Consider the following 57671-nt stretch of genomic DNA (forward strand, 5'->3'; position numbering starts at 1 on the left):
CAGTCGGGCAGTCGGGCAGTCGGGCAGTCGGGCAGTCGGGCAGTCGGGCAGTCGGGCAGTCGGGCAGTCGGGCAGTCTACTTTTCTCCCGAGTTCACACAACCAACGCCGCCCACGCCAAATAAAAAACCCCCGCATGGCGGGGGTTTGGGTTTGCTCTCTGGTCAGCCGATGCTGCAGGGCTTCAGGTTCCAGATCCGATCCACATAGTCCTGGATGGAGCGGTCGGAGTTGAACTTGCCCATGGTGGCCGAGTTGATGATGGCCTTCTTGGCCCACAGTGCCGGATCCCGATACCAGGTATCGATCAGCTTGTGTGCTTCCGAGTAGGAGGCAAAATCGGCCAGCGTCAGGTAGGGATCCCCCCCTTCCAGCAAGGAGCGCTTGATGGAGGAGAGCTCACCCGGACGACCCGGCGTGAAGTAGTCGGTATCAAACCAGTCCAGCACGGCTTTGAGCTCGGAGTTGGCGTAGTAGAAGTCATAAGGGTTGTAACCACGCCCCTTCAGTGCCTTCACCTCGTCCACGTTCAGACCGAAGATGGCGCAGTTCTCGGCCCCCGCCTCTTCGGCGATCTCGATGTTGGCGCCGTCCAGGGTACCTATGGTGATGGCACCGTTCAGGGCCATCTTCATGTTGCCGGTACCGGAGGCTTCATAACCGGCAGTGGAGATCTGCTCGGAGACGTCGGCCGCCGGGATCAGCTTCTCGGCCAGGCTCACCCGGTAGTTCGGCATGAACACCACTTTCAGCTTGCCCTGAATGCGGGTGTCATTGTTGACCCGCTCCGCCAGCTTGTTGATGGCGTAGATGATGTCCTTGGCCAGCTTGTAACCGGGCGCCGCCTTGGAGCCGAAGATGAACACCCGCGGATGCATGTCGTAGTCCGGGTTGGCCAGCAGACGACGATAGAGCGCCATGATGTGGATGAGGTTCAGTTGCTGGCGCTTGTACTCGTGCAGACGCTTGATCTGGACGTCGAAGATCGCCTCGGCACTGACCTCGATACCGGTTTCCGCCTTGATGACCTTGACCAGCTTCTCCTTGTTGTGGCGCTTGATGGTCATGAACTGCTTCTGGAAGGCCTTGTCGTCGGCAAACTTGGTGACGCTGCGCAGCTTGTCCAGTTGCAGCGGCCACTCCTTGCCCACCACTTCGTTGTAGAGTTCGGCCAGTTCCGGGTTGCAGGCCAGCAGCCAGCGACGCGGAGTCACGCCGTTGGTGACGTTGCACATCTTCTCCGGCCACAGCTCGGCATACTCGGGGAAGAGATCTTCCTTCACCAGCTTGGAGTGGATCTCGGCCACGCCGTTGACCTTGGAGGAGCCGATGACACACAGGTTGCCCATGCGCACCTTGCGCACAGCACCCTCTTCGATAATGGAGAGCTTGGCCTTGATGGCGTCGTTGCCCGGCCACTTGGGCTCCACCAGCTCGCCCAGGAAACGGGCGTTGATTTCGTAAATGATCTCGAGATGGCGCGGCAGCACCTTCTCGAACAGGCTGACCGACCACTTCTCCAGCGCTTCCGGCAGCAGGGTATGGTTGGTGTAGGAGAACACCTGGTAGCTGATGGCCCAGGCCGCTTCCCAGGTCAGCCCCTCTTCGTCCACCAGCACCCGCATCAGTTCGGGGATGGCGACGGTGGGGTGGGTATCGTTGAGCTGAATGGCGATCTGGGCGGCAAAGTTGCTGAAATCGGCGCCATGCACCCGCTTGTAGCGACGCATGATGTCCTTGATGGAGCAGGCACAGAAGAAGTACTGCTGGATCAGGCGCAGCTCTTTGCCCGCGTCGGTCTCGTCGTTCGGATAGAGTACCTTAGAGATGGTCTCGGCCTGGGCTTTTTCCGCCTGGGAGTCGATATAACCACCGGCGTTGAACACGTCCCAGTCAAAAAACTCGGAGGCGCGAGACTCCCACAGGCGCAGGATGTTGACGGTATGACCGCCAAAACCGACTACCGGGATATCCCAGGGCACCCCTTTGATCTTGCGACCGGCGTGCCACACCTTCTTGAGGCCGCCGTTGTCACCAAACACGGTCTCCACGTAACCGTAGAGCGGGATCTCCTGCACCGATTCCGGGCGGCAGATCTCCCAGGGGTTGCCATATTCACGCCAGGAGTCCGGACGCTCAATCTGACGGCCATCCTGAATTTCCTGACGGAACAGGCCGTGCTCATAGTGGATGCCATAGCCGACCGCCGGGTAGTTCAGGGTCGCCAGCGAATCGATGAAGCAGGCGGCCAGACGGCCCAGGCCACCGTTACCGAGTGCCATGTCGGGCTCTTGTTCACACAGATCGGTCAGTTCCAGACCGAGTTCGCCCAGCGCCTCTTCGCAAATCTTGTACAGGGAGAGGTTGTGCAGGTTGTTGGAAGTCAGGCGCCCCATCAGGAATTCAGCAGAGAGATAGTGAATTGCACGAGTATCTTTCTTGAAGTGAGTCTGCTGAGTGCGGGTCAGGCGCTCGTACACCTGTTCGTTGACGGCGGCTGCGGTCGCTTTCCACCACGCTTCTGGCGAGGCTTTCTGTTCGCTTGTACCCAAGGTAGAACGCAGGTGACGCACGATACTCGCCTTGAGCTGATCTTTATCCAGTTGGAGATCCTGGTCTGTCTTCTTCTTGGTAGCCATAAACCATTTCCTTCGTTACAGAATAATAAATTGTTATCCCATCAGGGACCGGTGCTGTTGTTATCTGAGAATATGTTCCGGCGTGGGCATACTAGCTAAAGCCGCAGCTTGAAAAGTTAACGCAAGTCACACTTTAACGTATAAAAATGACAGTTCAAGTTTGAAAACCCTTTCCTGAAACCTGCAAATACAAACCCATCATTCTCTTTAAAATCAAAATCTTAAGCCCATGATGCAAATATAAATTCATGAATAGGTTTTCAATGATTGCCAAGCGCTGAAAATCCATGAAAATAGCTGAAAATTCAGCGCACATTGAAAACGATTTCAATGTGCGCCATTCATGAAAAAATAGAACAGTGCCATTCGGGGAGTGTTCGCCACTCAACCGTGAGCCTTGAACTGGTTGCTCATGGGATCGTAGTGGTAGCCAATCTGCAACAGGCGGGTGGCAAGCTGGTCTTCAGTCATGTCGTAATAGGCCAGCAATTCCTCCAGCCCGTCGCACTCCAGCCGCAGCTTCTCATTGATGATCCCGAGCAGGATATTGGCATCCAGTCGTTGCAAGGTGCTGACGTCCATCCTCATCTCTCCTCTGTACAGGACATACTGTATAACCATGGGCGTCCCTGCCCGCTTTGTCCATAGCCTGAAAAACACCCACCTCAAGGTTGAAATTTATATCCTTTAAAATCAGAAGTTTAATTTCATTCATTACCGTTCAGATCACATTTTTGGCCACAAACGGCTTGTCACTGCTGCGAACAACAACTACTGTATACACATACAGCATGGTTATTCATACAGGAAAGCATATGAGCCAGCCCATGAGCCACACCCTTGTCTCCGTCGCCAGCATGAGCAGCCCCTGGCCCACCCGCCATCAGGGCAAGCAGGACGAATATCGCCACTCTGCGAGCCTCACCCGGGAGCCGCCGCTGCTCGATGAGCTGGTGCGCTTGAGCCAGGGTGACACGGGCTGGATCTTGCTCATTGCGCCACCCGGTCTGCCCGTGGCCAAGCAGTTGCAGGCACAGGGGATCAATCCGGCTCGGGTACTGGTGGTACACAGCCCCAAGATCAAGAACTGGCAATCCACGCTGGAGCAGAGCCTGGGCAACGGCCGCTGCGCCGCCGTGCTGACCTGGCTGCCGGAACAGGTCACGCTGGATCGGGCCAAGCTGAGCACGCTGGGGCAACGCTGTGGCGTATTGACCCGTTTCTTCGAGCCAGTCGCCTCCTCTACCGCTCATGGTGGTTCGCTGGTCTATGGCGGACAGGATGTCTATCTCAATCACTGACCCCCAACCGTGTGAGGAGATGGGTTGTTCAGCTAGATTGATGATGACTTTTTAATTGGGTGATGAATCGTTTGCCAATCACAGAGTAAAAAGAGCCCTTGCCACCAGACAACCGTGGCAAGGGTGAAGAGGCGCCAGCCGACTGACAGACCTGGGTTCCAGCGTTGACAGCCTTGTGCACCACGCACAGAGAGCGTCAGTTGGCAGTTGGCAGTTGGCAGTTGGCAGTTGGCAGTTGGCAGTTGGCAGTTGGCAGTTGGCAGTTGGCAGTTGGCAGTTAAAATTCGCACGACAGACACGCAGACGAAAAGAAAAGGCGACCCTGGGGTCGCCTTCGTTTTGTTTGTTATGGCTGAGGCTGCATGACGGCCACATCCATGGCAGTCGCGCATTGCACCGGTGCATGCACTCAGGGCATAAAGACCCGTCTCCATACCGCAGGTGAACAGCCCTCAGACATCTTCAACTCACGCCAGCTTGCCATCGAGCTCGGCAATCTTGGCAGACCAGTAGGCCGGCCCGGTCTCGTGGATATTGTTACCCTGGGAGTCGACCGCCACGGTTACCGGCATGTCCTCGACTTCGAACTCATAGATGGCTTCCATGCCCAGATCGGCGAAGGCCACCACCCGCGCCTTCTTGATGGCCTTGGCCACCAGATAGGCGGCACCACCGACGGCCATCAGATAGACGGCCTGGTGCTGCTTGATGCTCTCGACCGTCTTGGGGCCCCGCTCAGACTTGCCGATCATGCCGATGAGACCGGTTTCCCCCAGCATCATGTCGGTAAACTTGTCCATCCGGGTGGAGGTGGTCGGGCCGGCCGGGCCGACCACTTCGTTACGCACGGCATCGACCGGGCCCACGTAATAGATGAAGCGGTTGGTGAAATCGACCCCTTCCGGCAGCCCCTCACCTTTTTTCAGCATGTCGGCAATGCGCTTGTGAGCGGCATCGCGACCGGTGAGGATCTTGCCGGAGAGCAGCACGGTATCCCCGCTCTTCCAGCTGGCGAGCTCTGCCTTGGTGATGCCGTCGACATTGACCCGGCGCACGTTGCCGCCGGCCGAACGGGTGATCTCCGGCCAATCTTCCAGTTTCGGCGGGGTCAGCTCGGCCGGGCCGGAACCATCCAGCTCGAAGTGGACATGGCGGGTAGCCGCGCAGTTGGGGATCATCACCACCGGTTTGGATGCGGCATGGGTCGGGGCGGACTTCACCTTCACGTCCAGCACGGTCGTGAGGCCGCCGAGGCCCTGGGCACCGATGCCGAGCTTGTTGACCTTGTCGTAGAGCTCAACCCGCAGCTTCTCCTCTGTGGTCTCGGGACCACGAGCGATCAGCTCCTGGATGTCGATGTGCTCCATCAGGGCCTCTTTGGCCAGCACCGCCGCTTTTTCGGCAGTACCGCCGATGCCGATGCCCAGCATGCCGGGCGGACACCAGCCGGCCCCCATGGTCGGCACTGTCTTGAGCACCCACTCGACGACGTCGTCGGAGGGGTTGAGCATCACCATCTTGGATTTGTTCTCGGAGCCGCCGCCCTTGGCAGCGATGCTCACTTCCACCTTGTTGCCCGGGATCATGTCGATGTGCACCACGGCCGGGGCGTTGTCTTTGGTGTTCTTGCGGCTGCCGGCGGGGTCGGCCAGCACGGAGGCGCGCAGCGGGTTGTCCGGATTGGTGTAGGCGCGGCGCGTCCCTTCATCCACCATCTCCTGCACCGTCATGTCGCTGTCCCACTGCACCTGCATGCCGATCTTGACGAAGCAGGTGACGATGCCGGTATCCTGGCAGAGCGGACGATGACCTTCGGCGGACATGCGGGAGTTGATCAGGATCTGGGCCAGGGCATCCTTGGCGGCCGGGTTGATCTCCCGGTCATAGGCGGCCTTGGCGGCATGCACGAAATCGAGGGGGTGGTAGTAGGAGATGTACTGCAGGGCGTCGGCGATGGAATCGATAAAATCCTGTTTTTTAATGATGCTCATATCATCCTCACTGGTCCTTGTCTCCCGTGTGGGTTGGAGCAAGGGCTTCCATATGAGCCGTGCTTCGGTGGGGTGGTGCCAGGCGGTCTGCCTGTCTGCCCGATAAGACAACGGCGCGTTTTTTCTAAAAATTCCGGCGCCTATGATACGCTTGCCACCCCCGTACCGGCTAGGGAGCAGGCTGTAAACTGTTGCCTGTGTAACAAAAAATGAAACCAACGCTGCATATCCACCATTTTGAACACCAGATGGCGCTCCATGCGCTGTTCGCCCGCCTTCACCACCTGCCCTGGGCCATGTTGCTGGGATCCGCCGGCCCGCTGGGTGCGGATAACCGCTTCGATATCATCACCGCCGATCCGCTGGCCACCCTGCAGACCGACGGGGCGCTGACCCGCATCGAGCAGGGAGAGCAACACGAGTCCAGTGAAGATGATCCGCTGACCTTGCTGGCCCGGTGCCAGCGCGACCTGCTGGGAGAGATCACCACTCAAGCGCCCCCCCTGCCCTTCATCGGCGGGGCGCTCGGCCTGTTTGGCTATGATCTGGGCCGCCGCTTCGAGCGTCTGCCAAACCTGGCCGCCCGCGACGTCACCATCCCTGACATGGCGGTCGGCATCTATGACTGGGCCCTGCTGCGGGAGGTGGCAACGGGCAAATGGCAGCTGGTGCACTGGGGCGACGAGGCCGGCCTTGCCCGCCGGCTGCAGTGGCTGGAGGCACAACACGAGCTTGCCGCAGACCCCTTCGCTCTTGCAGGCGCTTGGCGCAGCAACATGAGCCGCGCCGAATATGGCGACAAATTTGCCCGGGTGCAGGCCTATCTGGCGGCAGGGGATTGCTATCAAATCAACCTGACCCAGCGTTTCAGCGCCCCCTATCGAGGTGACGAGTGGCAGGCTTACCAGGCGTTGTCACGGGCCAACCGCGCCCCCTTCTCGGCCTTCCTGCGCTTGCCGCAAGGGGCCATCCTGAGCCTCTCCCCCGAGCGTTTCCTGCTGCTCGACCAGCGCCACATCGAGACCAAGCCCATCAAGGGCACTCGCCCGCGGCTGGCCGACCCTGCGCTGGATCAAGCCAGTGCCCGCGAGCTGGCGGAGGCCGACAAGGACAGATCGGAAAATCTGATGATCGTGGATCTGCTGCGCAACGACATCGGCCGAGTTAGCCGGCCCGGTTCGGTCAGCGTGCCCAGCCTGTTTGCGGTGGAATCCTTCCCGGCGGTGCACCATCTGGTTTCCACTATTCACGGCGAACTGGATGCCCGCTGGCAGGGCGTGGATCTGCTGCGTGCCTGCTTCCCCGGTGGCTCCATCACAGGCGCCCCCAAGATCCGGGCCATGGAGATCATCGAGGAGCTGGAGCCCCAGCGGCGCAACGCCTACTGCGGCAGCATCGGCTACCTCAGCCAGCACGGCCGGATGGACACCAGCATCTGCATCCGCACCCTGATCGCCGCACAGGGCCAGCTCCACTGCTGGGCTGGCGGCGGCGTCATCGCCGACTCCGACGTGGACGACGAATATCAGGAAACCTATGACAAGGTGGCCCGCATCCTGCCACTGCTGGACGCACTGCGTTGAAAACCTGACAAAATGATCTCAGCGATTTGAAGGAGTGAAGAAGAATCGAGATGGAACGAGCCGAACTGCTGACCCGCTTTTTGTTGCAACGCCCCGCCCCCGCCCACCGGCTGACGGTGGCCGGGCTCAAGCCCGCCGCCGTGCTGCTGCCGCTGGTTGAACGGGCCGACGGCCTGCAATTGCTGCTGACCCGGCGCAGCCCGCACCTGCGCCACCACGCGGGACAGATAAGCTTCCCCGGTGGCAGGCAGGATCCGGACGACCGGGACCTGATCCACACGGCGCTGCGGGAAACCCAGGAAGAGCTGGGCATAGTCCCGGCCCAGATAGAGGTGCTTGGCACCCTAGCGCCCCTCAACACCGTCTCGCAATATGACGTGCTACCGGTGCTGGGACTGGTGGCGGCCGACTATCAGCTCACCCTGAGCCGGGACGAGGTCGACCAGGCCTTCGAAGTGCCGCTCAACCACCTGCTGGACCCGCGCCACCATATCACCCTGACCATTCCCAGAGCCAATCACCTGCACACCATCTACTGGATCCCCTGGCAGGACCATTTTATCTGGGGTGCAACCGCCAGCATGATCCGCCAGCTGTCACGGCAACTCTCCAGATAACATATTGCCAACAAATGCCTGTGCAATATTTATGCGTTAACACTAAAATAACGTAGTGTTTTATAAAAAATAATTGATTAATTCTTCTTTCGATCACATTTCCATAAAAGAGTGCGGTTTTCAGTCCCATAAAGGTGAATTTGATCAACATTTTTGATTAAAAAACCCGTATCCTTGCGCCGATTCTATAAAAACCACAATTCAGGGGTGAGACACATGTCTAATACTGTCACCGGCGCACAGGATGTTGCGACCTCACAGGAGCAAGGAACCCGCTCAGTCCAATCGCGTGGTTGGACCAAACAAGACACTCGCTGGGTAATCAGCCTGTTCGGTACCGCCGTCGGCGCCGGCATCCTGTTCTTGCCCATCAACGCTGGCATGGGCGGCTTCTGGCCGCTGGTGGTCATGGCGCTGCTGGTCGGCCCCATGACCTATCTGGCACACCGCGGCCTCGCCCGCTTCGTGCTCTCGTCAAGCAAACCCAATGCAGACATCACGGAAGTGGTGGAAGAGCACTTCGGCGTGGGTGCCGGCAAATTAATCACCTTGCTCTACTTCTTCGCCATCTACCCCATCGTGCTGATCTACGGGGTGGGCATCACCAATACCGTGGAAAGCTTCATGGTCAACCAGCTGCAGATGACGGCGCCGCCGCGCTGGATCCTCTCCATCGTGCTGATCATGGGCATGATGTCGGTGATGCTGGCTGGCGAGAAGCTGATGCTCAAAGTGACCGAGTTCCTGGTCTACCCGCTCATCGCCATCCTGGTGGGGATCTCCTTCTACCTGATCCCGGACTGGACCGGTGCCGCCCTCTCCCAGGTGCCGTCCGGCAAGGACTTTGCCATCACCCTGTGGCTGACCATCCCGGTGCTGGTGTTCTCCTTCAACCACAGTCCGGCGATCTCCAGCTTCTCCCTGGCCCAGCGCCGCGATCATGGCGAGCAGGCGGTCGAGAAGTCTGACGCCATCCTCAAGCGCACCGCCACCATCCTGCTCGGTTTCGTGATGTTCTTCGTCTTCTCCTGCGTGATGAGCCTGACCCCGGCACAGCTGGCCGAAGCCAAGTCCCAGAACATTGCCGTGCTCTCCTACCTGGCCAACCAGCACTCAAGCCCCATCATCTCCTACTTCGGTCCGCTGGTGGCGTTCGTGGCCATCGTCTCCTCCTTCTTCGGCCACTACCTGGGTGCCCGTGAAGGCCTGAAGGGGATGATCGTCCAGAACCTGCGCAAGTCAGGCAAGGAGCCGAACCACAAGAAGGTCGAGATCTTCATCATCGCCTTCTTCATCCTGACCCTGTGGGGCACAGCTGTGATCAACCCCTCCATCCTCGGCATGATCGAGTCGATGGGCGGTCCCATCATCGCCACCATCCTGTTCATCATGCCGATGTACGCCATCAAGCGCGTGCCGGCCATGGCGAAGTATCAAGGCCACATCAGCAACGTCTTCGTGGCCGTGATGGGGATGACTGCCATCTCCGCCATTCTCTACCAGCTGATCGGCTGACACTGACAGAGACCAGCAACAATGCCAGCCGGGTAACCGGCTGGCATTTTTTTATGGTGCCAACAGCAGCAGATGATGGCTCTCCGGCAGGCGAGCAAGCACAGGTATGTGAGCCGACTAACCACTCGCAAAGCATCGGCCCTCCTCCCCATCCCGACGATTCCCCCTCTACCCGTTAGCGCCCCTCGAATAGCAACCAGCAACAGCCTACCCGGAGCGCGGGCCCCCTTATGCAAGCCGGAGCAAACAGCCTGCCTGGCAAGCCGTTTATCCGTGCTCTTGATGTGCCTGCCGTATCCACTTCAGCCTGATCCCCTCATCTCCTGCAGATGCGGATCGGACCAGCACCCAGACCGCCAGACAATAAAAAAACGCCCTCGAATGAGGGCGTTTTCAGTGCTGTGAAAGCTGTGCTATCAGGCTTCGCTGTTGGGCACCGGCGCGGCATCCAGCAGGGTTTCATCTTCGGCCATGCAGGCCGCGGCGGTGAACAGCACGTCGGTGGAGCTGTTCAGAGCCGTCTCTGCAGAATCCTGCAGTACCCCGATGATGAAGCCCACGGCTACCACCTGCATGGCGATGTCGTTGCTGATGCCAAACAGGCTGCACGCCAGCGGGATCAGCAGCAGGGAGCCGCCGGCCACGCCGGACGCACCGCAGGCACTGATGGTGGCGACCACGGAGAGCAGAATGGCGGTCGCCAGATCCACTTCCATCCCCAGAGTGTGTACCGCCGCCATGGAGAGCACTGTAATAGTGATGGCGGCACCGGCCATGTTGATGGTGGCACCCAGCGGGATGGAGACCGCATAGGTGTCTTCCGGCAGGCGCAGCTTCTCGGCCAGCGCCATGTTGACCGGGATGTTGGCGGCGGAGCTGCGGGTAAAGAAGGCGGTCACGCCGCTCTCTTTCAGGCAGGTCAACACCAGCGGATAGGGGTTGCGCTTGATCTTCCAGAACACGATCAGCGGGTTGACCACGAAGGCGATGAACAGCATGCAGCCGATCAGCACCACCAGCAGTTGGGCATAGCCGAACAGGGCGTCAAAACCGGTTTCCGCCAGGGTGGAGGCAACCAGGCCCAGAATACCGAGCGGCGCGCAGCGGATCACCGCTTTCACAATGGTGGAGACGCCGTGGGACAGGTCGGTGATCACCGCTTTGGTCCCCTCGCTGGCGTGGCGCATGGCGATGCCAAGGCCGATGGCCCAGGCCAGGATGCCGATGTAGTTGGCGTCCAGCAGCGCCTTGACCGGGTTGGTCACCACGTTGAACAGCAGGGTCTGCAGTACCTCGGTGATGCCGCCCGGCGGGGTGATCTCGGCACTGTTCGCCACCAGGTGCAGGTTGGAGGGGAACAGGAAGCTGGCCACGACGGCCACCGCAGCCGCCAGGAAAGTTCCCAGCAGATAGAGCAGCAGGATCGGCTTCATGTTGGTTTTTTGACCCTGCTTGTGGCCGATGATCGCCGCCATCACCAGTACGAAGACCAGCAGCGGCGCCACCGCCTTCAAGGCGCCGACGAACAGGCTGCCGAGCAGACCCGCCGCTTTGGCCCATTCCGGCATGAACATGGCAAGGAGGATACCGAAGACCAGACCGACAAGGATCTGGCTAACCAGGCTGGTGCTGTTGACCAGTCTTATGAGGGGGTGTTGTTGTGTCATCAAATAGTCCCTGAGCACCTAAGTGCGTGAATCATTAGTCCTGTTGGCAACCGCTACGCCAGGCGACACCCATGTCACGGGCTGGCGTCGTCTGCCCCGGCAAGCCTTCTGTCGAGCCTGTCCGGAAACACACGGGGTTGCGGACAAGGAATATCCCATCTGCAGCCGCTTTTTTCCACAGAATCACTGAAAAATATCCGGTTTACCTCACAAAAAAACCACAACAATGCGATAACACAATATCAACAGCATTCAAATGGATGCCGTTTTCCCTCGCTTGGCCATCCAGACACTCCACGGCGGTGGTATCATGACGGTTTTTGCGCTGGAGCCCTGCCATGATCTCATCCCTGTTGACCCGTCACTTTGGCTTCGATCGGTTAAGACCGGGACAGGAGGCGGTGATCAGCCGATTACTGGCCGGCCAGAGTGCCGCCGCCATCTTCCCCACCGGTTCAGGCAAATCCCTCTGCTATCAGTTGCCGGCACTGGCCCTGCCCCACCTGACCCTGGTGATCTCCCCCCTGATCGCACTGATGCACGATCAGCTCGCCTTCTTGCGCAGCAAGGGGATCGCCGCCGCCACCCTCGACTCCAGCCTGACAGCGGAGGAGAGCCGCCGGGTGATGCAGCAGGCCAACGACGGCCAGCTCAAGATCCTGATGATCTCGGTGGAGCGCCTCAAGAACGAGCGCTTTCGCCGCTTCATCCAGCAGGTGCCGCTGTCAATGCTGGTGGTGGATGAGGCCCACTGCATTTCGGAATGGGGCCACAACTTTCGCCCCGACTACCTCAAGCTGCCGGACTATCGCCGCGAACTGGCCATTCCCCAAGTATTGCTGCTGACGGCCACCGCCACCCCGGCCGTGATGACCGACATGCAGGCCAAATTCGACATCGAGGATGACGGGCTCATCGTCACCGGCTTTTATCGCGCCAACCTGGACCTGGCCGTCGTTCCCCTGCCCGCCGAGGCGCGCGATGGCTGGCTGCATGGGGAACTGGCGCGCGATCCCGCCGCCCCCACCATCATCTACGTCACCCTGCAACACACTGCCGAAGCCTGTGCCGACCAGCTGCAGCAGCGCGGGATCAGGGCCCGAGCCTATCATGCCGGGCTCGACGCCACCTTGCGCAGCCAGATCCAGCACGACTTCATGACCGGCAAGCTGGATTGCATCGTGGCCACCATCGCCTTTGGCATGGGCATCGACAAGGCCGATATTCGCCGGGTGATCCATTACGATCTGCCCAAGTCCATCGAAAACTACAGCCAGGAGATAGGCCGTGCCGGCCGCGACGGCCAGCCTTCCCGCTGCATCGTGCTGGCCAATCGCAGCCAGTTGCCGGTGCTGGAGAATTTCGTCTATGGCGACACTCCGGATCGCTTGGCCATCGTCGCGCTGCTCGAGATCCTGCTGCAAAACGGCAGCGAGTGGGAATTCAGCCTGCTGCGTCTATCCAATGAGACCAACATCCGCCAACTGCCGCTCAAGACCCTGCTGGTCTATCTGGAGATGGCGGGCATCATAGCCCCGGCCTACAGCTACTTTGCCGAGTACCGTTTCAAGTTCGTGCTGGAGAAAGCGGAGATCCTGGCCCGCTTCAATCCGGAGCGACGCCTGTTCCTGGAGCAGCTATTCGCCTGCGCCCCGCAGGCCCGCAGCTGGTGCACCATGGACTTCGATGCGCTCTGGCAAGGCTATCAGGGGGAGCGGCACCGCGCGGCGGCGGCCTTGGACTACCTGCAGCAGCAGGGCTGGATCGAACTGGAAAGCAAGCAGATGACCGAGGTTTACCGGGTGCTGCGCCAGGAGATTGACGTAACTACCCTGGCCGATGAGCTGCACAACTTGTTTGAAAAGAAAGAACAAAGCGAGCTGGCCCGTCTGCAGGCATTGCTGGGTTTCTTTACCTCAAGCAGTTGCCTGAGCCATGAGCTGGCACGCTACTTTGCCGATCAGGCTGCGCCCACTCATTGCGGGCACTGCTCGGTCTGTCGGGGCGAGGTGGCAGAGCTCCCTCCCTTGCCCGGCCGGACACTGCCCAATGAACAGGGACTAAAAGCCTGGTGCGATCCCCTGGTGGCCCTGTGTCACACCCGGCATCCGCGCATCCTGACCCGCTTTCTGTGCGGCATCGCCACGCCGCTCACCACCCGGGTCAAGGCGAAAAGCCTGGCCGGATTTGGCCAGCTGGCATCCCACCCCTTCGCCGACGTCCTGGCGGCGGTTTCCCGCATTTATCCGCTCCACCACGATCACTAGCTCACCAGACAGCGTCGATTGCGCTGAAAAAATAAGACCCTCGCATTTGCGAGGGTCAAGCCAACGGAAACGTGCTTAAACAGAGCTTTGTATCGGCAACCAGCCACTCTCTTGCTAAAGCGCTGACTGCCCGACACAGGGCCAATCTAGAGCAGTCGCAATGTAGCGTCAATGTAAAAATTAGAGCTAAAACACCAAACAATTAACTTTACGTGCACGTAAACGTAATGCCATTTCTGCTGCGTGGCGCGCTCCCCCTTGCCCTGACTGCGCTTGCGACAGCCGGCCAGGAACAATGCGGTGCAGTTTCCATTTTTTGACAAACATTTATTTTTTATGTCTTTGACATTTGCCTCACTATCATGGCAAAAATAATTTAACAGTCAGTAACATAGGTGTGTCACTGATTGCGCCTTCCCGCATCGGGTCGGGAAGTACCCTTGCAAATTTAAACCAATAGTTGGTGATGGATTACTGGGGGCTGTTGACTAGGCTTAATGAGGTAAACAGAACAAAAGTAGTGATCCACTCTTTTCAGGGTAAGCGACTATAACGAGGGCAAAGTTATGGGCATCTTCGAGCATTATCAACAGCGATATGAGAAAGCCAGGGAAGAGGAATACAGCATCCAGGAGTTCCTGGATATGTGTAAGCAGGACAAGTCCTGCTACGCCTCCGCCGCCGAACGTCTGCTGACCGCCATCGGTGAGCCTGAGATGGTCGACACCTCTGCCAATCCCAGACTCAGTCGTCTTTTTTCCAACCGCGTCGTGGCACGCTATCCCGCCTTCAAAGACTTCTACGGCATGGAAGAGGCCATCGAACAGATCGTCTCCTATCTCAAACACTCCGCCCAGGGGCTGGAAGAGAAGAAACAGATCCTCTATCTGCTGGGCCCGGTCGGCGGTGGTAAATCCTCGTTGGCAGAAAAACTCAAATCCCTGATGCAGAAGGTGCCTATCTATCGCATCAAGGGGTCACCGGTCAACGATCACCCCTTCTGCCTGTTCGACATTGAAGAAGATGGCGAGCTGCTGGAAAAAGAGTACGGCATCCCGCGCCGCTACCTGCGCCCTATCATGTCCCCCTGGGTCGCCAAGCGGCTGCACGAGTTTGGTGGCGACATCACCAAGTTCAAGGTGGAGAAGGTCAACCCCTCCATCCTCGACCAGATTGCCATCGCCAAGACAGAACCGGGCGATGACAACAACCAGGACATCTCCTCCCTGGTCGGCAAGGTGGACATCCGCATGCTGGAGCACTTCGCCCAGGATGACGCCGACGCTTACTCCTACTCGGGCGCGCTGTGCAAGGCGAACCAGGGGATCATGGAGTTTGTCGAGATGTTCAAGGCGCCCATCAAGGTGCTGCACCCGCTGCTGACCGCCACCCAGGAGGGCAACTACAACGGGACCGAGGGGCTCTCCGCCCTCCCCTTCGACGGCATCCTACTGGCTCACTCCAACGAATCCGAGTGGCAGCAGTTCCGCAACAACAAGAACAACGAGGCGTTCCTCGACCGGGTCTACATCGTCAAGGTGCCTTACTGCCTGCGGGTGTCGGAAGAGGTGAAGATCTACGAGAAGCTGCTGGTCAACAGTGAGCTGACCGATGCCAAGTGCGCCCCGGGAACCCTGGAGCTGCTGGGCCAGTTCTCCGTGCTGTCGCGCCTCAAGGAGCCGGAAAACTCCAGCATCTACTCCAAAATGCGGGTCTATGATGGCGAAAGTCTCAAAGACACCGATCCCAAGGCGAAGAGTTATCAGGAGTACCGCGATTACGCCGGTGTCGACGAGGGGATGAATGGCCTATCCACCCGCTTTGCGTTCAAGATCCTCTCCCGCGTCTTCAACTTCGACCACGCGGAAGTGGCGGCCAACCCGGTACACCTCTTCTATGTGCTGGAACAGCAGATCGAGCGCGAGCAGTTCCCGCAGGAGCTGCACGACCGCTACCTTGAGTTCATCAAGGGCTATCTGACCCCGCGCTACGTGGAGTTCATCGGCAAGGAGATCCAGACCGCCTACCTCGAGTCCTACTCCGAGTACGGTCAGAACATCTTCGATCGCTACGTCACCTACGCCGATTTCTGGATCCAGGATCAGGAGTACCGTGACCCCGAGACCGGCCAGCTGTTTGACCGCGCATCCCTCAACAGCGAGCTGGAGAAAATTGAAAAACCCGCCGGGATCAGCAATCCGAAGGATTTCCGCAACGAAATCGTCAACTTCGTGCTGCGTGCCCGCGCCAACAATGCAGGCCGTAACCCCAACTGGACCAGTTACGAGAAGCTGCGCACCGTGATCGAGAAGAAGATGTTCTCCAACACGGAAGAGCTGCTGCCGGTTATCTCCTTCAACAGCAAAACCTCGGCCGAGGAGCAGAAGAAGCACGATAACTTTGTCGAACGGATGATGGAGAAAGGCTACACCCGCAAACAGGTGCGTCTGCTCTCCGAGTGGTATCTCAGGGTACGCAAGTCATCCTGACCCTGACTGTTCAAGGGGGAGTTATGGCGCATTTTATCGACCGCAGGCTCAACGGCAAAAACAAAAGCGCTGTCAATCGGCAGCGCTTCATCCGCCGCTACAAGAAGCAGATCAAACAAGCGGTCTCTGATGCTGTCTCCAAGCGCAGCATTCAGGACGTGGATACCGGCGAGAGCATCAGCATCCCGACCAAGGACATCGGCGAGCCCCATTTCCATCAGGGGCAAGGCGGTAAACGGGAGATGGTGCACCCCGGCAACGATCAATTTGTCTCCGGCGACAAGATTGACCGCCCCAAGGGAGGAAGTGGCGGTCAGGGCTCCGGCGAAGGGCAGGCTTCCAATCAGGGAGAGGGGGCGGACGACTTCGTCTTCCAGATCTCCAAGGATGAGTATCTGGACCTGCTGTTTGAAGATCTGGAACTGCCGAGGCTGCAAAAAACCCAGCTCAATCAGCTGATGGAAGTCAAAACCTACCGGGCGGGTTACACCTCCAACGGGGTGCCCGCCAATATCAACGTGGTGCGTTCACTGCAAAACTCGCTGGCCCGCCGCATGGCGCTGCAGGCGGGCAAGAAACGCCAATTGCACGAGTTGGAGGATCGTCTCGCCCTGTTGGCCGCCGATCCCACCGAACACTTTGCGGAGATGGCCCAACTTGAGAAGGAGATCAGGGAGCTGAAGAGGCGGATCGATGCGGTGCCCTTTATCGACACCTTCGATCTCAAGTTCAACAACTTCGTCAAGCGGCCCGTGCCTTCCAGCCAGGCGGTGATGTTCTGCCTGATGGACGTGTCAGGCTCCATGGATCAGGCCACCAAGGAGATGGCCAAGCGTTTCTATATCCTGCTCTATCTGTTCCTGAGCCGGACCTACAAGAACGTCGAAGTGGTCTACATCCGTCACCACACCCAGGCCAAGGAAGTGGACGAGCACGAATTTTTCTACTCCCAGGAGACGGGCGGCACCATCGTCTCCAGTGCGCTCAAGATGATGAACGACATCATCAACGAACGTTACCCCGCCAACCAGTGGAACATCTACGCGGCACAGGCGTCAGATGGTGACAACTGGGCCGACGACTCGCCGCAGTGCCGGGAGATCCTGGTGCGGGACATCATGCCGCGGGTGCGGTACTACTCCTACATCGAGATCACCACCCGTGCTCACCAGACCCTGTGGCACGAGTATGAGTCGGTAGCCAGCCAGTTCCCCCACTTCGCGATGGAGCATATTCGCAAGGTCGAGGATATCTATCCGGTATTCCGGGAGCTGTTCAAAAAGCAAGCGGCTTGAGGGAGGTCATATGGTAGAAACCGCAAGAAAAGTAGCGCCGCTGGACGATGGCCCGGACTGGAACTTCGACCTGCTGGACATTTACCATCAAGAAATAGCCCGGGTCGCCAAATTCTATCGACTGGACACCTACCCCAACCAGATAGAGGTGATCACGGCGGAGCAGATGATGGATGCCTACTCCAGCGTCGGCATGCCCATCGGTTATCAGCACTGGTCATTCGGCAAGCGCTTCATCCATACCGAGCGCAACTACAAACGTGGCCAGATGGGGCTAGCCTACGAGATCGTCATCAACTCGGATCCCTGCATCGCCTATCTGATGGAGGAGAACACCATGCCGATGCAGGCCCTGGTGATGGCCCACGCCTGCTACGGCCACAACTCCTTCTTCAAGAACAACTATCTGTTCAAGGCCTGGACAGATGCCTCTTCCATCATCGACTATCTGCTGTTTGCCAAGAACTACATCACCGAATGCGAAGAGAAGCACGGCATCGACGCGGTGGAGAAATTGCTCGACTCCTGCCATGCGCTGATGAACTTCGGGGTGGATCGTTACAAGCGGCCTCAGAAGATCTCCATGGCCGAAGAGAAGCGACGCCAGAAGGCACGGGAAGACTATCTGCAGACCCAGGTCAACGAGCTGTGGCGCACCCTGCCCAAACAGCATAAGGCCTCCGGGGTGGAAGACAGGCGCTATCCGGCCGAGCCGCAGGAGAACATTCTCTATTTCATCGAGAAGAATGCCCCCCTGCTGGAGCCCTGGCAGCGCGAGATCGTACGTATCGTGCGCAAGATCAGCCAGTACTTCTACCCGCAGAAACAGACCCAGGTGATGAACGAAGGGTGGGCAACCTTCTGGCACTACACCATCCTCAATCACCTCTATGACGAGGGCAAGATAAGCGATCGCTTCATGATCGAGGTGCTGCACAGCCACACCAACGTGGTCTATCAGCCCCCCTACAACAGTCGCTACTACTCGGGGATCAACCCCTACGCCCTCGGCTTTGCCATGTTCACCGATCTGCGCCGCATCTGCGAGCACCCGACCGAGGAGGACAGATACTGGTTCCCCGACTACGCCGGCAGCAACTGGGTGGAGACGCTGCATTTCGCCATGCAGAACTTCAAGGACGAGAGCTTCATCAGCCAGTTCCTGAGTCCCAAGGTGATGCGCGACATGAAGCTGTTCGCCATCGATGACGACGATCTGAAGAACTATCTGAAGGTCTCGGCCATCCACAACGACGAAGGCTATCGTCAGGTGCGCAACACCCTGTCAGCCCAGTACAACCTGAGCAATCTGGAGCCCAACATTCAGGTCTACAACGTGGCGGTGAAGGGGGATCGCTCCCTCACCCTGCGCTATGTGCCACACAACCGGATCCCGCTGGGGGACTCCCGTCACGAGGTGCTCAAGCACCTGCACCAGCTGTGGGGCTTCGATGTGATACTGGAGCAGGACAATGGCGAACTGCCTCCCGACATCATAGGGCGCTGTCCGGAGAAGAAGCCGGTCTAATCCCCTCACCTTGCAGCCATAAAAAAACGCGCCAGTCGGCGCGTTTTTCTTGCATCAGAACAGGCTCAGTTGTCGCAGAGATTGCTCGGCATGTCCTGGCGCAGACGGGTCCAGAGTTTGCCGGACTCGATGCCGTATTGACGCACTGTCATGAACACGGCCTCGTGATTCTTGGTCTCGGCCAGGTTAAGCAGGGTCTTGTAGTAGGCATCCGCGGTTTCACGCGCCTGCTTGTCGGAGAAGTAGTAGCGGCCAACCCGGCTGTACAGCCCTTTGAAACCGTTCAGGATCAAGGCGTAGATGGGGTTGCCGGAGGCGAACGACAGCTGATGGTGCAACCGGTAATCGAAGTCCGCATAGGCTTCGGCGCTGTTCTCCACCTCGGCGGCGCCGCGCAGGATCTCGGCGGCCTGCTCCGGGTTGTTGCGGATCGCGCCACGAATGAAGATGGTGCAGATGTTGGTGCGCGCCGACAGCAGCTGAGCCACCAGATCCGGTACCTTGTCCTGATCGAGGCGAGCCAGGGTCTCCAGAATGTTGAGTCCCGAGGTCTCCCAGAAGTTGTTCACCTTGGTCGGTTTACCATGCTGGATGGTGAGCCAGCCATCGCGGGCCAGACGCTGCAGCACTTCACGCAAGGTGGTTCGGGTCACGCCAATCAGCTCGGACAGCTCGCGCTCGGCCGGCAAGATGGATCCTGGAGGAAAGCGATTGTTCCAGATGGACTCGATGATGTATTCCTCGGCAAACCCTGCGGGGCTCTGCGCTTTTATGACCATGTAGTGACTCTGTTGTAGTACGTAAAAAAGGCTCACGAATAATAGCAAAGCAGGGAGGGCTGGCAAGCAGAAGGTCAGTCCTCTGCTCACATCGGCGGGTGATTTTGTTAAAAAAATGTATTTCAGCCGGCGATGGGTGCCAGCCAACCCCTGGATTGCCCATAAAACCACCATACTCATGGGCAAGGGCGACTATGTTATTTATAGTTAATGCTCTTTTTGATTAAAATCATGAGGAATCAATCTGATAAGGGACAACATCCGGATGTTCTGGTCGAGCCTGTCTTGACTGCATAGACGCAGATACCAACCACAAAACAGAGACCCATTATTATGCCAATCAGCTTAGGGCAAGCCTTTGCCAGGAACTTTCTGGGCAACGCCCCCCAGTGGTACAAGGCCGCTATTCTTCTATTCCTGCTGATCAACCCGATCGCCTTTTATCTCGATCCCTTCATGGCCGGCTGGCTGCTGGTCGTCGAGTTCATTTTCACCCTGGCCATGGCCCTCAAGTGCTATCCGCTGCAACCCGGCGGCCTGCTGGCCATCGAGGCAGTGCTGATCGGCATGACCTCGGCACAGCAGGTCAAACACGAACTGGTCGCCAATATCGAAGTGCTGCTGCTGCTGGTCTTCATGGTGGCCGGCATCTACTTCATGAAGCAGCTGTTGCTCTACGTGTTCACCAAGCTGCTGATCCGGATCCGCTCCAAAACGATGCTATCCCTGGCGTTTTGTCTGGTCTCCGCCTTCCTGTCAGCCTTCCTCGATGCCCTCACCGTGATTGCCGTGGTGATCAGCGTCGCCACCGGCTTCTACGCCATCTATCACAAGGTCTCCTCCGGCAAGGAGTTTGGCCACTCCCACGATTACACCGATGATGGCACCGTCAACGAGCTCAATCGTCAGCACCTGGATGACTTTCGCGCCTTCCTGCGCAGCCTGATGATGCATGCCGCCATCGGTACTGCCCTCGGTGGCGTCTGCACCCTGGTGGGAGAGCCCCAAAACCTGATCATCGGTGAACAGGCCGGCTGGAACTTCGTCGAATTCGCCATTCGCATGTCTCCGGTCACGGTTCCGGTGTTTATCTGCGGTCTGCTGACCTGCGTCCTGGTCGAAAAGTGTCGCTGGTTTGGCTATGGCGCCAAATTGCCGGACGCGGTACGCCGCATCATGGAGGATTACAACCGTTATGAAGAGGCCGAGCGCACCGCTCAGGACAAGGCCAAGCTGATCGTGCAGGCGGTGATCGCCCTCTGGCTCATTCTGGGGCTTGCCCTGCACCTGGCGGCGGTGGGCCTCATCGGTCTGTCGGTCATCGTACTGGCCACCTCCCTCACCGGCATCACCGAAGAGCACTCCCTCGGCAAGGCATTCCAGGAGGCACTGCCCTTTACCGCCCTGCTGGCCGTCTTCTTCAGCGTGGTCGCCGTCATCATCGATCAGCAGCTGTTCAAGCCGGTTATCCAGTGGGTACTGGCCGCCGAGCCGGACGCCCAGCTCGCGCTCTTCTATCTGGCCAACGGCCTGCTCTCCATGGTCAGTGACAACGTCTTCGTCGGCACCGTCTACATCAACGAGGTGAAGACCGCCCTGCTCAACAATGCCATCAGCCGCGAGCAGTTTGAGCTGCTGGCGGTGGCCATCAACACCGGCACCAATCTGCCGTCGGTGGCCACCCCCAACGGCCAGGCCGCCTTCCTGTTCATGCTGACGTCGGCACTGGCGCCGCTGCTGCGCCTCTCCTACGGCCGGATGGTGTGGATGGCGCTGCCCTATACCCTGGTGCTGGGTCTGGTGGGTTTCTTCTCGGTGGAGTTTCTGCTCGGCCCGCTCACCGACTGGTACTATCAGGCCGGCTGGCTGACGCTCGACAATGCCGCGCCTGCGGTACTGTCCGCACTCTACTGAGTGCCATGAGGGCCCGCCAGGGCCCTTTCTTTTTGGCCCCTGCTCTGCTCTAATTCAGCCACTGTTTTTTCTGTGAGATCAACCAGATGATAGAGTTTCTGCGACGTATAGCCGCCCATCGCCTGGCATGGGGCCTGCTTGCAGCCTCCGCCCTGTTCCTCGAGTTGAGCGCCCTCTTCTTCCAGCACGTGCTGGGTCTGCATCCCTGCGTCATGTGTATCTATGAGCGGCTTGCCACCCTCGGGGTCCTCATGGCGGCGCTGCTCGGCATGGTGGCTCCGCAGAAATGGTATGTGCGCTGGAGCGCCCTGCTGATGTGGGGCGCCAGTGCCTTCTGGGGCCTGAAACTGGCGCTCAAGCATGTGGATTATCAGGTAAACCCCTCTCCCTTCAATGTCTGCGAAGGGTTTGTCGACTTCCCGAGCTGGGCACCGCTGGATCAGTGGATCCCCTGGATGTTCTTCCCGGATGGCGACTGCAGCGAGGTCAGCTGGCAGTTCCTGAGCTTCTCTATGCCCCAGTGGCTGGTGGCCATCTTCGCCGCCTACCTGCTGGTGTTCGTGGTGGTGGCCATCGGCAACCTGGTCAAGGGGCGCTGCTGCAACTAGGTCGGAGCAACATCATCCGTCATGAAAAAGGGAGCCAGTGGCTCCCTTTTTCATGAAGATAGCGGGTGGCACCTTGCCCCCTGATATCGTTCTTCAATGTCTCGCTCCCCTGCCAACCATCCTAGTGATTGCCTGCTTGCTCGCCGATTGACCTTTCCTCCAGACTCATCAATGAGCAATCAGAACCTGCTCAAACAAAAAAGGGAGCCTGCGGCTCCCTCTCATGACACGGCCAACAAGGCTGACTCAGGAAGCCACCTTGCCGGCGTTGAGCTTGGCTTTCACCATGCCGATCACCATGGGCAGCAGCGAGATACCGATGATGCCGAAGATGAGCAGGGTAAAGTTCTGACGCACCACCGGCAGGTTGCCGAAAAAGTGGCCGGCGTAGACGAAGGAGATTACCCACAAGAGTCCCCCCACCAGATTGAACGCCAGGAAGCGCGGATAGGTCATGGCCCCCATGCCCGCCACGAAGGGGGCGAAGGTGCGCACTATGGGCAGGAAGCGGGTGATGATGATAGTCTTGCCGCCGTGTCTGGCGTAGAAGGCGTGGGTCTTGTCCAGATAGTCCCGCCGGAAGATCTTGGAGTCCGGGTTGCGAAACAGCTGCTCGCCGAAGAAGTGGCCTATGGTGTAGTTCACCACGTTGCCGAGCACGGCAGCGATGATCAGCACGACCGCCAGGGTGTGCACGTCCAGCACGCTGCCCACGGTGAGGGCACCGGCGGCAAACAGCAGGGAGTCACCTGGCAGGAAGGGGGTGACCACCAGTCCGGTCTCGCAGAAGATGATAAGAAACAGGATGGCGTAAACCCAGATACCGTAGTTTTCAAACAGCTCTTTCAGATGCACGTCAACGTGCAGGATAAAGTCGATTGCAAAGAGGATCAGATCCATTTTTCCATACTCATGATGTGAACGGCGTGGAGTCTACGCCAATGCCAGTCGGCCCACAATCGCTGGGCCGGCCTCTTTTTAAGCCCGCAACCCCCTCAGCCAAATGAAACTGTTTTTCCTGCTGCATCGCCCGCCCAGGCTTATTCATCAAGCGGGAAAATGGTGGCAGAGACAGTAACTTACTGCTTTACCTCCAGCTCGTGGCGCACCTGCGGCGGCAGGCAACGCTCCCAACCCCACAGCAGAATAAGCAGCAGGGTCGCATCGTCGAGCCAGCCAACGAATGGCACCACATCGGGAATGAGATCCAGCGGGCTGATGCCGTAGAGCAGGACCAGGATCACCAGCCCCCTGGCCCACCAGGGGGTATCGGGGTGACGAAAACCCCGATAGAGGCGGCGCAGACGCCGCCAGATCAGCCAGCGTCGGGCACCCGGCAAGGCACTCAACTCTCGATCAACTCGTTGCGCAGCCGCTGGATCTGGTCTCGCAGCGCAGCCGCCTGCTCGAACTCCAGATCCCGTGCATGCTGGAACATCTGCTCTTCCATCCGCTTGATCTCCTTGCTGATCTCGCTGGCGGAGCGGGCGTGGTACTCCCCTTGCGGCTCGGCGGCCTTGCGGCACCCCTTGCCGGCCTTGCCCGCGGTGCGGCTGCCCCCCATGTCCATCACATCGCCGATGGACTTGTTGAGCCCCTTCGGCGTGATGCCGTGCTCCAGGTTGTGGGCGTGCTGCAGGGCGCGGCGCCGCTCGGTCTCTTCAATCGCCACCTGCATGGAGTTGGTGATGGTATCCCCGTAGAGGATCACCTTGCCGTTGAGGTTGCGTGCCGCCCGGCCAATGGTCTGGATAAGGGAGCGGGTGGAGCGCAGGAAACCCTCTTTATCCGCATCCAGGATCGCCACCAACGAGACCTCCGGCATATCGAGCCCCTCCCGCAACAGGTTGATCCCCACCAGCACGTCGAACTTGCCAAGGCGCAGATCGCGAATGATCTCCACCCGCTCGACGGTGTCGATGTCGGAGTGCAGATAACGCACCCGCACCTCGTGATCCGCCAGGTATTCGGTCAAGTCCTCCGCCATCCGCTTGGTGAGGGTGGTGACCAGCACCCGCTCCTCCACCGCCACCCGCTTGCGGATTTCGGAGAGCAGATCGTCCACCTGGGTGCTGACCGGCCGCACTTCCACTTCGGGGTCAAGCAGACCGGTGGGGCGCACCACCTGCTGCACCACATCGCCGCCGGACTTCTCCAGCTCGTAGGGACCGGGAGTCGCCGACACGAACACCGTCTGCGGCATCAGGGCCTCGAACTCGTCGAACTTGAGCGGCCGGTTGTCCAGTGCCGACGGCAGCCGGAAGCCGTACTCCACCAGGGTCTCCTTGCGGGATCTGTCCCCTTTGAACATGGCGCCGATCTGCGGCACGGTAACGTGGGATTCGTCGATGATGAGCAGGCCGTCCCCCGGCAGATAGTCAAACAGGGTAGGTGGCGGCTCCCCCGGCGCGCGGCCGGAGAGGTAGCGGCTGTAGTTCTCGATGCCGGAGCAGTAACCCAGCTCCTGCATCATCTCCATGTCGAACTGGGTGCGCTGGCTGATGCGCTGCTCTTCCACCAGCTTGTTGAGGGACAACAGCTGCTCGCGCCGCCCCTTGAGCTCCTCCTTGATGTGCTCGATGGCCCCCAGGATGGTCTCGCGCGGGGTGGCGTAGTGGGTCTTGGGGTAGATGGTGTAGCGCACCACCGTCTGCTCGATGGCGCCGGTCAGCGGATCGAACAGGGAGAGCCGCTCCACCTCTTCGTCAAACAGCTCTACCCGCAGGGCCAGCTTGTCCGACTCGGCGGGATAGATGTCCATCACCTCCCCCCTTACCCGGAAGGTGCCGCGCTGGAAGGCCATGTCGTTGCGGGTGTACTGCAGCTCGGCGAGGCGGCGCAATATGTCCCGCTGGTTGATCACGTCCCCCACTTTGAGGTGCAGCATCATGCTGAGGTAGGCCTGCGGATCCCCCAGGCCGTAGATGGCCGACACCGAGGCGACGATCACCACGTCGCGCCGCTCCAGCAGCGCCTTGGTGGCCGACAGCCGCATCTGCTCGATGTGATCGTTGATGGAGGCATCCTTCTCGATGAAGGTGTCGGTGGTCGGCACATAGGCCTCGGGCTGGTAGTAGTCGTAATAAGAGACGAAATACTCCACCGCGTTGTCGGGGAAGAACTCCTTCATCTCCCCATAGAGCTGGGCTGCCAGGGTCTTGTTGGGAGCCAGGATCATGGTGGGACGGTTGAGGGTCGCGATGACGTTGGCCATGGTGAAGGTCTTGCCCGAACCGGTCACCCCGAGCAGGGTCTGATGGGCGAGGCCAGACTCGATGCCGTCGAGCAGCTGGGCGATGGCCCTCGGCTGATCCCCGGCGGGTTGAAACTGGCTGGCCAGCTTGAATAACTTGCTCATGACGACTCCAGGCAAAAATACGCAAGAGCAGAAGTGTACTCCGAGATGGGGTGGCCTGGGTATCCACTCTGGCAGCAGAAGCGGCTATTGACCTCGAAATGCGACCTCTGTATGATGCTCCTCCTTGCCTGATGTTCCCCCGTAGTTCAGTCGGTAGAACGGCGGACTGTTAATCCGTATGTCACTGGTTCAAGTCCAGTCGGGGGAGCCAATTCCTCACCATCTCGGTGCAAGTTATCCACTTTAGTGCTTTCCTCTACCAATTTTAATGCACAAGCCGTACCCTGCGGTGACCTCTCCCTTTTTCTCCCCCATCCGCCTCGACAGCGTTTTGTTCTGCTGCGCGTAACTATTTGATTTTTATAGAAACAATCTTTTTCCGGTATTTTTCGAACAGTCCTTGCAGCCCAGTATTGGCGCGGGCTACAGCCTGATCACCAAGTTTCATAAACAGGGTTATCCACAGTTTCTGTGGGTAAGTAGGCCAAAGCCAATGACGGCCTAGGCTGGCAGGCCATTGCCGGCAAGACTGGCACGTTTGACTCGCCAACCTCATTTTCTGCTGTTTTTGCCGCGCCCCCCGAATGGGTCTCCAGTGCCCCCATCAGATGCTTTTTACAGATATCTTTTCGCCATCCCGCCACAGATGGGTCACCCTGCACGGGCGGGTCGCGACCAACCGCCAGACTCATCCCATCCCCATCAGTCAAAAATGCTGCCAGAGAGCCAAATCGACCAACCAAACAGCAGAGCGTAAAATTTCAAGCGGCCCCCAAAGACGAGGATCACAGATAGCAGGAATCACTAATTGACAGCGGGGCTGGCAGAGAGAAATAGAGGTCATTGCCGCAGGTGCCCCCCAGTTACCCTCATGACCCCGAGGACGGTGGCGGGTTAGTACCGATTAATGCGCCTTTGACGCTTCTTTATTGGTGAGGGATCCGGCACAATGTCGGCCCCACTTTTTTCCTCGGTTTTTCCGGGCATGACCATAGATTTCGTGACACTGCTACATCAAAGCGACTCCCTGCTGCTGTTCGTGGTACTGGCCTTCGGCCTGCTGCTCGGCAAAGTCAGGGTCGGCAACTTTCAGATAGGCAACACCATAGGCGTGTTGTTCACCGCCCTGCTGTTCGGCCAGATGGGCTTCGAATTCAGCACCACCACGGAGAACGTCGGCTTCATGCTGTTCATCTTCTGCGTGGGGATCGAAGCGGGGCCGCACTTCTTCAGCGTCTTCCTGCGCGACGGCATCCACTACATCACCCTGACCCTGGTGATCCTGCTGACCGCCCTCTTCCTTACCGTGGGACTGGCCAAGTTCTTCAACCTGGGGCCGGGCATGGCCGCCGGCATCCTGGCCGGTTCGCTCACCTCGACCCCGGCGCTGGTGGGGGCCCAGGATGCCCTGCGCAGCGGCCTGCTCAACCTCCCCCATCAAACCGACATGCAGTCGGTGCTCGACAACATGGGCATCGGCTATGCCCTGACTTACCTGGTAGGACTGGTGGGCCTGATGATGGTGGTGCGCTACCTCCCCTCGCTGGCACGGCTCGACCTCAACACCGAGGCGCAGAAGATCGCCCGCGAGCGCGGTCTCTCCGACAACGAGAGCCGCAAGACCTACCTGCCCATCATCCGCGCCTACCGGGTCGGCCCCGAGCTGGCGGCCTGGATCGGGGGTCGCACCCTGCGCGAGACCGGCATCTATCCTCACACCGGCTGCTACGTGGAGCGGATCCGCCGCAACGGCATCCTGGCGAGTCCGGATGGTGACGCCGTCATCCAGGAAGGGGACGAGATCGCCCTGGTGGGCTACCCCGAGAGTCACGAGAAGCTCGACGTCAACTACCGCAACGGCAAGGAGGTGTTCGACCGCAACCTGCTTGACCTGCAGATCGTCACCGAAGAGATAGTGGTGAAAAACGACGCTGTGGTGGGTCGCCATCTGGTGGAGCTCAACCTCACCGAGAAGGGCTGCTTCCTCAACCGGGTGGTGCGCTCCCAGATCGAGATGCCCTTTGATCGCAACATCATGCTGCAAAAGGGCGACGTGCTGCAGATCAGCGGCGAGAAGCAGCGGGTCAAGCTGCTGGCCAACAAGATCGGCTTCATCAGCATTCACAGCCAGACCACGGACCTGGTGGCCTTCACCACCTTCTTCGTGCTGGGTCTGTTGATTGGCTCCGTCTCGCTGGTGTTCGGCCAGCTGGAGTTTGGCCTCGGCAACGCCGTCGGCCTGCTGCTGGCGGGGATCCTGATGGGCTACCTGCGCGCCAACCACCCCACTGTGGGTTATGTGCCGCCGGGCGCCCTGCGTCTGGCCAAGGATCTCGGCCTTGCCGTCTTCATGGTGAGCACCGGCCTCAAAGCCGGTGGCGGCATCCTGGATCACCTGAGCGAAGTGGGGATGGTGGTGCTTTTCTCCGGCATGCTGGTGACCACCTTGCCGGTGCTGGTGGGCTATCTGTTCGGCGTCTGGGTGCTGAAGATGAACCCGGCCCTGCTGCTCGGCGCCATCACCGGGGCCCGTACCTGCGCCCCGGCCATGGACGTGGTGAACGAGGCGGCCAACAGCTCCATCCCGGCGCTCGGCTATGCCGGCACCTATGCGGTGGCCAACGTCATGCTGACCCTGGCGGGTTCCTTCATCATCGGCTTCTGGTTCTAGCGCCGACCAAGTGTCGTCAAAGGGGAGCCACTGAGGCTCCCCTTTTTATTCTCTGCTCTGTTCCCCACTTCCCCGCTCGCCTGTCCCTTCATCGGATAGGGCCTATGGTGCTATCCACCCCCCGCCGAGCAAACCCAATGAGCTAAAGCGCCCGCCCCATGCCGCTTACACTCAATGAAACAGACGAGGGCAGTATCATGACGCGGTTATGGATCCTCCTGTGCGGACTGCTATGCGGCCCGCTGCAGGCCGCAACGCCAGCGCAGGCCGACACCGAGCCGGCCGCACTGACGTTCAACAGCGACCAGCTGGCCCAGCCCCAGCTTGGCGATCTCGATGCCATGCTGGCACGGCGCTCCATCCGGGTGCTCACCACCTACAACAAGACAGGTTACTTCATCGACAAGGGGATACAGCGGGGCGTCACCTATGACGCCTTCATGTTGCTGGAGAAGCGGCTCAACGAGCAGTTGCGCAAGCAAAAGAACCTCAAGCGCCATCTCAAGCTGCACCTGATCTTCATCCCGGTGGCACGCGAAGCCCTGCTGGATGCCCTCATCGCGGGCAAGGGTGACATCGCCGCCGCCAACCTCACCATCACGGACAAGCGCAAGGAGCAGGGCGTGGCATTCACCGCTCCCCTGCTCGACAACGTGCGGGAGCTGCTCATCTCCGGCCCCCTCTCCCCCAAGGTGGAAAGTGCCGCCGACCTGGCCGGCCAGCGCATCTACGTGCGCCCCTCCTCCAGCTACTTCGAGAGCCTCATGGCCTACAACCAGGCGCGCAAGGCGGCGGGAGAGCCGCTCATCGACATTCAGCCGGCCCCCGAGGCACTGGAGGACGAAGATCTGGTGGAGATGGTCAACGCCGGCCTGCTCCCTTTCATCGTCATGGACGAGCACAAGGCTCGCTTCTGGCAGAAGATCTTTCCCGCCATCCGGATCCATGAACAGCCGGTGTTCCGGCAAGGGGGCGTCATCGCCTGGGCGGTGCGCAAGGAGAGCCCGCAACTGCTGGCCATGCTCAACGAACAGATCAAGGCGCTGCGCGGCAAAGCGACCGGGGACGAGCTCCTCGCCCGTTATCTCAAGCAGAACAAGTTCGTCAAGAGCGCCGCCGCCGAGGCCGAGCGCAAGAAGTTTCTGCAGGTGGTGGATCTGTTTCGCGCGTATGGCGAGAAATACGAGGTGGACTGGCTGCTGATGGCAGCCCAGGGCTATCAGGAGTCGGCCCTCAACCATCAGGCGCGCAGCCACGTCGGCGCCATCGGCATCATGCAGATCATGCCCGCCACCGGCAAGGGCCTGAAGGTGGGCGACATCCGCCAGCTTGAGCCCAATATCCATGGCGGCGTCAAATACATGCGCTGGATGATCGACCACTACTATGCGGACGAGCCCATGACCGCCCTCGACAAGGCGCTCTTCTCGTTCGCCTCCTACAATGCCGGTCCCGCCCGGGTGGCACGGCTGCGCACCGAGGCCAAGAAACGAGGACTGGATCCCAACGTCTGGTTTCACAACGTCGAGTACGTGGCGGCGGAGAAGATAGGGCCCGAGACCGTGACCTACGTGGGCAACATCTACAAGTACTACATCGCCTACAAGCTGGTAGTGGAGCAGTTGCAGCGCAAGCAGCAGGCGAGCGAGGCCATCAAGCAGCAGGGTGCCAGCGGCAACCAGGTCTCCGCCGCCCCCGCATCACAGGGATAAGTCAGCTCTCTCTTTCGCGAGGCTCCCGTCAGATGGGGAGCCGCGCGCCTTTTCAGCCGTCACCGCAGTACCATCCTGACCTCCTTCAGCCCCGTCATGGCCCAGCCTCACCCCATCGTGACCAGAATGAACACAATGACCACAACAGCCTTAATAGCCATTACGGTCAGATTGTTTGCCGACCAATCACAATTAATTAACCTTCCAGCAACAATCACAAGGAGAACACCATGTTGCAAGGAACCCTCAAACGCACGTTGCTCTGCTGCCTGCTGGGCGCCAGCCTCGGCGCCCAGGCCAAGATCGACGAAATCCACTTCCTCATTCCTGGCGGCGCCGGCGGCGGCTGGGACAACACCGCCCGCGGCACCGGCGAGGCACTGACCAAATCCGGCCTCATCACCACCGCCTCCTACCAGAACATCTCGGCCGGTGGCGGTGCCAAGGCCATAGCTCACCTCATCGAGACCTCGGCCCAGTCCGACAAGACCCTGATGGTCAACTCCACCCCCATCATCGTCAAATCCCTCTCCAAGGAGCTGCCGCAATCGTTCCGGGATCTCACCCCGGTGGCCGCCATCATCGCCGACTACCAGGCTCTGGCCGTACCGCTGGACTCCCCCTACCAAAGCTGGCCCCAGCTGCTGGCCGCCTATCAGGAGAATCCCGCCAAGGTGAAGATTGCCGGCGGCTCCGCCCGTGGCAGCCTGGATCATCTGGTGGCGGCCATGACCTTCAAGAATGCCGGGGCCGATGCCGGCAAGCTGCGCTACGTGGCCTATGACGCCGGTGGCAGCGCCATGGCGGCGGTGTTGGCAGGAGAAACCCAGGTGCTCTCCACCGGCTTTGGCGAGGCGATGGAGGCGGTCAAGTCGGGCCAGATGCGGATCCTCGGCATGACGGCCCCGACGCGGATGCCGGATGCGAGCGAGGTACCCACCTTCAGTGAACAGGGCAACCCCACGGTCTTTGCCAACTGGCGCGGCTATTTCGCCTCCCCCGCCGTCAGCGCCGACAAGTCGGCTGAATTCGCCGCCCTGCTCAAGCAGATGTATGACAAGCCGGAGTGGGAGACGGTCCGCGCCCGCAACAACTGGACCAATCTCTATCAGGCCGGCCCCGAGTTCACCGCCTTTCTGATCCAGCAGGAGCAGCAGATCGGCGGCCTGATGCGCGAACTCGGCTTCATCAAGTAATCCCACTGTCGGCGGGCCTGGCCCGCCCATCGGAGTCATCCCATGCATTTGACCAAGGAACGACTCGGGGGGCTGCTGTTTTTGCTGCTCTCCCTCGCCTACGGCTATCACGCCACCCAGATCCCCGGCTACCCCGGGGACGAATATGAACCCTTCACCGCCAGCACCCTGCCCTATGCCCTGGCCGGCGCCGGCGCCCTGCTCTCCCTGCTGCTGATCTGCTTTCCGGGCGGCGAGCGGCTGCAGCGGGAGAGCGGCAACTGGCGGCTGGTGTTCGCCCTGCTGCTGCTGATGCTGGCCTACGGCCTGGCTCTTGGCTGGCTCGGCTTTCTGGTCGCCACCACCCTGTTTCTCATCGGCGGGATCCGGCTGATGGGCGAGCAGAGCCTCGCTTTCACCTGCAAGGTGAGCCTGCCGTTCACCCTCATCTTCTGGGCCCTGCTCACCAAGGGGCTCAACGTCTACCTCGAGCCGGGCCGGCTGTTCACCCAGTTGCTGGGATAAGGAGAACACATGTTAGACGGCATTTTGCAAGGACTGGGCACCGCCATGATGCCCATCAATATCTTCATGGTGATCGTCGGCTGTTTCGTCGGCACCTTCATTGGCATGCTGCCGGGCCTTGGGCCCGTCACCGCCATCGCCCTGATGATCCCCATCACCTACGGGCTGGATCCCGCCTCCGGTATCATTTTGATGGCTGGGGTCTATTACGGCTCCATGTTCGGCGGCTCCACCTCCTCCATCCTGATCAACACCCCGGGCTGCTCCGCCAGCATGATCACCGCCATCGACGGCTATCCGCTGGCCTGCAAGGGGCAGGCGGGCAAGGCGCTGGCCATCGCCGCCTACGCCTCCTTCACCGGCGGCACCCTGTCGGCCATCTTCCTGATGGTGGCGGCGCCGCTGCTGGCCAAGGTCTCCCTCTCGTTCCAGTCGGCGGACTACTTCGCCCTCATGGTGCTGGGGCTCTCGGCGGTGGCGGCCTTTGCCGGCAAGGGCCAGGTGCTCAAGGCGCTGATCATGGCGCTGTTCGGCATCATGCTCTCCACCGTCGGCATCGACCGCAGCGTCGGGGTGGACAGGTTCACCTTCGGCCTGCCGGACTTGCGTGACGGTTTCTCCTTCCTGCTGCTGGCCATGGCCACCTTTGCTCTGGCGGAGATCCTGATGACGGTGCTGCGCCCGGGCAAGGACACCAGCAAGGAGGAGGCGCGCAAGATCCAGCAGCTCGGCTCCCTCAAGCTGAGCAGGGACGAGGTCAAAGAAATAGCGCCCCCCATCGCCCGCTCCTCGGTGATGGGTTTTCTCATCGGCGTGCTGCCGGGGGCCGGTGCCACCATCGCCTCCTTCATGGCCTATGGCGCAGAGCGCAACTTCGCCAGCAAACGCAGGCAGGAGGAGTTCGGCAAGGGCAGCCTGACCGGCATCGCCGCGCCGGAGGCGGCCAACAACGCCGCCTCCAGCGGGGCCTTCGTACCGCTGCTGACCCTGGGGATCCCAGGCTCCGGCACCACGGCGCTGATGCTGGGGGCCCTCATCGCCTACGGCATCCAGCCGGGCCCGCGCCTGTTCATGGAGCATCCGGATGTGTTCTGGTCGGTGATCATCTCCATGTACCTGGGCAACGTGGTGCTCTTGATCCTCAATCTGCCGCTCATCCCTTATCTTGCCAAGATCCTGCAGGTGCCACGCCCCGTGCTCATCCCCATGGTGCTGCTGTTTTCTCTGATCGGGGTCTATCTGGTCTCCTTCAACACCATGGACATCTATGTGATGGCGCTGGTGGCGCTGATCGCCATCGGCCTGCGCCTGCTGGACTTCCCGATGGCACCCATGCTGCTCGGCTTTATCCTGGGGGGCATGCTGGAGGACAACTTGCGCCGAGCCCTGGTGATCAACGACGGCTCCCTGAGCTTCCTGTGGGAGCGCCCCATCACCCTCGCCTTCACCCTGGTGACCCTGGTGATGCTGCTATTGCCGGTGTGGCAGTGGTGGCAGGCGCGCCGCGCACCGGCCGCCACACTGCAATCCGAGCCGAGCTGAGTTGACGGATCCCACACAGCAAAAGAGCGCCGACAGGCGCTCTTTTTATTGGCAAGACAAGATAGGAGGTTATTCCATTCAGGGCTGGCGATAACGTCGCTCCGGCCGGCCCACGGTACCGTACTCCAGCTCCGGGCTCGCCAGCTGCTGGCCCACCAGAAACTCCAGATAGCGGCGCGCCGTGGTGCGACTCACACCGACCCGGCCACCGATCTCCTCGGCGCTGGCTCCCTGCGATCCCAGCGCCGCCAGCACCCGCTGCAGGGTGAGCCCGTCGATCCCCTTGGGCAGGCCGCCCGCCGCCACCTGCTGCAACGGCGTCCCCAGCAGGGCGTCCACCGCCTGCTGATCGATGTCGGCCAGCGCCGCCAGGGCGGCGCGGTCCTGGCAATATTTGTCGAGGGTGTCGCGCAGCCGCTCAAACACCACGGGCTTGAGGATGAAATCCACCACCCCGAGCCGCATTGCCTCCTGCAAGGCGCTGGCCTCCCGCGCCGCGGTGAGCAGTATCACGTCGAGGGAAGCCCCCGCCTGGCGCAGCTCCCGCAGCAGGGCAAAGCCCTCGCCATCGGGCAGCCAGACGTCCAGCAGCACCAGATCGGGCTTGAGGATCTCTATCTGCTCCCTGGCATCGAACAGGGTGAGCGCCACCCCCTGCACCTCGAAGCCCGCCAGCCGCTGCACGAAGCGGCGGTGGATCTCGGCAATGGCCGGGTCATCCTCGACGATCAGGATCTTGATCACTCACACCTCCTTGGGAATGTAACAGACGACGCAACTCCCCTGCGCCGTGGCTTCGATGGTGATGGTCCCCTGCAGGGCATCCAGGGTCTTGCGCACCAGCGCGAGGCCAATACCGTGATCCGGCTCCGCCTTGCTGCTGACCCCCCGCTCGAACAGGCGATCCGCCAGCGCGGGATCGATCCCCCCTGCCCCGTCTTCCACCTCCAGGATGAGATCCTGGCCAAGATCGCTCAGCGCCACCCGTACCGGCTGGTAGGGGGCACCGTGGCGACGGGTCGCCTCGAAGGCATTGTCGATGAGATTGCCCAGTACCGTCACCAGCTGGGAGCCGCTGACGCGAAGGGGAATGTCGTGCAGGCGGGAATCCGGGTCCACCTCCAGCACCAGCCCCAGCTCGTGCGCCCTGTGGTATTTGCCGAGCAGCAGGCCGGCCACCTTGGGCTTGGCGATGGCGCGCAGCAGGAAGCTGAGCAGGCTCTGCTCGGTGGCCGCCTCCCGCCCGATGAAGGCAAGCGCCTCGCGGGTGGCCCCGAGCTCGATGAGCCCGGCTATGGTGCCGAGCTGGTTGTGGTGTTCGTGGGTCTGCACCCGCAACAGATCGCTGTAGGCCTGCACCTGGGAGAGCTGGGCACTCAGTTCGGCCAGCTCGTCCTTGCGCCGAAAGCTCGACACTGCACCGATCAGCTTGCCATCGCGCACCAGCGGCAGCCGGTTGACGATGAGGGACTGGCCGTTGAGCACTATCTCCTCGTCAAACTGCGGGCGCGGATCCTGAATCAGGGAGAGCATGCGACTCTCCGGCAGCAGCCGGGTGACGGGCTGGCCGATGGCGGCCCGGGCCGTCTGTTCGTCAAGGCGCAGCAGGCGGATGCCATTGGGATTGAGGGAGGTGAGCCGGCCCTGCTCGTCGATGGTGAGGATCCCCTCGCGCACGCTGCGCAGGGTGCAGTCCAGTTCGGCATAGAGGCGGCCGATCTGCTCGGGCTCAAAGCCAAGGATGGCCCGTTTGTAACGGCGGGCCAGCCAGGCGGCGGCCAGGCTGTTGAGCAGCACGATGAGCAGGGTCATGGCAAGGCCGAAACGCAGGAACCCCTGCAGATCCGCCTCGATATCCCGCACCAGATAACCGACCGAGACCACCCCGATGATCTGGCCAAGCTCATCGCGGATGGGGCTCTTGCCGCGCACCGAGACCCCGAGGGACCCTTGCGCGCGGGAGATATAGGCCTCCCCCTGCAGCGCCCGCCTCGGATCATCCCCCATCATGGGCTGGCCGATGCGATCCGCATTGGGGTGCACCAGCCGGCGCGCGTCCTTATCGCCGATGACGATATAGCTGGCGCCGACCTCGGCGCGGATCCGCTCCACCAGCACATTGAGGCGGGCGGTGTCGGCCCGCTTCACCCCGGCCAGCACGCCAGGCTCGCGGGCCACCAGCCGCGCCACGTCGAGGGCCTGATCCCCCACCTCGCGGTAGCGCTGCTCGGACACATAGTAGTAACTGGCTCCGCTCAGCAGCACCAGCTGCAGCAGACTGACCAGACAGAGCATGAGGAGGATGCGTCCTTGCAACCCCAGCTTCATGCCTCCTTGTCGCCTCGCAACAAGTCGAGCAGCAGGCTGCCATCGCGCAGGGCCTTGTGCACCTGCACCGAGGTGGGCTTGGTGGGATCTTCGTAGAAGTGGGTGGATTCTATCTGCAGCCGCACCAGGTATTCGGCCGGCAGTTGGCTGGCCAGCGACTGATGCAGCATGGGAAACAGCAGCCGATCGGCGCGGGTGATTTCCCCCCCCAGCAGCAGCTTGCCCGGATTGAGCAGACAGATGAGGTTGGAGAGCACCCGGGAGAGCCGCCCCGCCGCCTGATGGAGAATGTCCTGGCAGAGGCTGTTGCCCGCCAGCGCCAGCTCGCACAGCTCGCGAATGGTGACGCTCTCGGGCAGGTCGTGCTCCTGCATCCGCTCGCGCAGATCCCGGTACTGGGCTTCAAGCGCCTGATTGGTCACCAGGGTGCAGGCACAGCCGAAGCCGCCGCAGTAGCAGCGCTGACCGTAGGGTTCGAGCTGCAGATGGCTGAGATCGCCGAGCAGCGCGTTCTCGCTCTCGATGAGCTGGCCGTTGACCACCATGCCGACCCCGATGTCGTTGTGCACGAACACCAGCACCGCATCGGCGCAGTTCTTGGCGGCGCCCCACTCACGCTCGGCCTGGATCCAGGTGCGCACGTCGCCGCTCACCAGCACCGGCACCGCGAAGGCCTCCTGCAGGGTCGGGCCGAGCGGCCAGTTGCGCAGATCGTAGAAGGGGAAGTGCTTGACCATGCCGGAGTGGCGCTCCACCTGCCCGGGCAGACAGAGGGCGATGCAGGCGAGACGCAGCGCTTTTTTGGGCAAGAAGCCCTCGATGGCCCGCACCAGGCTGGCCAGCAGGTCGGCGCGCTCCCCTTCGCTGAAGACATGGCGATGACGGGCAAGCGAGCGGCCGGCCAGATCGAACAGCGCCATGTCCACATAGCCGCGGCCAAGGCGCATGGAGAGAAACTGGAAGCGGCGCTCGTTGATGCGCAGCAAGGTCTGGCGGCGACCACGCCCCACCGAGCTCTCGCCACAGGTGACCACCAGGCCGCCGTCGAGCAATTCGCGGGTGATCTTGGTGATGCTGGCAGGCGAAAGGCCGGTCAAGCGGGAGAGATCGGTACGGGACAGCTCCTTGTGCTCCTCCAGGCTGGCGTAGACCAGGCCATAGTTGAGCTGACGGATCAAATCGATACTGCCTTTCACGATCTCATTCATAGGGTAAGGGGCAAGGGCTGACACAGAGGGGGCCAATTTTCACACATTATTGGTCAATCCCCAAATAAAGTGCGGCCTGAACCGGGGGCCAGGCCGCATCTTGTGAGGGATATCCCCCTCTTGTAACCCCATCAGTAGCGGAACTGGGAGACCAGCTTGCGCAGCTTGTCACCGGTGCTGGCCAGATCGCGGGTGGTGCTGTTGGACTCGACCGCCGCATCGGTCAGCTCGCTGACGATCTGCTGAATGGCCACCAGGTTCTTGTTGATCTCCTCGGAGACCGCATGCTGCTCCTCGGCGGCGGTGGCTATCTGGATGTTCATGTCGTTGATGGTGCTGACCGCCATCACCATGCTGTCGAGGGAAGTGGCGATGTGGCTCGCCTCCTGCACCGTCTCCTGGCTGCGATCCTCGCTCGCCTGCATCACGTCAACCGCCTGTTTCACCCCGCCCTGCAGACGCTGCAGCATCTCGTTGATCTCCTTGGTGCTCTGCTGGGTGCGACCGGCCAGCGAACGGACTTCATCCGCCACCACCGCGAAGCCGCGTCCCTGCTCGCCGGCCCGGGCCGCCTCGATGGCGGCGTTGAGCGCCAGCAGGTTGGTCTGCTCGGCAATGCCGCGAATGACCTCCACCACGGATCCTATCTTGGCGGTCTCCTGCGCCAGCTGCTCGATGACGCCGGAGGCGGTGTGCACCTCGCCCACCAGCCGGTTGATGCTGTTGATGGCGGTACCCACCACACCGCGGGCCGCATCGGATTCGCGCGCCGCATCGCTGGTGGCGGTGGCGGCGTTGGAGGCGCTGGCCGCCACTTCCTGGGCGGTGGAGCTCATCTCGGTCACCGCGGTGACCACCTGATCCGTCTCCCGGCTGTGGCCATGCATCTGATGGTCATAGTGCTCGCTCAGGTGGTGCAGCTTCTCCACCGCGCTGAACAGATGATTGCTGGTCTCCCCCACCTGGCTCACCACCGACTGGATCCGTGCCACGAAACGGTTGAAGGCGGTGGCCAGCTGACCGATCTCGTCGTGACTCTGTACCTTGAGGCGCTGGGTCAGATCCCCCTCCCCGTCGGCGATGTCGTTGAGGGCCGATACCGCGTCCGCCAGCGGCCGGGTGACCCGGTTGCCGATCACCACGGTGGCGGCCAGGGTCACCCCCAGAATGACCAGAATGAGTAGCACGCTGCTCTGCAGCGAGTCACGCATGTTGCTCTCGCGTACGGTACGCAGCGCCGCCAGCTCGTTGTCGATGTCGTCGATATAGAAACCGGTGCCGATGACCCACTGGTACTTGTCGAGCACCAGGTTGAAGGAGAGCTTGGGCGCATCCCGACCGATGGAAGGCTTGGCGGTCCAGTATTCGGAGAAGCCATCCCCCTGGCGCGCCGCCTTGACGATCTCCTGGATCAGCAGCTTGCCCTTGGCATCCTTGTCCTGCCAGCGGTTCTTGCCCTCCATCTCGGGACGGGGAGGCAAGAGTATCGCCGTGCCCTGAAAGTCGTAGACGAAAAAATAGCCATCGCTGCTGTAGCGCAGCGGACGCAGCATCTCGATCACCTGCTTGCGCACCGCCGGAGTGTCCGGCTGGCTGTAGACGGCATCGATGGCCGTCTTGGCCAGCATCAGATAGCTGCTGAGCAGTTCCTTGCGATCCTTGATCGCATTCTCCCGCGCCACCACCAGATCGGCTTCCAGATCACTCTTTGCAATCATGTAGTTGCTGAGATTGACCACCAGGGCCATCAGGAGCACGGGGACGGCTCCCAACAACAGGATTTTCTGCTTTAGCGTCATCTTTTACATCCTTGCAGCTGTTTTTATGAGTGTTCCGTTCCTACCAGACCAGTATAGGATGCTGGTCGACGGGGACCTGCTTTCGCTACAATCCCCGCCCTCTATCTCTATCGACTCAGATGGCCAGTCACATGAACAAATGCCCTTGCGGTTCAACTCTTTCTCTCGATTTGTGCTGTGGATCACTGCACCAGGGGGCCGCCCCCCAGACCCCGGAGCAGCTGATGCGCTCGCGCTACAGCGCCTTCGTGCTGGGACTGGGGGAGTATCTGGTACACAGCTGGCACCCTGACTATCTAGGGGATCTGACTGCGGAGCAGCTCTCCCAAACCGACACCCAATGGGACGGGCTCGAGATCATCGCCAGCCAGGGCGGCCCCGCTGACACCCTTGGCATGGTGGAGTTCAAGGCCTGGTTCATGGAGGGTGAAGAGCGCCACTGCCTCCATGAGCGATCCCGTTTCGTGCGCCATCAGGGGCGCTGGGTCTATACCGATGGCGAGCAGGATCCGGCGCCACTGCGGGTGGGGCGCAACGACCCCTGTCCCTGTGGCAGCGGCAAGAAGTTCAAGAAGTGCTGCGGCTGAGCGCCGTGACTAGTGTCGACAGAGGGGGCCCAGCGGCCCCCTCTGCTGTTATGAGAGTGTGACAACAATCACGATTTGCTCATTAACACCCCTACCAATGAGCGTTTGCGAACATTAACTTGGCCCATATCAAACATTTCTGCCCAGAGACAGGCCACACTGGCACCATCTGGAAGAGATGAGACGGGCAAGAATGAAAAGAATAACCACACAAGTCGTCATCATAGGGGGTGGCGCCACCGGAGCCGGCATCATGCGCGATTGCGCACTGCGCGGCATCGACTGCATCCTGCTTGAGCGGGACGACATCGCCGCCGGCACCACGGGCCGCAACCATGGCCTGCTTCACTCCGGCGCCCGCTACGCGGTGACGGATCAGGAGTCCGCCCGCGAGTGCATTCAGGAGAATCGCATCCTCAAGCGGATCGCCAGCCACTGCGTCGAGGACACCGGCGGCCTCTTCATCACCCTGCCGGAAGATGACATCCATTTTCAAAATACCTTCATGGACGCCTGCGCCCTGGCGGGCATCGACGCCCGCCAGCTGGATCCCGCCGATGCGCTGCGCCTCGAACCCAACGTCAACCCGGCGCTGATCGGTGCCATCCAGGTGCCGGACGGCACGGTCGACCCCTTCCGCCTGGCCGCCGCCAACGTACTGGATGCCAAGGAGCACGGCGCCCGCATCTTCACCCACAGCAAGGTGCTTGGGCTCTTGCGCACCCAGGACAGAGTGCACGGGGTCAAGGCCATCAACACCCGCACCGGTGAAGCATTCGAGGTGGAGTGCCAGGAGGTGATCAACGCCGCCGGTATCTGGGGCCAGCAGATCTGCGAGTACGCCGATCTCGGCATCCGCATGTTCCCGGCCAAGGGCTCCCTGCTCATCATGGATTACCGCATCAACCAGCTGGTGCTCAACCGCTGCCGCAAACCGGCGGATGCGGATATCCTGGTGCCGGGCGATACCATCTCCCTCATCGGCACCACCTCGAGCCGCATCGATTACCACAAGATTGACCAGCTCACCGTCGAGCCCGAAGAGGTGGAGGTGCTGCTGCGCGAGGGGATAAAACTGGCCCCCATCATGGCCCGCACCCGTCTGCTGCGCGCCTATGCCGGGGTTCGCCCGCTGGTGGCGGTGGATGGCGACGAGTCGGGCCGCAACATCAGCCGCGGCATCGTCTTGCTGGATCACGCCGAGCGTGACGGGCTCAAGGGCTTCAACACCATCACCGGCGGCAAGCTGATGACCTACCGGCTGATGGCCGAATGGGCCACCGATCTGCTGGCCAAGAAGCTTGGCAACAGCAAACCCTGCCGCACCGCCGAGCTGAGCCTGCCCGGCTCGCGGGATCCGGAGAAGGTCTCCGCCCCCGGTCTCTCGGTGCCGGCCGAAGGCTCGGCCCAGTACCGTCACGGCGAGCGGGTCATCGCCTTTTTCCGCGACAATCCCAAGGCCAACGCCCTCATCTGCGAGTGCGAGATGGTGACCGCAGGTGAAATCGAATACGCCCTACGCGAGCTCGACGTGGACAACCTGGTGGATCTGCGCCGCCGTACTCGCCTCGGCATGGGCCCCTGTCAGGGGGAGCTGTGCGCCTATCGCGCCGCCGGCCTGATGCAGGAGTACGGCAAGGCCGACGGCCGCCAGGCTTGCGTCATGCTGCGCCAGTTCCTGGAGGAGCGCTACAAGGGCACCCGCCCCGTGCTGTGGGGCGATGCCCTGCGCGAAGCCGAATTTACCTACTGGATATACGAGGGGCTGTTCGGCCTTGGCGAGTGGACGGCCCCCCACCTGGTGGCCGAGCCCCCCTTCCCGCAGGACGCCAGCACCACCAATCCCACCAAGGAGCGCAGCCATGAAATTTGACAGCATCGTTATCGGCGGCGGCATGGCGGGCCTCTCGGCGGCCCTGCGCCTGGCCGAGGCCGGCCAGAAGACCCTGCTGATGGCCTCCGGCCAGAGCGCCCTGCACTTCTCCTCCGGCTCGGTGGATCTGCTGGAGAGCGAGGGAGATCCCCGCACCGCCCTGCCCGCCTTTATGGCCGCCAACCCCGAACACCCCTACAGCAAGGTGGGACTGGCCCATATCGCGGCGAGCCTCGATGATCTGCAGCGCCACTGCGCCGCCCAGGGCTTGCCGCTGTTTCGCCAGGAACGCAACCACCAGCGGCTGACCCCCATCGGCACCCTGAAATCTACCTGGCTCTCCCCCGACACCTGCGCCTGCGTGACCGATGCACCGGCCCCCGACGCCATCCTGCTGGCCACCCTGGAGGGATTTCGCGACTTCCACCCCGAGCTCGCGGCGGCGAATCTCGCGACCCACGCGCGCTTCGCCCACTGCCGCATCCTGACCGGGGAAATTCGCCTGCCCCAGCTGGCCGAGTTCAGCCGCAATCCCCACGAGTTTCGCTCCGCCGACATCGCCCGCCTGTTTGACAAGCAGGGCAATGGCCAGCATGACCTGCTGACGGATCTGGCCCGCGAGATCAGCCGCATGGTGCAGGAGAGCGGCGAGCCGCGCTGCCGCCACCTGGTGCTGCCCGCCTGCCTGTCACTGGGGCTGGTCGGCCCGCGCCTGACGGAGCTGGAGCAGCGCGCCGGCTGCATCATCAAGGAGGTGGCCACCATGCCGCCGTCGCTTATCGGCATGCGGATGCAGGAGGCGCTCAAGCGCCGCTTCATGGCCCTTGGCGGCACCTTCCTCACCAGCGAGCGGGTGCTGGGCGCCCGCTATGACGGTAACCGGGTCATCGGCGTGCACAGCCAGAATGGCGACGATCAACTCTTTGAAGCGGATAACTTTGTACTCGCCTCCGGCAGCTTCTTCAGCCGCGGGCTGGAGTCGCGCCTGCGCGGCATTCGTGAGCCCATCTTCAACGCCGATGTGCTGAGCCTGCCCGAGCGCGATGCCTGGGCCGGCCGCCGCCTGTTTGACCACCACCCCTTCATGGGTTTCGGGGTCAAGACCGACGACAAGCTCAGAGTGCTGCGTGGCGGCAAACCGCTCACCAACCTCTACGGCGCCGGCAGCGTGCTGGCGCACTATGACCCCATAAAAGAAGGATCAGGCTCAGGTGTCGCGGTTGCCACCGGCTGGCAGGCCGCTGGTCACATTTTGAGTTCAGCCCAATGATGATTTCGACCCATATCCCGTGCCTTCACACCCAACGGGAGGAGAACTGACATGCTACTGGATCATGCCAACCAAACCTTCGATCAGTGCATCAAATGCACCGTCTGTACCGCCTACTGCCCGGTGGCCAAGGCCAACCCGGCCTACCCAGGCCCCAAGCAGGCGGGCCCGGATGGGGAGCGGCTGCGCATCAAGAGCCCGGAGCTCTTTGACAGCGCCCTCAAGTACTGCACCAACTGCAAGCGCTGCGAGGTAGCCTGCCCGAGCGGGGTGCGCATCGGCGACATCATCGCCAAGGCCAAGCACCAGTACAGCGGCTTCAAACCGGGGATCCGCGAATTCGTGCTCTCCCACACCGATCTGATGGGCAGCATGTCCACCCTGATGGCCCCGGTGGTCAACTTCACCACCGGCCTCAAGCCGATGAAGCTGGTACTGGACAAGGCGCTGGGGGTCTCCTCCCACCGCGATCTGCCCAAATACTCCCAGGGCACCTTCCGCGGCTGGTACAAAAAGCAGAAAGCGAGTCAGGCCCGCTTTGCGCGCCAGATCGCCTACTTCCACGGCTGCTACGTCAACTACAACCACCCGCAACTCGGCAAGGAGCTGGTACAGGTGCTCAACGCCATGAACATCGGCGTCCAGCTGCTGGAGCGGGAGAAGTGCTGCGGCGTGCCATTGATTGCCAACGGCTTCATGGACAAGGCCAAGCAGCAGGCGGCCTTCAACATCAAGCAGCTGGAGAACACCCTGCTCGGCAACGAGATGCCGCTACTGGCCACCTCCTCCACCTGCGGCTTCACCCTGCGCGACGAATATCCCCACCTGCTGGAGCAGGACAACCACAAGGTGCGCGATCGCATCTCGCTGGTGACCCGCTTCCTGTGGAACGAGTTCTACCAGGGCAACAAGCCGGCGATGAAACCGCTCAATCTGCACATCGCCTACCACACCCCCTGCCACATGGAGAAGATGGGGGGCGTCATCTATACCCTGGAGCTGCTGCGCGCCATCCCTGGCGTCAAGGTGACGGTGCTGGACTCCCAGTGCTGCGGCATCGCCGGCACCTACGGCTTCAAGTCGGAAAACTACCAGACCAGCCAGGCCATCGGCGAGGGGCTGTTTGATCAGATAAACCGGCTCAAGCCCGATCTGGTCATCACCGACTGCGAAACCTGCAAATGGCAGATCGAGATGAGCACGGCGTTCCGCTGCGAACACCCCATCCACCTGCTGGCCCAGGCACTGGCCTGATCCTCTTGCCACGCCCAGCCAGACAGCCCGCTCGGCAAAAAGGCCGACAAGCAAATACCAGATGGAAAAAGAGCCGGCAATTGCCGGCTCTTTTCATTCACATCCGCCCCATCAGGGGTGCTGGACGATCAGGCTGTGCTGATCCAGCATGCTCTGCAGGATGTCGTGGGACGAGGTGCCGCCAAGCTGCCAACTGCTCAAGTCCACCCCTTTCAGGGTGATCTGCTGGGTCACCTGGCCATCCCCCGCCGGCGACACCGAGAGATTCACATCGCTCAGGCCGTTGCTCGCGCTGGTCACCGACGCCTGCAGATGGCCCAGCAGACCATCCACGCTGCTGTCGGTCACCCCCTTGAGCAGGTCCGCCAGATCGATCCTGTCACCCGCCTGCGGGCTGAAATCGGTGATAGTGTCGATGGCGGGCTGGCCTGCACTCCCCGCATCCCCCTGCTGCCAGACGAAGAGATCGCTGCCGGCGCCGCCGGTCAGGATGTCATCGCCCTTGCCGCCCAGCAGGCGATCATCCCCCGCGCTGCCAAATAGCCAATCCCCCTGATCCGACCCCATCAGCGTATGACCGGCCTGGGTATGGATGGTCACGGTATCGAGGGGGGAGCTGATGGTGGAGCCCCCCACGCTCGACTCTGCGCTCAGTCCCAGCACATGGTCTCCCGCCGTCAAGCCGTCCAGATAGAGCGGCAGCGAGTGACCACCCGGAATGAGCCAGTCGCCGTTGCTATCGGCATGGCCGACCTGCTGCCCCAGTTCATCCAGCACCTGGGCCCCCGCCAGACCGCTGATGCGCAGCGACAGCTCGCCCGGTGCCGGATTGACCACGCTGGCGGTCAGATTGAGCGGCACCATGGCCCCCTGCAGGGCATGGAGCTCGTGGGGCCCCACCGTCAGGCTCGGCAGATCCGGTTCGGCCGTCACCGTGATGATCACTTGATCGGTGTCGCTCAAGGGCCCGCCCGTGCCGCTGTTGCCCTGATCCGAGGTGGTGATGGTGAGGTTGTCCTCGCCCCAGAAATCCCTAGCCGGTTCATAGTGCAGGTTGCCGGCCAGCAGTTGGTTGAGATCGGCAAGCGATCCCACCAGGGTCATCTCGTTGCTGCCCGCCCCCTGAACCGAGACCGCGCCCGCCGCTCCCAGCAGGGTCAACACCCCGTGCTCGACCCTCAGTACCATGGCCATGGGCGCACTGCCGGCATCCACATCCTTCACGCTGATGCCGGATAGCGACAGAGAGCCATCCTCTTTCACCGTCATGCTGCCCGGCAGCTGATTGACCGGCGCATCGTTGACCGCCGCTATGGTGACATCGATGCTGCCATTCACCTCTGGTCCCAGCGCGCCGTTGTCCAGGCTCTGGGCGATCACCTCGAGGCTCAGGGTGCCATTGACGTCGTTGGTCACCAGCAGCAGGCTCGCCAGGTTGCCGCCCACCGTGGTCACCTGCCAGTCGCCGTTCGGCAGTCTGATGGCCTCACCGGCCACCCCGTCAGGCAGGGCGATGGCGGCCCCCTCCGGCACGTTGCGAATGGTCACCCGCACCTGCTCGGCGCCATTTTCATGCACATTGCTCGCACTGCCGCCGGTGGCCTGGGTATCGCGGGTCTCCAGCCCCAGATTGAGCAGGATCCTGTCGCCCTCCACCCCGCTGGCGGTGGGCACCAGATCGCTGATGAGCGCATCCCCCACCGGATTGACGGTCACGGTGAAGCTACCGCTGGTTTCGAGCGGCAAGGTCAACCCCTGGTCGAGGGTAAAGGCGCTCAGGGTGAGATCCACGGTGCCGCTGAAATCGGCCGGCGGGATCAGGGTCAGCTTGGCAAAGTCGGTGCCTACCGGTACCTGCCAGACACCGCCCCCATTGTTAACCGCCGGGGCCGAGAGGGTGAAACCGTCCGGCACTCCTTTTATCTGCAGCGCCACTATCTGCTCGGAGCCATCGGTGTCGATGAGGGCAGCCCCGAGGCCCGCCAGGCTGATGACGCCATCCTCGTCGCCCGCCACATCGTGCAGCGTGAGCACGGCCGGATCGTTGACCGGTCGCACCTCAAAGCCGACCTGCCCGCTCCAGCTGCCGCGATCCGTACCCGTGGTGGCGGTGTCGAGAATATCCACCGTCACGTCGAGCGGCACCTGACCGCTGAAGTGCTCTTTGGGCACGAACACCAGATCCTTGAGATCCGCCGGGTCGTTCACCGTGAGGGTAGAGACCGGCTGGCCGTGCTTGTCGAGGAAGTGACCATATTGGGGATCCACGGTCACGACCACCCGCTCCACCGTTTCCAGACCGCCGTTGGCGACCGAGGGGCTGATATCGGCCAGTTTCACCGACAGATCGAGGTGGATCTCGGTGTCTTCCAGGTTGTCCGGCTGGCCGTCGCCGTTCATATCCTTCACGTTCAGTTGCAGCTCGGGCAGGCCATCCGCCCCGCCATTGATGTCCACCTCCGGGGTGATGGAGAGGGTGATCTCTTTCTCTACCATCCTGGAGTCACCGCTGACGGTGTCGGTGTTGACCAGACGCACGTTGAAGTGCAGGCCGTCGCCGGCGTAATCCTCAGGCAAGGTCAGGGTGAGCCGGTCTAGATCATCGAGGCCACCCGGCAACTTGATCAGGTACTCGCCGTTGACGAAGTCGAAGGTGAGCCCCTGCACATTGACGCCGGCGGGCAGTCCGGTGATGACGATGCTGAGCTCGTCGTCACCGCTGTCTGCCGTGCCCAGGGTTACCATCTGCTTGAGCTGACTGCCGAAATTGACGCTCTGATCCTCCACCCCTGTGATGGGGGCACTGTTGTCCAAATCGACGTCGGCGGCCACCTGGCCCGAGTGGGTCGCGCCATTAAAGTCGGCGCTGGCGGTGAGCTCCCGATAGGCCGGTGCGCTCACATCCCCCTCGTTGTTGTCACCAAGGTCGATCACCCTGGCGCTGACCTTGAAGGTGACGGTGCCGATGAAGCCATCCGGCGAGCGCAGGGCATAGCTGCCGAGGGCGTCGTGGGGGATGGTCCAGTTGCCCTGACCGTCGTTGATCCCGCCCACCACCACGAAGCCCGGCGGCAGGTCGCTGATCACCAGATAATCGATGGTCTCGACGCTGCTGGGGTCCAGATCCTCGAACACGAAGACGCCGTCCAGCGGGATATCGTGCCCGTCCGGGCTCTCCAGCTGGCCGGTCTGCACCAGGTTGCCATCGGGCTCCACCACCGCCTGGATATCCAGATGCAGGGTGCCGTCGATCACCTTCTGGGCGGTGGCGCTGGAGTCCACATCCACCTGCGTCACCGTGACATGGCTCTGGAGTGTGGTGTCCTTGTCGCTGTCTTCGGGCCCTTTCACCAGCAACTGGCCACCGCCGAGCAGGCTCTGCAGCTCGCCGTCGCTCAACTCCACGGCGCCGCCGCTCACGGTCAGCTGGGTCTCGATCCCGCCCACGCGGATCCAGACTTCATACCCAGGCTCGATACCGGAGAGGCCGAGGTGCGTCACCTGCTCGGCGCCGTCGGTCAGGTCAGGCTGCCAGTCCAGCACGGTGAATTGATCCTCCAGGCCATGGCTGGTCTTGGCGTAGTCGGTGGCGTCGATGGCCGGCTCCACCTTGATGGTGAGCGGCACCTCGAAACTCTTGCTGTCGCCGTCGTTCTCGGTCACCACCACGTGACCGATGAGGTGCAGATCGGCGGTGCTGTTGGCCGGCGGCTGGATCTGCAGGTTGCCAAGGCTCGACACATCCACCTGATAGAGGGGGTTGCCCTTGCCGTCTAGCCCGGCGAAGGTGAGGGTCAGCGCCTTGCCATTACCGTCGAACACCTTGGCCCCTGCCGGCAGCCCTTCCAGCACCAGGTTCAAGGTTTCCGAGTGATCCAGCGGGGTGTCGGTCCACTCCCCGGAGGTGAGCTTGAAGTCCAGCGGTGCCCGACCATCCTCCTGGATGGTGATGGTGTAGCCGTTGCCATCCTGGCTCCAACCGGAGGTATTGAGGTCGAAATGGGGCTCGTCCACCACCCCCACCAGATCCACATGAATGGTCTGGGAGCCGGTCTCTTTCTCGTTCACCACGATGTGGGGCTGGCCATTGGCATCGGTCAGGGTGGCGGTGTCCTTCACTACCCCCTTGATGGTCAGATCGAAGTCGACGTTGCTGTTTTTTGGCGGCAGCAGCTTGAGGTCATTGATGCGATCGAAGGGCACCTCGTAGTAGCCGTTGGCATCCAGGGTGACCGCCACCCCGCCGAGCCACAGGGTCGCCCCGGCAGGCAGGCCACCGATGCGCACGAACAGCTGCTCGGAGCCATCGGTGATATCCCCCAGGTGGGCCAGGCCAATCTTGCTGCCCAGATCGATCAGGGTGTCCTCCTTGCCCTGAATGTCGCGCACGGTCAGCTTGGCATCATCCGCCAGCGGATTGACATTGATCACCAGCTCGATGGCATCCCCAAACGCCTTGTTCTGGCCGCTGGCGACCGGCGCCTTCTCGGTACTGACCGGGGTGATGGAGAGCTTGATGTCGCCGCTGAAATCCTTGGCAGGGACCACGCTCACCTTGTTGATGTTGCCGGCCGAGACGCTGTAGAGGCCGCTGGCGTTTGGCTTGAGCTCGGTTCCGTTGAGCATGAGGGTGCCCTGACCTGCCTCCCACCGGATCTGGTAGCTCAGGGTCTCTGAGCCATCCGTATCGGTGAGGCCCGCCTGCACATTGAGCCTGATGCCGCTGCTGTCCTCATGGGTGTCGTAGTGCTGGCTGGTATGGCCGGTATCCCACAGCGGCTTGTCGGCCACGCCGCGTACCGTGATGGCGAGATCGCCGGTGACCGGCGCAGGGGCATCCCCCTCGGTCACCCCCACCTGTAACTGCACCTGGAAGTGGAGCGGCTGGCCCTGGTTGCTCCAGCTGGACCAGTCGGCCGCCGGCACAAAAGTCACTCCCTGGGCGCTGTAGTGCACGTTATCGCTGGTGACCATGGCCTCGGGCGGCACGATAAACCACTTGCCATCGGCCGTGGTGGTGAGCGCCACTCCGTTGTAATAGAAGCTGCCGTGGGCATTGGCGGGCGCCTGAACAAGGAGCTGCTCCACGTGCTCGCCCCGGTCGAAATCGCCGATATCGATCTGCATCTGGATGGGGATACCGGCGCTCGGATCCTGCGCCCCCTGATCTTCGTTGCCCAGGGCCGCAGTGACGGTGAAGCTCACCGGCTCATCCTGCAGATGGAGGGTCAGGGTGCTGTCGGCACGGTCACCGTCGCCATCCACCAGATGGGCGGTGATGACCTGGCCCAGCTGTGCATTGTCGTGATCAAACCCGGCCGCCGGGGTGAAACGGTAGCTGCCATCGGCCGAAATGGTGAGAGAGCCCATCACCTGCTTGCCATCCGGGCTCATCACCTCCTGAGTGAGGGTGCCATTGACGGCATGGGTCTGGCCGTTGATGGTGATCGACTCGACCCGGGCACCATCGGCGCCTTCGTTGGCGGCCGGCAGCAGGTCGCCGCTGACGGTGGCACTCCCCTCGTTCAGGGTATGCGCCAGCACGGTACCGATGGGCATGTCATCCTCTACCGTCACGGTCACGCTCACATTGGAGCTGCGGTCGCCATCGTGATCGGTGACAAAGAGCGGCACCTCGATGGCAAGATCATCTTTACCCTGCACGCCGTGATCGAGCTGCCCCACCAGATAGACGCTGTAGCTGCCGGTGACGTCGAGGTGAACCCAGAAGACCGGTTTGCCACCCTCTGCCGTGGCCAGATACCAGCCCGGGCTGTGGGCCGCCAGGGTCACCTCCTTGCCACCCGAGGTGAGGTGGTTTGCCTGATTGAAGGCCGCCACGTCAAGCTCGAGGGAGGCGCCCCGATCCGAGCCGGCGCTGATGGTCACCTTGCCGCTGGCCACCTCGCCCTGATCCGCCGGCGTGGTGCCCGGATGCTGGCTGGCGGAGCCATCGAGGGCAGACTCCTTCACCGCGACCGCGTCGGTGGCCGAGATGAGAGGATCCGCGCCGTCCGTCACCCTGATGGTGGCTGACCCCTGGCTCTGGCTGCCGTCGCTGTCGGTGACCTGCACCGGCAGTGTCAGCTCAAGCTGGTCATCGGCGCCGTGATCCAGGTTGGTATGCACCGTCACCTGATAGTCGAGGGTCGCAGTGGTGTGAGCGCCGATAGTCGCTGGCACCTGCACCAGGGTCACCGTCATCACCACCAGTCCGCCGGCCGTGATCGCCTGGAAGCTGTGGCCGTCGCTGCCCACCGCCTGCCAGGTCAAGGCTTCGCCATTATGGGTGATGGGGTTGCCATTGGCATCCACCACCTGGCCCGCCAAGGTCAGATGCACATCGACCACGGGGTCGGAGTCGGCGGTGATGGTGATCTTGCCGGTGGCCTGCTGATCGTCCGCACTCTGGTTATTGGCGGCACCATCGTAGCGCCCTTCACCGAGGGTCACGCCGGTCAGCGTCAGCGTCGGTTTCTCCCCCTCGCCAATCCGGATGGTGAGGGTGCCACTGGTGCTGTCGTTGTTGCCGCCCGCCTTGTCGTAGTCGTTGACGATCACCTTGATGGGCAGCTCGGTCATGGCGTTGGCGCCCTGATGGAGCCCCTGATAGAGGGTCACCTGATAGTCAAAGCCGTTCTTGCCCGCCTGATCCAGCGTGCCGACCAGCCGCACCTCAAACACCTCGACCCGCTGGCCATCCAACATCACGAAGCCCTTGAGCAGCTGGCTGCCCGGGATCTTCGGATCCCCATCCACCAGCTGATACTGCACCGGCTGACCGAGCGCGGTGAGCGCCGGCTGCTGGCCGGCATCGGCAAAGGCCACTTCGACCACCCGATCCGACCCTGCCTGCACATCGAAATGGCCGGTCTGGCTCAGGCTGTTGCTGCCGGTCAGATCCCCTTCATTCAGGGTGACGCCGCTGCCTGCCACAAAGGTGGGAGCGCGGCCATCGTGAATGGTGAGCGGCAGCGTGGTGCCGATCTCGTCGCCATCCTGGTCGGCCAGTGTCACCGCCAGCGGCAGCGAGAGGACATCGCTCCCCAGATGATCCAGCTCACCCGCGAGGGTGACCCTGGCGCTCACGCTCCAGTTGCCGCTTTGCTCGACCAGGCTCAACTCGGCGCGCAGGATCTCGCGTCCATCCGCCGTGATGCCCACCAGCTGGCCATCGGCCGCGAGGGAGAAGCTTACCGGACTGCCCTGGCTGGTGAGCCCGATCAGGGTGCGCTGGATGGTGGCAATGTCAAAACCGAGGGAGGCAGGATCGAGTGCATCGCTGCCGTGGGTCACCACGAAACTCATGGTGCTGACCGCTGCCGCCTCCCCTTGCGCCATCTCGGTGATGGCGGTGCCGGTGACGGCGGAGATGGTCGGGTTGGCGCCATCACCTACCGCCACCCTGATGGTTGTGGCCACCTTGTCACCGTCGCTGTCGGTCAGGGTCAGCCCCGCCGTCAGCAGTGCATCCGCACGGCCCTGGTCCAGCGGCTGATGGAGGGTAAAGCTGTACTTGCCGTCGTTCCCCAGAGTCAGGGTAAAGACCAGCTCGCCATCGGAGGTACGCCCCTCGATAAGGTGAGCGGCCACCGTGACCGTGACGCTCTGCTGGCCCGAGCTGAGCCCCTGCAGGCCCGGCTGATTGGCATCAAACACGATGCTCACCAGCGGGTCGCTGCCCGCCGTGATGGCAAGCTCGCCGCCAAGGGTCTGACCTTGCTGCCAGTCGCTGTCCTCGGTGAGGGTCAGGGAAACAGGGTCAACCTGCGGCAAGGCGCCGTCGATGATGGTGATGTTGAGGGTGCCAAGGTTGCTCCGATCGCCGTCAAAGTCGCGGCCCACCACCTGCAGCCCCAGATTGACGCTGTCGGTGGCCACCGGCTGATCCAGCACGCCGTCGAGCTCAAGATGATACTTGCCATCGAGATCCAGGGTAACGGTCAGAATGCGCTGGCCGTCTGCGTCCAGCAGGGTGATGAGGTTGCCGTTCACCTGATAGCTGGTCGGCTTGCCACCGCTGGTGAGGCCCGCCAGGGCCGGCTGGCTCGCCTCAAAGCTGAGAGAGACCAGGCGATCGCTGCCTACCGTCACCGGCAGCTGACCATCGATGCTCTGCTGGTCCCCCTCTTGCAGCGAGACCCCCTTGTCCAGACCGAGCGAAGGATCGCGGCCGTCGTCTATGGTCAGGGTCAGGTTGGCACTGGTGGTGTCACCATCAATCTCGCTGGCGCTCACCTGCAACCCCAGCGAGAGGCTGTCGCTGTTCTGATGATCGAGCGGACCTGTGAGGGTGACCACCACCCGGCCGCCCACATCGCTCCCCTGCTGGTCGGCCAGCAGTTGGGCACGCAATACTTCAACCCGCTGACCATTGCTGCCCGGGTAGTAACCCAGCAGGGTGCGATCATCGGCAAATTCGAAGGCAAGCGAATGACCATCGCTGGCAAGGCCTGCACTGTTGAGACTGGCCAGGGTGTCACTCTGGTTGCTGAACACCAGCGAGTCGGCCAGCAGGGGATCGGCGGTGTGGCCAACCACGAAACGGCTCTCGCCGACCACGGCGGCGCCATTGGTGAAATCATCCTCGGTGAGGGTAATGGTCGGGATCTCGAAGCTCGGCGGGTTGCTGTCCAGCAGAGTGATCACCAGCGGCGCGTTGACCAGATCACCGTCGCCATCGCGGTATTCGAGGTTGAACGGCAGACGCAGGGCATCATCCTGAGTGTGATCCAGACTCTGGTGCCAGACGATGCGATAACTGCCGTCATTGCCAAGGGTCAGGGTAAAGACGGTGATGCCAGCGGCGCTGGCGGTCAGGGTCTGGCCACCCCAGACATAATCCAGTGCCACACCCTGACTGGTGAGTCCCAACCCCTCGAAAGCACTCTGGTCGGCGGCGAAGGTGACCTGCAGGTTGCCATCGATGCCGGCACCGGTATTGAGGCTGCCGGTCGCGCCGATCGGGCCATCGGCCAGTCCGGCTTCGGACAGCGTGAGCGTCTCGCTCTGGCCGATCAGCGGCGCCCCGTCCAAGGCCGAGTTGCCCGCCAGATCGGTGACGCTAGCGCGCACCTCAAAAGGTTGCGTGATGCCAGAGAGATCAAGATCTGATACCTGCCAGCGGCCATCGGCCCCCACCAGTGCGGAGGTTGTGAGCAGCGCCTGCCCGTTGCTGCCAACCAGGGTGATGGTCACGCTCTGGCCTGTTTCCACGTTGGCGGTGGTGCCGCTCAGGGTGGCATTGTTGTTGCCAAAGAGGGTGGCGGCGTCGAGATCATCGATATCGATGGCGGCCTGGGTATCGACCTCGATGGTGAGAATGTCGCTGGCCCGGTTGCCGGCGATATCCACCGAATCGACCCGAAAATCATGCGCCCCGTCAGCCAGCGCATCGGGCAGCTGATATTGCCAGTTGCCGTTGCCATCGACGGTGAGAGTGGCGAGCACCTTCCCGCCAAGGGACAGGGTGACGGTGGCGCCGGGCTCCCCCTTGCCCTGCAGCAGCGGGGTATTGTCGCGGGTCAGGTCATCGGTCTGGCTGGCACCGGTGTCGCTCTCATCGGCCAGATCCAGGGTGATGGTGGTGATGGTATCGAGCAGGGTCTGGCCCAGATCGCTGGCGCGGTTGCCGGCGGCATCCTGGGTATCGGCTTGAATGATGAGGGGGCCATCCACCAGCTTGCCGGTAAGGTCGCCAAAGTTGGCCTCCCAGACCAGGCCGGGCAGCACCACAGTAGTGACGGTGAGCCGGTTGCCATCCTGATCCAGCAGGGTGACGGTAACCGGCTGACCAACTTCCACATCCTCGACAAAGCCGCGGATGATGACGCCAGTCACCTCGTCGGCGTTGATGATGTTGTCGTCGGTCTGCGGCTCGGTGATGGTGATGGCGGCAAACAGATCCCGCTCCCCCTCCAGCAATGGCTCGTCGGCCCGCGGCATATCGGCGTGATCCGTATCGAAACCGGCCTCGGCCAGGGTGGCGTCATTGGTGCGATCGACCACCACGAAGCCCCCTGAACTGGAGCCGGCCACGCCACCGATGGTGCCGCCCGCCGCCGGGTTGCCGGCGGCGCTCGCCTCGAACTGGGCAGTGGGGTCGGTGCCTGCGCGGATCGCCGCCTGCAGGGCGGCCAGCTCGCTGTCAGCCGCTGTTGCGGGATCGGCGGGCTGCGCGGTGGGCGCCGCAGCCCCACCAGCCGCCCCCTCCTCCTGATGGGAGAGCTCGATGGCGTCGGTCAGCTGGTAGCTGCCTTCACCACTGAGGATCCGGTCGCCCGGTTGCAACAAGACGCCGGCCCTGGCGCGCACCACGGTGCCATCGTCATGAATGACGAAGACGGTTCCCTCCAATTGGGTCATGACGGTGGGTTTTTCGATACGCAGCTCTGCCATACAACCTCCAGCAAATAGTGAGCGGGCCCCGGATGCCAATTCGAGTCAAATTTTGAGCGCTTATTTTATAAGCATGTTACTTGCGGATCTCCCCATAATTTCGATAGAAAATGCGCTCACGTAGCGGATCCATCCGCTTTTTTGCACGTAAAACGTTTCAATACCGAAACAAGATCCCAATTGAAGACCACTAGGCAGGATCTGCCTCTCTCCTGCCGGATCCAGTATGGCAAAGGCTGACGCATCTTCCCCCACACCCCCTGATTGAATCGGACTGCCAACGGGAACCTTGACGCCCTCTTCCGCGCCGCTCATACAGCATATTTATTCATATTGATTTTATTATCCCCAAATGGATAGAAAACCGGCCGCGTTGAAGACGTCCCCTTGCCTGACGCGGGCTGGCGGGCAACTGTGCCCACTGTCGCCAGACAGCGGCGTTAACAATGGTGCAATAAGTTGAGTTTCCTCATAATTTAACCGGGATCTCATTTCCGCTTGTTGCTGGCTCCGCCAATTGATCTAGCGCAATCCCGCCCCCGATAAATCATCATTCGTTTTACCCATTTGGTAATATCCAACTCGAGCAATCGCATAAATACATGGGTTTTATTCACTAATAACAATTAATCGGCCTGCCTGCTCCTGCCTTGCGCGGGGGCTGATGCCCAGCTCCAGGATGGAACGGTCAGGCTTGGCAATGAGATCGATTTGGGAGTGATGATCGTGAGTTCACACAACAGACAGACCAGGCTGGGCCTCGCCGCCCTGCTGCTTACCACCTGCCTTGGCACCAGCGGCTGGGCACAAGCGGCCGACGAAGCTCAGCCCAAGGGCAAAGTAAAGGCGCGCAGCGAGCTGTTCGCCAAGGATCACGCCGATCAGTTCAGCAGCTGGAAGGCGACCGGCGAGAGCCGCGAGCGCACCGATGCCCTGGCCGAGGACCCCAACATGGTGGTGCTCTGGGCCGGCTACGCCTTCGCCAAGGATTACAACAAGCCGCGCGGCCACTTCTATGCGCTGACCGACGTGCGGGAAACCCTGCGTACCGGCGCCCCCAAAACCGCCGAAGACGGTCCGCTGCCCATGGCCTGCTGGAGCTGCAAAGGCCCGGACGTGGCCCGTGTCATCGACGAGAAGGGTGAGGATGGCTACTTCAAGGGCATGTGGGCAAAAGGCGGCCCCGAGATCGTCAACACCATCGGCTGCGCCGACTGCCACGACACCGCCTCGAAAGAGTTCAAGGAGGGTAAACCCGCCCTGCACCTCTCCCGTCCCTATGCCGACCGGGCCATGACCGCCATCGGCAAGCCGTTCAAGGAGCAAGGGCGCTTCGATCAGCAGTCCCAGGTGTGCGGTCAGTGCCACGTGGAGTACTACTTCACCGGCCCCACCAAGGCGGTGAAATTCCCCTGGGACAAGGGCACCGCAGTGGAGCAGATGGAGCAGTACTACGACGAGATAGGCTTCGCCGACTGGACCCACGCCCTCTCCAAGACCCCCATGCTCAAAGCCCAGCACCCCGAGTACGAGACCTGGCGCGCCGGCATTCACGGCCAGAACAACGTCGCCTGCGTCGACTGCCACATGCCCAAGGTGCAGAACGAACAGGGCAAAGTCTACACGGATCACAAGGTAGGCAACCCCTTCGATCGCTTCGACCAGACCTGCCGCAACTGCCACACCCAGAGCAAGGAGATGCTGCAAGGGGTGGTCAAGCAGCGCAAGGATGCCATTCACGATCTCAAGCTCAGAGTCGAGAAGCAGCTGGTTCACGCCCACTTCGAAGCCAAGGCCGCCTGGGATGCCGGCGCCACCGAGGCCGAAATGAAGGACATTCTGCAGGACATCCGTCACGCCCAGTGGCGCTGGGACTTCTCCATCGCCTCCCACGGGGTGCAGATGCACGCCCCGGAAGTGGCGCTGCGCATGCTGGGGACCGCCCTGGACAAGGCCGCCGATGCCCGCACCAAGCTGGCACGCCTGCTGGCCGCCAAGGGGCTCAGCCAGGAGATCGCCATTCCTGACATCTCCAGCAAGGAGAAGGCCCAGGCCGCGCTTGGCATGGACATGAAGCAGATGAACAGCGACAAGGCCCAGTTCCTCAAGACCACAGTCCCCGCCTGGGATGCCGAGGCCAAAGCGGCCGGACGGCTCGCACAATGACGAGGCAGGCGGGCCCGCAGTGTCGGGCCCGCCGCCGGATGGAGGCTTCCTATGGGTGATTTAACGATGGATTTCTTACGACTGATGCTGATGGCAGCCATGCTGCTGACCAGCCTGCAGGGCCAGGCCGCCGATGCGGCAACCGCCCCGGCACCGACTACACATGAAGTGGAATTTCTGCGCAGTGCCGACAAGGCCTGTACCGACTGCCATAAGGAGCAGGAGTACGGCATGCACGGCAAGCATGGCCAGGCGACCAACCCCAACAACCTGGCGCCGGTCACCTGCACCAACTGCCATGGTCAGCCCTCCCCCAAACACAGGGAAGGGGTCAAGGACGTGATGCGCTTTAGCGACAGCTTCAACAACAAACAGAGCACCGAGAGCTACCCCATCGCCGAGCAGAACGGGGTCTGCATGAGCTGTCACGAGCCCAAAGTGCTGCGCGAAGCGCTCTGGGCCCACGACGTGCACGCCATCAAGCTCACCTGCACCAGCTGCCACCAGTTGCACCCGGCCAAGGAGCCCATGGTAGGGATCCCGGAAAAGTCCCGCATCAAGCTCTGCGTCGACTGCCACAGCAAGCAGCATGAGGCCGTCAAGGCGGCCAAGGCGAACACCACCTCGGGCAAGGAGGCACAATGAGCTGCTCTCGCCGTCACTTCATGGCGGGGATGAGCGCGGGGGCCCTCATTATGATGACGGGCCCCGTGCGCGCCGGCGCCGCCACCCTCGCCCACAGCCAGACCATCGACGGGGTACGCTTTGGCATGATCCACGACGAGACGGCCTGCATCGGCTGTACCGCCTGCATGGATGCCTGCCGGGAGGTGAATCAGGTGCCAGAGGGGGTCTCGCGCCTCGAGATCATCCGCTCCGGCCCCATCGGTGAATTTCCCGATGCCGAGTACCACTTCTTTCGCAAGTCCTGCCAGCACTGCGACAACGCCCCCTGCGTGCACGTCTGCCCCACCGGTGCCTCCCATATCCGCAAGGAGGATGGCATCATCGACGTCAACCCGGATCTCTGCGTTGGCTGCATGTACTGTCTGGCCGCCTGCCCCTATCAGGTGCGCTTTATCAACCCTGTGACCAAGGTTGCCGACAAGTGCGACTTTTGCCGCAAGACCAACCTGGCGGCGGGCAAGGAGCCGGCCTGCGTGGAGTCCTGCCCCACCAAGGCGCTGGTGTTCGGCAATCTGGATGACCCGGACAGCCCCATCGCCAAACGGCTGGTGAAGGAGACCACCTATCGCTACAAGCAGGCACTCGGCACTTCGCCCAAGATGTACCGCGTGCCCAAAGGGGAGATAAAGTCATGACCATGCAAGCGGCGTTTCACTTCCCCTCGCTGGTGTGGGGATTTGCCCCATCGCCATCTACCACGGCAATAACCGATGGAGGGAATGACCATGTGGCATGACGCATTTCACTTCCCTTCCCTCGTGTGGGACTGGCCCATCGCCATCTATCTCTTTCTGCTCGGCATCTCCGCCGGGGCCACCACCCTCTCGGTGCTGCTGCGCCGCAAGGGGGCCGGCAGCGAGAGCGGCATCATCAAGGCGACCGCCATTCTGGCGCCGGTGAGCGTGGTGCTGGGGTTACTGATCCTC

36 protein-coding genes and 1 tRNA gene (1 of these 37 running past the window's edge) are annotated in these 57671 nt (G+C 61.6%); 24 read left to right on the forward strand and 13 right to left on the reverse strand.

Annotation, left to right across the window (positions count from 1 at the left end; all coding sequences use genetic code 11):
• Window positions 1–163 precede the first annotated feature (163 nt).
• Window positions 164–2638, reverse strand: coding sequence for a glycogen/starch/alpha-glucan phosphorylase (locus tag G5134_RS10735; protein WP_005300394.1), 2475 nt, complete (start codon window positions 2636–2638; stop codon window positions 164–166).
• Window positions 2639–3022: 384 nt separating this feature from the next.
• On the reverse strand, window positions 3023–3220 hold the full coding sequence (locus G5134_RS10740) for a DUF4250 domain-containing protein (RefSeq protein WP_005300391.1): 198 nt from the start codon (window positions 3218–3220) through the stop codon (window positions 3023–3025).
• Between the two features lie 233 nt (window positions 3221–3453).
• On the opposite strand from G5134_RS10740, the gene G5134_RS10745 reads away from it, so the two are divergent.
• The gene (locus tag G5134_RS10745) at window positions 3454–3939 is read left to right on the forward strand and encodes a cell division inhibitor (protein WP_065017701.1); all 486 of its coding nucleotides are present in this window, start codon (window positions 3454–3456) and stop codon (window positions 3937–3939) included.
• A 467-nt stretch (window positions 3940–4406) separates the two neighbouring features.
• Here G5134_RS10745 and G5134_RS10750 read toward each other — a convergent pair whose 3' ends face one another.
• Complete coding sequence (locus G5134_RS10750) at window positions 4407–5930, reverse strand: fumarate hydratase (RefSeq protein ID WP_065017702.1); 1524 nt, start codon at window positions 5928–5930, stop codon at window positions 4407–4409.
• A 248-nt stretch (window positions 5931–6178) separates the two neighbouring features.
• On the opposite strand from G5134_RS10750, the gene pabB reads away from it, so the two are divergent.
• The 3 genes from pabB (at window position 6179) to G5134_RS10765 (ending at window position 9645) form a co-directional block, all read left to right on the forward strand.
• Window positions 6179–7513, forward strand: coding sequence for an aminodeoxychorismate synthase component 1 (gene pabB / locus G5134_RS10755; protein WP_065017703.1), 1335 nt, complete (start codon window positions 6179–6181; stop codon window positions 7511–7513).
• A gap of 50 nt (window positions 7514–7563) precedes the next feature.
• Complete coding sequence (locus G5134_RS10760) at window positions 7564–8130, forward strand: CoA pyrophosphatase (protein WP_065017704.1); 567 nt, start codon at window positions 7564–7566, stop codon at window positions 8128–8130.
• Window positions 8131–8346: 216 nt separating this feature from the next.
• Window positions 8347–9645, forward strand: a complete 1299-nt coding sequence (locus G5134_RS10765; protein ID WP_065017705.1) for an HAAAP family serine/threonine permease — start codon at window positions 8347–8349, stop codon at window positions 9643–9645.
• Between the two features lie 416 nt (window positions 9646–10061).
• Here G5134_RS10765 and sstT read toward each other — a convergent pair whose 3' ends face one another.
• The gene (sstT, locus tag G5134_RS10770; protein WP_065017706.1) at window positions 10062–11312 is read right to left on the reverse strand and encodes a serine/threonine transporter SstT; all 1251 of its coding nucleotides are present in this window, start codon (window positions 11310–11312) and stop codon (window positions 10062–10064) included.
• 338 nt (window positions 11313–11650) lie between these two features.
• Here sstT and G5134_RS10775 point away from each other — a divergent pair, with 338 nt between their 5' ends.
• From G5134_RS10775 to G5134_RS10790, 4 genes are all read left to right on the forward strand, one after another.
• Window positions 11651–13579, forward strand: a complete 1929-nt coding sequence (locus G5134_RS10775) for a RecQ family ATP-dependent DNA helicase (protein ID WP_065017707.1) — start codon at window positions 11651–11653, stop codon at window positions 13577–13579.
• Between the two features lie 566 nt (window positions 13580–14145).
• A complete protein-coding gene (locus tag G5134_RS10780) occupies window positions 14146–16068 on the forward strand; it encodes a PrkA family serine protein kinase (RefSeq protein WP_005300364.1) in 1923 nt (640 codons plus the stop codon).
• A gap of 23 nt (window positions 16069–16091) precedes the next feature.
• Complete coding sequence (locus G5134_RS10785) at window positions 16092–17363, forward strand: YeaH/YhbH family protein (protein WP_065017708.1); 1272 nt, start codon at window positions 16092–16094, stop codon at window positions 17361–17363.
• Between the two features lie 10 nt (window positions 17364–17373).
• Complete coding sequence (locus tag G5134_RS10790; protein ID WP_005300359.1) at window positions 17374–18891, forward strand: SpoVR family protein; 1518 nt, start codon at window positions 17374–17376, stop codon at window positions 18889–18891.
• 65 nt (window positions 18892–18956) lie between these two features.
• On the opposite strand, the gene fadR is transcribed toward G5134_RS10790, so the two are convergent.
• The gene (gene fadR / locus G5134_RS10795) at window positions 18957–19670 is read right to left on the reverse strand and encodes a fatty acid metabolism transcriptional regulator FadR (RefSeq protein WP_005300356.1); all 714 of its coding nucleotides are present in this window, start codon (window positions 19668–19670) and stop codon (window positions 18957–18959) included.
• Window positions 19671–20003: 333 nt separating this feature from the next.
• Here fadR and nhaB point away from each other — a divergent pair, with 333 nt between their 5' ends.
• Together nhaB and dsbB are read left to right on the forward strand one after the other, a co-directional pair.
• Window positions 20004–21584: a Na(+)/H(+) antiporter NhaB gene (gene nhaB / locus G5134_RS10800; protein ID WP_005300353.1), complete on the forward strand. Its 1581-nt coding sequence runs from the start codon at window positions 20004–20006 to the stop codon at window positions 21582–21584.
• A gap of 86 nt (window positions 21585–21670) precedes the next feature.
• A complete protein-coding gene (gene dsbB / locus G5134_RS10805) occupies window positions 21671–22192 on the forward strand; it encodes a disulfide bond formation protein DsbB (RefSeq protein ID WP_005300350.1) in 522 nt (173 codons plus the stop codon).
• Window positions 22193–22438: 246 nt separating this feature from the next.
• Here the strand turns inward: dsbB and G5134_RS10810 are convergent, their stop codons facing one another.
• From G5134_RS10810 to uvrB, 3 genes are all read right to left on the reverse strand, one after another.
• On the reverse strand, window positions 22439–23092 hold the full coding sequence (locus G5134_RS10810) for a DedA family protein (RefSeq protein WP_065017709.1): 654 nt from the start codon (window positions 23090–23092) through the stop codon (window positions 22439–22441).
• 179 nt (window positions 23093–23271) lie between these two features.
• Window positions 23272–23541 (reverse strand): YkvA family protein, encoded by a 270-nt coding sequence (locus G5134_RS10815; protein ID WP_065017710.1) that lies wholly within the window; start codon window positions 23539–23541, stop codon window positions 23272–23274.
• Window positions 23538–25550 carry an excinuclease ABC subunit UvrB gene (uvrB, locus tag G5134_RS10820; RefSeq protein WP_421231997.1) on the reverse strand — a complete coding sequence of 671 codons (2013 nt, stop codon included), beginning with the start codon at window positions 25548–25550 and terminating at the stop codon, window positions 23538–23540. Before uvrB ends, G5134_RS10815 begins: the two co-directional genes overlap by 4 nt.
• A gap of 135 nt (window positions 25551–25685) precedes the next feature.
• On the opposite strand from uvrB, the gene G5134_RS10825 reads away from it, so the two are divergent.
• The 6 genes from G5134_RS10825 (at window position 25686) to G5134_RS10850 (ending at window position 33175) form a co-directional block, all read left to right on the forward strand.
• Window positions 25686–25761: transfer RNA gene (locus G5134_RS10825), tRNA-Asn, on the forward strand.
• A gap of 774 nt (window positions 25762–26535) precedes the next feature.
• Window positions 26536–28221 carry an aspartate:alanine antiporter gene (locus G5134_RS10830; RefSeq protein WP_010634129.1) on the forward strand — a complete coding sequence of 562 codons (1686 nt, stop codon included), beginning with the start codon at window positions 26536–26538 and terminating at the stop codon, window positions 28219–28221.
• A gap of 197 nt (window positions 28222–28418) precedes the next feature.
• Window positions 28419–29933: a lytic transglycosylase F gene (locus G5134_RS10835; RefSeq protein WP_065017712.1), complete on the forward strand. Its 1515-nt coding sequence runs from the start codon at window positions 28419–28421 to the stop codon at window positions 29931–29933.
• Window positions 29934–30163: 230 nt separating this feature from the next.
• Window positions 30164–31129, forward strand: coding sequence for a tripartite tricarboxylate transporter substrate binding protein (locus tag G5134_RS10840; protein WP_029301042.1), 966 nt, complete (start codon window positions 30164–30166; stop codon window positions 31127–31129).
• Window positions 31130–31171: 42 nt separating this feature from the next.
• On the forward strand, window positions 31172–31633 hold the full coding sequence (locus G5134_RS10845; protein WP_065017713.1) for a tripartite tricarboxylate transporter TctB family protein: 462 nt from the start codon (window positions 31172–31174) through the stop codon (window positions 31631–31633).
• Window positions 31634–31642: 9 nt separating this feature from the next.
• Entirely contained in the window at window positions 31643–33175 is a 1533-nt protein-coding gene (locus G5134_RS10850; RefSeq protein WP_139707256.1) for a tripartite tricarboxylate transporter permease, read from the forward strand.
• Between the two features lie 78 nt (window positions 33176–33253).
• Here the strand turns inward: G5134_RS10850 and G5134_RS10855 are convergent, their stop codons facing one another.
• From G5134_RS10855 to G5134_RS10870, 4 genes are all read right to left on the reverse strand, one after another.
• Window positions 33254–33919 (reverse strand): response regulator, encoded by a 666-nt coding sequence (locus tag G5134_RS10855; RefSeq protein WP_279450970.1) that lies wholly within the window; start codon window positions 33917–33919, stop codon window positions 33254–33256.
• Complete coding sequence (locus G5134_RS10860) at window positions 33920–35503, reverse strand: sensor histidine kinase (protein ID WP_279450971.1); 1584 nt, start codon at window positions 35501–35503, stop codon at window positions 33920–33922. It abuts the gene before it with no gap.
• Window positions 35500–36711, reverse strand: coding sequence for an ROK family transcriptional regulator (locus G5134_RS10865; protein WP_005300317.1), 1212 nt, complete (start codon window positions 36709–36711; stop codon window positions 35500–35502). Before G5134_RS10865 ends, G5134_RS10860 begins: the two co-directional genes overlap by 4 nt.
• Before the next feature lie 131 nt (window positions 36712–36842).
• Window positions 36843–38510 (reverse strand): methyl-accepting chemotaxis protein, encoded by a 1668-nt coding sequence (locus G5134_RS10870; RefSeq protein WP_421231998.1) that lies wholly within the window; start codon window positions 38508–38510, stop codon window positions 36843–36845.
• A gap of 131 nt (window positions 38511–38641) precedes the next feature.
• Here G5134_RS10870 and G5134_RS10875 point away from each other — a divergent pair, with 131 nt between their 5' ends.
• The 4 genes from G5134_RS10875 (at window position 38642) to glpC (ending at window position 43494) form a co-directional block, all read left to right on the forward strand.
• A complete protein-coding gene (locus G5134_RS10875) occupies window positions 38642–39097 on the forward strand; it encodes a YchJ family protein (RefSeq protein WP_421231999.1) in 456 nt (151 codons plus the stop codon).
• A gap of 193 nt (window positions 39098–39290) precedes the next feature.
• The gene (glpA, locus tag G5134_RS10880; protein ID WP_408844348.1) at window positions 39291–40970 is read left to right on the forward strand and encodes an anaerobic glycerol-3-phosphate dehydrogenase subunit A; all 1680 of its coding nucleotides are present in this window, start codon (window positions 39291–39293) and stop codon (window positions 40968–40970) included.
• The gene (gene glpB, locus G5134_RS10885) at window positions 40960–42240 is read left to right on the forward strand and encodes a glycerol-3-phosphate dehydrogenase subunit GlpB (RefSeq protein ID WP_421232000.1); all 1281 of its coding nucleotides are present in this window, start codon (window positions 40960–40962) and stop codon (window positions 42238–42240) included. Before glpA ends, glpB begins: the two co-directional genes overlap by 11 nt.
• Before the next feature lie 51 nt (window positions 42241–42291).
• The gene (gene glpC, locus G5134_RS10890; protein WP_421232001.1) at window positions 42292–43494 is read left to right on the forward strand and encodes an anaerobic glycerol-3-phosphate dehydrogenase subunit GlpC; all 1203 of its coding nucleotides are present in this window, start codon (window positions 42292–42294) and stop codon (window positions 43492–43494) included.
• Window positions 43495–43605: 111 nt separating this feature from the next.
• Here the strand turns inward: glpC and G5134_RS10895 are convergent, their stop codons facing one another.
• Window positions 43606–53892: a retention module-containing protein gene (locus G5134_RS10895; RefSeq protein WP_421232002.1), complete on the reverse strand. Its 10287-nt coding sequence runs from the start codon at window positions 53890–53892 to the stop codon at window positions 43606–43608.
• Window positions 53893–54612: 720 nt separating this feature from the next.
• On the opposite strand from G5134_RS10895, the gene nrfA reads away from it, so the two are divergent.
• From nrfA to nrfD, 4 genes are all read left to right on the forward strand, one after another.
• Entirely contained in the window at window positions 54613–56058 is a 1446-nt protein-coding gene (gene nrfA / locus G5134_RS10900; RefSeq protein ID WP_065017721.1) for an ammonia-forming nitrite reductase cytochrome c552 subunit, read from the forward strand.
• A gap of 51 nt (window positions 56059–56109) precedes the next feature.
• Complete coding sequence (gene nrfB, locus G5134_RS10905; RefSeq protein ID WP_065017722.1) at window positions 56110–56703, forward strand: cytochrome c nitrite reductase pentaheme subunit; 594 nt, start codon at window positions 56110–56112, stop codon at window positions 56701–56703.
• Window positions 56700–57380, forward strand: coding sequence for a cytochrome c nitrite reductase Fe-S protein (gene nrfC / locus G5134_RS10910; RefSeq protein ID WP_065017723.1), 681 nt, complete (start codon window positions 56700–56702; stop codon window positions 57378–57380). The genes nrfB and nrfC overlap by 4 nt, the downstream gene beginning before the upstream one ends.
• A 90-nt stretch (window positions 57381–57470) precedes the next feature.
• A protein-coding gene (nrfD, locus tag G5134_RS10915; RefSeq protein ID WP_065017781.1) for a cytochrome c nitrite reductase subunit NrfD crosses the window boundary here: on the forward strand, window positions 57471–57671 show its beginning. 753 nt of this gene lie beyond the right edge of the window; 201 of the gene's 954 nt are visible here — the first part of the coding sequence; its start codon is at window positions 57471–57473; its stop codon lies beyond the right edge, outside the window.

The organism is Aeromonas sp. 600276 (assembly GCF_049175815.1).
Taxonomy (GTDB): domain Bacteria; phylum Pseudomonadota; class Gammaproteobacteria; order Enterobacterales; family Aeromonadaceae; genus Aeromonas; species Aeromonas dhakensis.

Coding starts and splice junctions, on each gene's coding strand:
- G5134_RS10735 (WP_005300394.1), bottom strand. CDS start 2,638: ATGGCTACCAAGAAGAAGACAGACCAGGATCTCCAACTGGATAAAGAT.
- G5134_RS10740 (WP_005300391.1), bottom strand. CDS start 3,220: ATGGACGTCAGCACCTTGCAACGACTGGATGCCAATATCCTGCTCGGG.
- G5134_RS10745 (WP_065017701.1), top strand. CDS start 3,454: ATGAGCCAGCCCATGAGCCACACCCTTGTCTCCGTCGCCAGCATGAGC.
- G5134_RS10750 (WP_065017702.1), bottom strand. CDS start 5,930: ATGAGCATCATTAAAAAACAGGATTTTATCGATTCCATCGCCGACGCC.
- pabB (WP_065017703.1), top strand. CDS start 6,179: ATGGCGCTCCATGCGCTGTTCGCCCGCCTTCACCACCTGCCCTGGGCC.
- G5134_RS10760 (WP_065017704.1), top strand. CDS start 7,564: ATGGAACGAGCCGAACTGCTGACCCGCTTTTTGTTGCAACGCCCCGCC.
- G5134_RS10765 (WP_065017705.1), top strand. CDS start 8,347: ATGTCTAATACTGTCACCGGCGCACAGGATGTTGCGACCTCACAGGAG.
- sstT (WP_065017706.1), bottom strand. CDS start 11,312: ATGACACAACAACACCCCCTCATAAGACTGGTCAACAGCACCAGCCTG.
- G5134_RS10775 (WP_065017707.1), top strand. CDS start 11,651: ATGATCTCATCCCTGTTGACCCGTCACTTTGGCTTCGATCGGTTAAGA.
- G5134_RS10780 (WP_005300364.1), top strand. CDS start 14,146: ATGGGCATCTTCGAGCATTATCAACAGCGATATGAGAAAGCCAGGGAA.
- G5134_RS10785 (WP_065017708.1), top strand. CDS start 16,092: ATGGCGCATTTTATCGACCGCAGGCTCAACGGCAAAAACAAAAGCGCT.
- G5134_RS10790 (WP_005300359.1), top strand. CDS start 17,374: ATGGTAGAAACCGCAAGAAAAGTAGCGCCGCTGGACGATGGCCCGGAC.
- fadR (WP_005300356.1), bottom strand. CDS start 19,670: ATGGTCATAAAAGCGCAGAGCCCCGCAGGGTTTGCCGAGGAATACATC.
- nhaB (WP_005300353.1), top strand. CDS start 20,004: ATGCCAATCAGCTTAGGGCAAGCCTTTGCCAGGAACTTTCTGGGCAAC.
- dsbB (WP_005300350.1), top strand. CDS start 21,671: ATGATAGAGTTTCTGCGACGTATAGCCGCCCATCGCCTGGCATGGGGC.
- G5134_RS10810 (WP_065017709.1), bottom strand. CDS start 23,092: ATGGATCTGATCCTCTTTGCAATCGACTTTATCCTGCACGTTGACGTG.
- uvrB (WP_421231997.1), bottom strand. CDS start 25,550: ATGAGCAAGTTATTCAAGCTGGCCAGCCAGTTTCAACCCGCCGGGGAT.
- G5134_RS10830 (WP_010634129.1), top strand. CDS start 26,536: ATGACCATAGATTTCGTGACACTGCTACATCAAAGCGACTCCCTGCTG.
- G5134_RS10835 (WP_065017712.1), top strand. CDS start 28,419: ATGACGCGGTTATGGATCCTCCTGTGCGGACTGCTATGCGGCCCGCTG.
- G5134_RS10840 (WP_029301042.1), top strand. CDS start 30,164: ATGTTGCAAGGAACCCTCAAACGCACGTTGCTCTGCTGCCTGCTGGGC.
- G5134_RS10845 (WP_065017713.1), top strand. CDS start 31,172: ATGCATTTGACCAAGGAACGACTCGGGGGGCTGCTGTTTTTGCTGCTC.
- G5134_RS10850 (WP_139707256.1), top strand. CDS start 31,643: ATGTTAGACGGCATTTTGCAAGGACTGGGCACCGCCATGATGCCCATC.
- G5134_RS10860 (WP_279450971.1), bottom strand. CDS start 35,503: ATGAAGCTGGGGTTGCAAGGACGCATCCTCCTCATGCTCTGTCTGGTC.
- G5134_RS10865 (WP_005300317.1), bottom strand. CDS start 36,711: ATGAATGAGATCGTGAAAGGCAGTATCGATTTGATCCGTCAGCTCAAC.
- G5134_RS10870 (WP_421231998.1), bottom strand. CDS start 38,510: ATGACGCTAAAGCAGAAAATCCTGTTGTTGGGAGCCGTCCCCGTGCTC.
- G5134_RS10875 (WP_421231999.1), top strand. CDS start 38,642: ATGAACAAATGCCCTTGCGGTTCAACTCTTTCTCTCGATTTGTGCTGT.
- glpA (WP_408844348.1), top strand. CDS start 39,291: ATGAAAAGAATAACCACACAAGTCGTCATCATAGGGGGTGGCGCCACC.
- glpB (WP_421232000.1), top strand. CDS start 40,960: ATGAAATTTGACAGCATCGTTATCGGCGGCGGCATGGCGGGCCTCTCG.
- glpC (WP_421232001.1), top strand. CDS start 42,292: ATGCTACTGGATCATGCCAACCAAACCTTCGATCAGTGCATCAAATGC.
- G5134_RS10895 (WP_421232002.1), bottom strand. CDS start 53,892: ATGGCAGAGCTGCGTATCGAAAAACCCACCGTCATGACCCAATTGGAG.
- nrfA (WP_065017721.1), top strand. CDS start 54,613: ATGATCGTGAGTTCACACAACAGACAGACCAGGCTGGGCCTCGCCGCC.
- nrfB (WP_065017722.1), top strand. CDS start 56,110: ATGGGTGATTTAACGATGGATTTCTTACGACTGATGCTGATGGCAGCC.
- nrfC (WP_065017723.1), top strand. CDS start 56,700: ATGAGCTGCTCTCGCCGTCACTTCATGGCGGGGATGAGCGCGGGGGCC.